This window comes from Desulfosporosinus hippei DSM 8344, assembly GCF_900100785.1.
Taxonomy (GTDB): domain Bacteria; phylum Bacillota; class Desulfitobacteriia; order Desulfitobacteriales; family Desulfitobacteriaceae; genus Desulfosporosinus; species Desulfosporosinus hippei.
The window spans coordinates 1-57,671 of sequence record NZ_FNCP01000015.1 but is presented as its reverse complement, the minus strand read 5'-3'; the positions used below and the strand labels follow the sequence as shown (position 1 = coordinate 57,671).

Sequence of the window (57,671 nt, the reverse complement as noted above, 5' to 3'; positions counted from 1 at the left end):
TTCTTGAACGCTGAACCGCAAATTACAGGAATAAACTTGTTGCCGACCACTCCGCGACGTATACCATCACGAATTTCTTGCTCGGTCAAAGCTTCCCCTTCGAGGTACTTCATCATGAGTTCTTCACTGGTTTCTGAAACTGCTTCAATCAGCTTCTCCCGATATTCGTTGGCCAATTCGGTCAAATCCTCAGGGATCGAGCTGTGTTCTGCTGTAGTTCCCAAATCGTCTGTATAGATAACCGAGTTCATGGTTACTAGATCGACAATTCCTTTGAAATTTTCCTCAACACCAATTGGCAACTGAATTGGAACTGGGTTTGCTCCCAAACGATCAGAAATCATTGAAACGCCCCTGAAGAAGTCAGCGCCTAAGCGATCCATTTTGTTGATAAAAGCGATACGTGGTACCTTGTATTTATCCGCTTGACGCCAAACCGTTTCAGATTGAGGCTCAACACCACCAACTGAGCAAAACACAGCAACAGCACCGTCAAGTACACGTAGGGAACGTTCGACTTCCACTGTGAAGTCCACGTGCCCTGGTGTGTCAATGATGTTGATCCGGTTGTTTCTCCATTGGCATGTTGTGGCAGCGGATGTAATAGTAATACCACGCTCTTGCTCCTGAACCATCCAGTCCATCGTCGCGGCACCATCGTGAACTTCTCCAATCTTATGCACACGTCCGGTGTAAAAAAGGATACGTTCTGTCGTTGTTGTTTTTCCTGCGTCAATGTGAGCCATAATTCCTATATTGCGTGTATTCTCTAGTGAAAATTGTCTTGCCATTGAGAATCCCCCTTTCTGTCAAAATAAGTGTGTCTCAAATTACCACTTGTAATGCGCAAAAGCCTTATTGGCCTCAGCCATTTTGTGCATATCATCTTTCTTCTTTACAGAACCACCAGTATTATTAGCGGCATCGAGCAATTCACCGGCAATCTTCTCTTGCATTGTCTTCTCGCCTCGTTTACGAGCCATAGCGACAAGCCAGCGAAGAGCTAATGTTGTACGACGCTCAGCACGTACTTCGATGGGGACTTGATAGTTAGCTCCACCAACACGACGAGCCTTTACTTCTAGTACCGGCATAACATTTTTTAGCGCAGTACCAAAAACTTCAAGCGGATCTTTACCCGACTTTTCCTGAATCATATTAAATGCGCCATAGCAGATAGCTTCGGCCGTTCCCTTTTTACCATCTAACATAATCTGATTAATGAACTTTGTCAGAGTTTGATTCTTGTAAATCGGATCTGGCAGAACATCCCGTTTAGCAACATATCCTTTACGTGGCATTTGGCAACCTCCTTTGTATCAATATATTTAACAATTCAACAGTTCGTCTTACTTAGGCTTTCTTAGGACGTTTTGCACCATACTTAGAACGCCCTTGCATACGTTTTTGAACGGCAGTTGTATCCAAAGCGCCACGAATAACGTGATAACGAACACCAGGGATGTCCTTAACACGACCACCACGAATAAGAACTACAGAGTGTTCTTGTAGGTTGTGACCAATTCCAGGGATATAGGTCGTAACCTCCATTCCATTCGTTAAACGCACACGAGCAACCTTCCGAAGCGCTGAGTTAGGCTTCTTAGGAGTCGTGGTATATACCCTAGTACAAACACCCCGTTTTTGTGGGGATCCTCCTGAGGGATATTGCTTACGTTTAAGTGAGTTATAGCCCCACTGTAAAGCTGGAGCTGTAGATTTTTGTGCGACAGAGCTACGTCCCTTACGGATAAGTTGATTAATTGTCGGCATGTCTCCGCCTCCTTTCTGGTGAAATTAATATACAAGGAATTGCTTGCCACAGCATCTAACAAGCAATTCCAAAATTCGCTGTATAGACTAGTATCTACTCATGCAATATAGCCGCGATAGCAGTACCTACTTCGATTCCGCATGCTTTCCCCAGTTCCTTCATTGTAGGAACTTCGACCAACTCGACATTATGGCTATCGCACCATTCAATGACAGGTCGACGCACATGGTTTTCGGCATCTTTGGCCATATAAACACGCCGAACTCGCCCTTTTTCAAGGGCTCGCTGGGTTTGCTTTAACCCAACTGTCTTCTGTTTGGCGTGTTTGAAGGTCTCATCAAGCACCAAAATGCTTTCCCCCTTAATCACACTATAGTAGTTTAGCATTTGAGTCCTAACGTGTCAATAATTCGGTCTCGTTTGCATCCAATGTTTTTACATTATGATATCTTAACATGCCCGTTCCAGCAGGGATTAACTTTCCGATGATCACATTTTCTTTTAGACCAAGCAATGGATCAACCTTTCCTTTGATTGCCGCCTCGGTAAGCACTCTGGTGGTTTCTTGGAAAGATGCCGCTGACAGGAAGGAGTCGGTAGCCAATGAAGCCTTCGTAATCCCCAACAGAACTGGGTGAGCAACCGCCGGTTCTCCGCCTTCTGCAATCGCCCGGGCATTCTCATCTTGGAAATCAAAGACATCAATAAGCCCACCCGGAAGCAAGCTTGTGTCTCCCGCATCGTCAATCTTCACTTTACGAAGCATCTGACGTACCATAACCTCAATATGCTTATCGTTGATATCTACCCCTTGGAGTCTGTATACACGCTGAACTTCTCCTAATAGATAGACTTGGACTCCCCGTTGTCCTTTGACCTTAAGCATATCATGAGGGTTAATACTACCTTCAGTTAATTCATCCCCAGCTTCGACCATCTGTCCTTCTTTAACACAAAGCCTGGAGCCATAGGGGATAGAATAAACGATGTGTTCATCCGCCTCTGTGAGAAGATCTACCTCACGTCGTCCCTTAATCTCGCTGATCGAGACTTTTCCGACTGTTTCTGCGATGATCGCTTGACCCTTAGGTTTACGTGCTTCGAATAGCTCCTCTACCCGTGGAAGACCTTGGGTAATATCATCTCCGGCAACTCCCCCGGTGTGGAAGGTACGCATGGTCAACTGAGTTCCAGGTTCCCCGATGGATTGAGCGGCAATAATCCCTACTGCTTCCCCCATCTCAACCGGTCTACCTGTTGCTAAATTTCGACCATAACATTTCTTACATACTCCGTACCGTGATTTGCAGGTTAAGACCGAACGAATCACTGCCGATTCGCAACATTGTGCAATTTCAGCGGCTTGTTCTTCTGTCATTTCAGTATCCGGCGAAGCCAAGACTTCTCCGGTCTCAGGATGAAGCAGATCCTCTAAGACAAAACGACCAACAAGACGATCTACCAACGGCTCGATTATTTCCGGGCCATCTTTGATATCCTCGACCATAATGCCGTTTAAGGTTCCGCAATCCTCTTCCCGTACAATCACATCTTGAGAGACGTCTACCAATCGCCGTGTCAGGTAACCTGAGTCAGCAGTTCTTAGGGCAGTATCGGCCAGACCTTTACGAGCACCGTGAGAAGAAATAAAGTACTCTAGAACCGTAAGTCCTTCACGGAAATTTGCTTTAATAGGCAACTCGATAGTTCGTCCGGAAGGGTCTGCCATAAGTCCCCTCATTCCTGCTAATTGTCTAAGCTGCTGAATATTACCACGGGCACCAGATGTCGCCATCATATAGACCGGGTTAAACTCATCTAAAGAATCCATTAAAGCTTGGGTTACAGTTTTTGTAGCTTTTGCCCAAGTATCAATGACTAGATTGTATCTCTCTTCGTTGGTTATTAAACCGCGCCGATATTGTAATTCCGTCTTTGCAACAGAAGCATCCGCAGCAGTGAGGATCTCTGTTTTCTCCTTTGGTACGGTAATGTCTGTTAAACCAACAGTCATACCTGCTCTGGTTGAAAACTTGAAACCTTGACTCTTCAGTCCATCTAACAATTGGGCTGTCGCTTCATAGCCTGCCTTACGATAAGTCTTAGCAACAATATCCGCAAGTCCTTTTTTGCCGACTACTTCATTGAAATATCCAATTTGAGGAGGGATGACAGAGTTAAATATCAGACGGCCAACCGTTGTCTCCAACAGTTTCCCATCATTACGTCGAACTTTAATCTTAGCCTGCAAGTGAACCTCTTTAGTATCGTAGGCTAAAACAGCTTCGTCGTAATCCTTGAAAATTTTCCCTTCGCCAAAAGCTCCCGGTCTCTGCATCGTCAGATAATAGGATCCTAATACCATATCCTGAGTAGGAGTGGCAACAGGTCTGCCATCTTTTGGGTTAAGGATATTATGAGCTGAGAGCATTAACAGTCTCGCTTCAGACTGAGCCTCTGCCGACAATGGCACGTGAACTGCCATCTGGTCGCCGTCGAAGTCAGCATTATACGCTGTACAAACTAATGGGTGAATCTGCAGAGCTCGACCTTCGACCAAAATTGGCTCAAAGGCCTGAATTCCTAAACGGTGAAGAGTTGGTGCACGATTCAAAAGGACTGGATGATCTGAGATAACCTCTTCAAGAACATCCCATACCTCGGCACGTACCCGTTCGACCATGCGTTTGGCACTTTTGATATTATGTGCATGACCTTCATTAACAAGCTTTTTCATCACAAATGGCTTAAAGAGTTCCAACGCCATTTCTTTAGGCAGACCACACTGATGAAGCTTGAGATTTGGGCCAACTACGATAACCGATCGACCTGAATAATCCACCCGCTTACCTAATAAGTTCTGACGGAAACGGCCTTGCTTCCCTTTTAACATATCGCTGAGGGACTTAAGCGGCCTGTTTCCAGGGCCGGTCACAGGACGACCACGGCGGCCATTATCAATCAATGCATCGACTGCCTCTTGGAGCATTCTTTTTTCGTTTCGCACAATAATATCAGGCGCACCCAGATCTAATAGACGTTTTAGACGATTATTTCTGTTGATTACCCGACGATAGAGGTCATTAAGATCCGATGTAGCAAATCGACCACCGTCCAGTTGCACCATAGGTCGTAGTTCCGGTGGGATTACCGGTACAACATCCATGATCATCCAGTCAGGACGATTGCCGGAGGACTTAAAAGCTTCTACAACTTCAAGACGACGAATAGCTCGGATTTTTCGCTGTCCGGATACTTCCTTTAGCTCAATTCGAAGTTCTTCATTAAGTTTTTCCAAATCCATTTCAGCGAGTAATTCTTTAACCGCTTCCGCGCCCATGCTGGCTTTAAAACGATCTCCATATTTATCACGATATTCCCTATACTCCGTTTCAGTGAGGAGCTGCTTCTTCATTAAAGAAGTATCGCCAGAGTCTGTGACAATATATGAAACAAAATATAACACTTTTTCTAAAGCACGTGGGGACATGTCTAAAAGCAACCCCATACGACTCGGAATCCCTTTAAAATACCAGATATGTGATACAGGAGCCGCAAGAACAATGTGACCCATCCGCTCGCGGCGAACTTTTGATCGTGTTACTTCAACTCCGCAACGATCACAGACAATTCCTTTATAGCGAACTCTCTTGTATTTCCCGCAGTGACACTCCCAATCTCGGGTAGGGCCAAAGATTTTTTCACAAAACAAACCTTCACGTTCCGGCTTTAAGGTCCGATAGTTAATAGTTTCTGGCTTCTTTACTTCTCCAAATGACCATTCCCGAATCATATCCGGAGAAGCTAAACCGATACGCATACGGTCGAAGTTATTGACGTCAAGCAATCCTTATCGCTCCTTTCGTCCGGGGACTAATTGAGATCGCCAAGATCTATATCTTCTTCCTCTAGGACTTCAACATTCAACTCATCGAGAGGATCTTCCTCATCAACGTTATCCTCCTGATCTGGCTCACCAGCTACGCGAGTTGCAGGAAGTGGAAGTTCTTCATGTAAATCGATGCCAAGTTCCTTTGCGGTTTCCGTTATATCCTCATCGGTATCATGAATCTCAATTTCCCGATCATCTGCTGCCAAGACTCTTACGTCAAGACCCAAACTCTGCATTTCTTTGATTAATACTTTAAAGGATTCTGGAATTCCCGGTTCAGGAATATTCTCTCCTTTAACGATGGCTTCATAGGTCTTTACTCGACCAACCACATCGTCTGACTTAACTGTGAGAATTTCCTGCAGAGTATATGCAGCCCCATATGCCTCCAAGGCCCAGACTTCCATTTCTCCAAAACGTTGACCACCAAATTGAGCTTTTCCACCCAAGGGTTGCTGTGTAACTAAAGAGTAGGGGCCTGTCGAACGAGCATGAATCTTGTCGTCAACCAAATGGTGAAGTTTGAGAACGTACATATAGCCAACGGTAATTTTGCTGTCGAAAGGATCTCCTGTACGCCCATCATAGAGCATAGTCTTTCCATCGCTGGAAAGGCCAGCCTTCTCTAAAGTTTCAAAAATATCATCCTCAGTTGCTCCGTCAAAGACCGGAGTCGCAATACGAATCCCCAAGGCCTTAGCCGCTCTTCCTAAGTGCGTCTCCAGAACCTGCCCGATGTTCATCCGTGAAGGAACACCTAATGGATTTAACACCACTTCAATCGGTGTACCATCCGGCATAAACGGCATATCTTCTTGACGCATAACCCTCGAAATAACACCCTTGTTGCCGTGGCGACCTGCTACCTTGTCACCGACAGATATCTTTCGTTTCTGAGCGATATATACACGAACAAGTTGATTAACACCAGGAGATAACTCATCCCCGTTTTCACGGGTAAACACTTTAACATCAACTATTTTTCCGGCTTCTCCGTGAGGCACACGTAAAGAAGTATCCCGCACTTCACGAGCCTTTTCTCCGAAAATAGCACGTAACAAACGTTCTTCTGCCGTTAACTCTGTTTCCCCTTTGGGCGTCACTTTTCCTACCAGAATATCTCCGGGACGAACTTCAGCACCAATACGTATAATTCCGCGTTCATCAAGATCCTTCAAAACATCTTCCCCGACATTCGGAATGTCGCGAGTGATTTCTTCCGGTCCAAGCTTCGTATCACGAGCATCTGATTCGTACTCTTCGATATGAATCGATGTATAATAATCTTCTCTAACCAGCTTTTCACTAATTAAGATTGCGTCCTCGTAGTTATATCCTTCCCAAGTCATGAAGGCTACTAAAACGTTCCTGCCCAAAGCCAACTCGCCATGGTCAGTAGACGGACCATCCGCAATAATCTGACCCGACTCAACTATCTCGCCCTTCTTAACAATTGGCCGTTGGTTAATACAAGTACCCTGGTTAGAGCGGGAATACTTAAGCAGTTTATGCTTCTCTGTCATCCCATCATCGCCGAGAACAATAATCTCTTCAGCTGTTGCTCTTTTGATAACTCCGGAGCGCTTAGTGATGGCACAGACACCGGAATCTTTAGCCGCCTTGTATTCCATTCCCGTACCTACATAAGGCGAATCAGTTCGCAATAAGGGTACCGCCTGCCTCTGCATGTTTGAGCCCATCAAAGCTCGGTTCGCATCGTCATGCTCCAAGAAAGGAATTAAGGCTGTAGCAATGGAGACCATTTGTTTTGGCGAAACGTCCATATAGTCAACCTGATTTGGCGATACGTGCACAAAATCCGGTCCATGACGACCATCGATTTTCTCCCCCATAAACTTGCCGTTCTCATCAAGGGGCGCGTTCGCCTGTGCAACGATATATTTCTCTTCCTCGTCTGCTGTCAAATAATGAATCTCATCTGTAACTCTGGCACCTTCCTTATCCGCCTTACGGTAAGGGGCCTCAATGAAGCCATAGGGATTAATGCGACCAAAAGTACTCAAGGATCCGATCAGGCCAATGTTTGGTCCCTCTGGGGTCTCTACCGGACACATCCTCCCATAGTGAGAATGATGCACGTCACGAACCTCAAAACCGGCACGCTCTCTGCTTAATCCTCCAGGCCCTAAAGCACTTAGTCGACGCTTGTGAGTCAACTCCGCCAGCGGGTTCGTCTGATCCATAAACTGAGACAACTGACTACTACCAAAGAATTCTTTAATTGCTGCTACGACGGGGCGAATATTAATGAGTACTTGAGGCGTAATGACTTCAACATCCTGAATTGTCATCCGTTCACGTACAACACGTTCCATACGAGATAGACCAATCCGGAATTGATTCTGTAGAAGTTCTCCCACCGAACGCAGTCTGCGATTGCCTAAATGGTCAATATCATCTCTATGACCTTCTCCATTCATTAAGGCAAGCATCCGCTGTACGCTGGCAATAATATCACCACGGGTTAAATGTCGTACATCCATAGGGATATCCAGACCAAGCTTCTTATTAAGCTTATACCGTCCGACTTTAGCCAAATCATAGCGTTTAGCATCAAAGAACAAAGCTTCGAGTAATGAACGAGCACTGTCAACCGTCGGCGGTTCGCCGGGTCTTAACCGTTTATAGATTTCAACCAAGGCTTCTTCGGTTGACTCTGAGTTATCCCTTTCTAAGGTAGCACGGATATATTCATTATCATCAAATAACTCAAGAATTTGACCGTTGCTGGCATACCCCAAAGCACGAATCAGAACCGTGCCGGGTAGTTTACGTGTCCGGTCAACTCTTACAAAGATATTATCATTAACATCCGTTTCAAACTCCAACCAAGCTCCACGATTTGGAATAACTGTAGCCCCGTAAAGCTTCTTCCCACTCGGGTCAATTTGCTCTGAGTAATAGACTCCCGGTGAGCGAACAAGTTGGCTAACAATAACACGTTCGGCCCCGTTAATAATGAAGGTTCCTTTGTCTGTCATCAAGGGGAAATCTCCCATAAAGACTTCCTGTTCCTTCACTTCTCCAGTTTCCTTGTTGATCAGGCGTACCTTGACGCGAAGTGGCGCGGCATATGTAACATCGCGTTCTTTGCACTCCTCCACCTGATATTTAGCATCTCCTAGACTATAATCAACAAATTCTAGAACGAGATTGCCCGTGAAATCTTGAATCGGCGAAATATCGCGAAACATATCGCGAAGCCCTTCATCAAGAAACCAACGATAGGAGTTTTGCTGGATTTCAATTAAATTTGGCATGTCGAGAACCTCACGGATTCTGGAGTAACTCCAGCGCTCTCGTGTCCCAACCTTAACAGGATAGAACATTTACGTTTCACCCCTCAGTGTGGTTTTCTCATTGAGGTCATAATATATTGACATATACAGCCAAAAGCAAGGCCTTTAAAAGAACCTCGCTTAACTGTTTATGATCTTTCAATATCATTCCGACAATTTCAAAGATAATATCTCCTTATTATCTATTGCTATTTACTTATTACCATAGCATGGATGGATTAAGTAATAAATTCCATTTACATATGGTAACATTTATAAAGTATACCAAAACAGAGACCCTCTGTCAAGGAAATATTTGATTTAATATCATTGGACATTTACAAATATTGGTGTTACTACGCTTGACCGAAACATTGATTCCTGTCGTCAAATTAAAGAAGGTACTCTCTACACGAAGAGAGTACCTTCAAATTAAAAGCATTACTTAACGTCTACAGTTGCACCAGCTTCAGTCAATTTAGCTTTTAAAGCTTCAGCCTCGTCTTTGGAGACTTTCTCTTTAACCGGTTTTGGAGCATTGTCAACGAGGTCTTTTGCTTCTTTGAGGCCTAGTCCGGTAGCTTCACGAACTACTTTGATAACTCCAATTTTAGAAGCGCCACAGTTCATGAGAATTACGTCAAACTCAGTTTTTTCTTCAGCTTCAGCTGCAGGAGCCGCAGCAGCTGCTCCACCAGCAACCGCTACAGGAGCAGCTGCGCTTACGCCAAACTCTTCTTCAAAAGCCTTTACAAGTTCAGATAACTCGAGAACGGTTAAGCCTTTTACGGCTTCGAGAATTTCATTAATTTTAGACATTTTTAATATCCCCCTTAAAATTATAATCATTTTATTTATACTAATTCATTCACTGATTCCAAAGGAATCCACTTCAATAAATCGAAGTTCTACATACCTTATTGTGCAGCCTTAAGCTTACGCACTTCCTCCAAAGCATATCCCATTTTACGGATAGGACCTTGAAGAACGTTAGCCATACCTGTAAGAGGAGCTTGCATACCACGTAAGACCATAGCCAGTAAGACCTCACGAGAAGGCAGATCAGCAAGAGCTTTAACGCCCTCTGCTCCAATAACCTTTCCCTCAAGTACCCCAGCTTTAATTTGGAATGTCTTTAACTTATTTGCCTTAGCAAACTCCGTTAATATCTTAGCCGGAGCGACAGGATCTGCACTAAAAGCAAGTGCAGTAGGTCCCTTAAGATAAGAGTCCAGCCCTTCTACCCCTAACTCATCAGCAGCGCGACGTACGAGGTTGTTTTTCAAAACCCGGTACTCCACTCCAGCTTTACGTAATTGAGCACGTAATTGCGTTACTTGGGCAACTGTTAAACCGCGATAGTCAGCTAATACAATACCGGAAGACTGTTGAAACTTTTCTTTAATCTCCGAAACTATTAGACCTTTTTCTTCGATGTTAAGCATCTGTGTACCTCCTTCCCGATTAGATAAACTTATTAGCAACAAAAAACCTCCGCGCTTGCAGAGGTTAAGAATGCCAAATAGATATCTTCGGCGTAATCTTCCAACCTCGGCAGGTCATTAAGCCTTTCGGCACCTGCTTTCTACAGCGGACTTATTAAATTCCTGATAAGTTTACCCCATTTATCCAACACTGTCAAGCATACCGTAAGTTAGATTGCTTTTGCAGGGTTAATGCGTACGCCTGGGCCCATCGTAGAGGACACAGTTACACTCCGCATAAATTGACCTTTAGCAGCTGCAGGCTTTGCCTTAAGCAAAGTCTCTCCAAGTACACGATAATTTTCCAGTAGTTGTTCAACACTGAATGAGGCTTTGCCGATTGGTGCATGTATAATGCCAGCCTTATCCGCACGGTATTCAATCTTACCAGCCTTAATTTCCTTAATCGCACGAGTTACATCAAAGGTAACCGTCCCCGTCTTTGGGTTTGGCATGAGGCCTTTAGGTCCGAGAACCCGTCCTAATTTACCAACCATACCCATCATATCTGGGGTTGCGACAACAACTTCGAAGCCAAACCAACCTTGCTCAATCTTAGCAATCATATCTTCTGCTCCAACAAAGTCTGCTCCTGCTTGTTCTGCCTCTTTGGCCTTTTCCCCTTTAGCAAATACCAACACCGAACGAGTTTTACCCGTTCCATTCGGGAGTACAATAGCACCACGAATTTGTTGATCAGCGTGACGGGTATCAATACCTAATTTGAAGGCAGCCTCCACAGTCTCATCAAACTTGGCTTTAGCATTATTTTTTACAATTGTTAATGCTTCTGTTGGTTCGTAGAGAGCAATGCGATCAAAGGATTTTACAGCCTCTTGATACTTCTTACCTACTTTTGCCATTCTATTAACCTCCTTGTGGTTACACGGGCTAAGCCCTCCCACAAAATTCTTTAAAATTAACCTTCGACGACGTCGATTCCCATGCTGCGCGCGGTTCCTTCAATCATGCGCATTGCAGCTTCAATGCTGGCTGCATTTAAGTCCTTCATCTTCGTATCCGCAATTTCGCGAATTTTGGATTTAGGAACAGAAGCAACCTTCTTGCGATTAGGTTCAGCAGAACCAGAATTGATATTTGCAGCTTTCTTCAGCAAAACTGCCGCCGGTGGAGTTTTGGTAATAAAGGTAAACGAACGGTCTTCATAGACAGTAATCTCAACCGGGATTATAAGCCCGACTTGATCCTTGGTACGCTCATTATACTCTTTGCAAAAGCCCATAATATTGACCCCGTGCTGACCCAAAGCTGGACCAACCGGAGGTGCCGGTGTTGCCTTTCCTGCATTGATCGCTAATTTTACCAAACCAATTACTTTCTTTGCCATTTTCAATACACCCCCTTATTAGGATAACCTTTTAATCTAATTTTTGAACCTGCGTGAACTCAAGTTCAACGGGAGTTTCTCTGCCAAACATAGATACCTCAACCCGTAACTTGCCTTTGTCTGCAAGGATTTCTCGTACCACTCCAACGAAGTCCTTGAAAGGACCGGCAATAACCTGGACACTCTGATTAATATCAAAGTCGACCCGAGTCTGAATTTCATCCATTCCCATTTGCTGCAATATACTAACAACCTCATTATCCAACAAAGGGATAGGCTTCGTTCCAGAACCGACAAATCCCGTTACACCCGGAGTATTACGAACAACATACCATGAGTCATCCGTCATTTCCATTTCAACGAGCACATAGCCTGGATATACCTTGCGTTTGGTAATCTTTTGTTTACCATTTTTGAATTCAATTTCATCTTCCATGGGAACAAGAACTCGGAAAATCTTCTCCTCCATGTTCATGGATTCGACTCGTTTTTCGAGATTCATTTTCACCTTGTTCTCATAGCCAGAATAGGTATGAATTACAAACCAATTTTTTGCCATTTCTCAGGGACCTCCTCAGACACTGCCGTTGAAACTTTATATGTTTAGGGCAGCAGCTTAGTCAAGGCCGCACTTAAGCCGCTATCAACAATCCACATAAGAATAGATACAATTGCAACCGCAAAAAACACAACAACTGTGTAGGTTAGCAATTGCCTGCGGCTTGGCCAATGAACTTTCTTGAGTTCGCTCAAAACCCCGCGGAAATACTCCATCGCCTTATCTTTCTGGCTCTGAGTATTGGCCGGTTTCTTCAACTCGCCCATCACTTCACATCCTTACAGACTCCAAGTCATCGACTCCGTGACAACGCCCCCTGGCGTACATCTAAACCTTTGCAAAAAAAAATTACTTAGTTTCCTTATGCAGAGTGTGACTCTTGCAAAACTTGCAAAACTTTTGAGCTTCCAAGCGATCTGGGTTATTTTTCTTATTTTTCATAGTAGCATAGTTACGGTGCTTGCAATCAGTACACGCTAAAATAATGCCGACACGCATTCACGAACACCTCCCGGACAACGGTAGGACGCTGTATTTTTTCATTACTCAAAACACTTTATCACAAGATAATTTGACTGTCAAGAAAAAGCCTTGATAGATCTTAGCTGACACCAAGCCCCTAGGCGTTTCCTCACTAAAGGTTCGATATCCAGTTCCATTGGCTATGGCCACAAAATCCAATGATAACCCTAGTCAAGTGCAACCTAATAACAAAAAAGACAGCTTTGCTGTCTAGTTTTCTTGGTTGCGGGGGCCGGATTTGAACCGACGACCTTCGGGTTATGAGCCCGACGAGCTACCGCTGCTCCACCCCGCGATAATAACTGTTCAGTTGCGCTAAGTGCAATAGACACTGTCAACCTTTTATGCCGAAGAGAAGCACACTTTACAGCACAGTAAATTTTGCAAAAAGCCGATAAGGCTAGTATTTGCTAAATGGAGCCGACGATGGGACTCGAACCCGCAACCTGCTGATTACAAATCAGCTGCTCTGCCAATTGAGCTACGTCGGCCTATATCTTCCCGAGCTACAAGCATTAACCTCAAGGCACTTACGTAGTCTAACACTAATCTTTATAAAATGCAAGTACTTTAGCAAATAAAAGATATGTAAAATTATCCATCACGACGTTCAAGATATCGTTCGAGCTTTCTCTTAACTCGCTGCAACGCATTATCGATTGATTTTACATGTCTTCTCAAGTCAACAGCAATCTCTTGATAAGATTTGCCCTCTAAGTATGACATCAGTACTTTCCACTCTAAAGAACTCAGGATCTCGCCCATTTTTTCTTCAATGTCGTCAAATTCTTCTCTGCTGATAATTAGTTCTTCCGGATCGGTAATTCGAGTCCCAGAAATAACATCGAGAAGAGTCCTGTCCGAATCTTCGTCATAAATAGGCTTATTCAAGGAAACATATGAGTTTAAGGGAATGTGTTTTTGCCTCGTCGCGGTTTTAATTGCTGTGATTATCTGTCGTGTAATACATAATTCTGCAAACGCTCTAAAGGAGGAGAGTTTGTCCCCACGAAAATCACGAATTGCTTTATAAAGTCCTATCATTCCCTCTTGGATAATATCTTCACGATCAGCACCAATCAGAAAGTAAGAACGCGCTTTGGCCCTAACAAAGTTTTTATATTTGTTAATTAGATACTCCAGTGCTGTAGTGTCGCCTTCCTTGGCAAGCTCAACCACCTCTTCATCCACGATAACGTCGATGATTTCACATTCTGGTAGTTCTGGTTGGGCTTGAAGAGTCAAGTTGATCCCCCCTACAATGTCATCACGAAGAAGACGCAATCTCGGCTAGCCCTCGTCCACGAGAACATCCTCATTATACTCGACGCTAAAGAAAAGCGTCAAGGCGAAGTTTTGGTTGTTCTGTCGCTATTCGTGAAGTTTGAGATCGAGACACGATTGCAAAGACCCAAAATCCTGCGAAAATGGGACTTTAGAGGTCAAAATAGTGCAAAAAAATTAATTATTAAAATTCCAACGCCTCATTTGGAAAGTTATGCCGTTGCCACTTCACTCCCCTGTGACACTACTAAGGCGGCACCATCAGAGGCAACGGGTTCACTTCTGTGGAGCGAACCCGCCCTGTCTTTCGGGTCTATTATTCTTAAGTATGTTTTGGAGCGTTTTCAGCGCGATTTCTCTGTCTGAGTACCTCATAAAGCATTACCGAACCTGCAACACTGGCATTTAAGGAAGAGATCTGGCCTTTCATCGGCAGACTAACAATCTCATCGCAATTTTCTTTAAGCAAACGGCCAATCCCCTTTCCTTCACTGCCAATTACAATTACCCTAGGGCCAGTCAAATCTGCCTTGAATGCATTTGTCCCCCCAGCTTCCGCCCCTGATACCCAGCATCCCGCTTTCTTTAAATCTTTTAAGGTTTGAACCAAGTTACTCACTCGGGCTACTTTGACATACTCAACAGCTCCGGCAGATGTTTTGGCTACCGTTCCAGTGAGGGCTACACTTCTTCGCTTAGGAATAATTACCCCATGGGCACCGACAGCGTCAACAGTCCTAAGCAAGGCACCTAAATTATGGGGATCCTCTATTTCATCGAGCATTAAGATAAAAGGGTCTTCTTGGCGTTCAACAGCTAAGGCCAGAATATCCTCGACATTTGCATACTCACTCGCCGCCACATAGGCCAGCATGCCCTGATGTCGCTCACGATTTGTCAGTCGATCAAGAGTCTGACGATCTACAAATTGGTAGGGTGTATTATGCTTATGAAGCAAGGCCATAATGTCTTGATTTTTACCACTAGGCCCATCTGAGACAAGGAGAACTTTGTTAATTGGTTTGCCACTTTTAAGAAGCTCAGCCACCGGATTTTTACCATAAACTATTTCTTCGTTCACGAAGTTCACTTCTTTCTTTCTAGGGTCTTCAGTCTTCCACAGCTATATGTTCCTTGACGACAGACCCCTTGAGTTATACAGGTTGGACCAGCTTCACTAAACAGATTAGGGGCAACCTCTCTTACTAAGTCTAACATTCTTTCAGCTAAAAAACGTATCTCCCATTGAGCCCTAATACACGTTCGATGCTCAAAAAAATTCAATAACGATCGCGCGTTAAAAGTAGCCATCAAAGAGGTAGTACAAGCATTAGGCAAGACATAGCGAGCATCCTCAGCGGGTACGCAATTCAAGAGCTCCTGATAGTCTTCCTGCAAGCGAGACATAACTGTCTCAAACCGCCCTAATGCCTCAGGATTTTGCATGACGCTTGGAGGAATGACGAATTCAAACCCATTCTCTTTGACATAGCGTTGAGATCGTTGCGAATAACTTGCAATCCGGTGACGGACAAGCTGATGGGACAAAGCCCTTGAAACACCATCTATAGAAAACTGAAAACTTACATGCTCAAAAGGGGAAAGATGACCCATTTCCCTGAGTCTTCGGACGAAGTTAGCCGCCTTATCATCGTTCAGCTGTTCAAATAAATCGGGTATAGCATCTGACGAGTAACATAACCGGGCTGCAGCAGCTACTACTTTTTCCGGATCTGGCGTGTGCTGAATAAGATCCACATTCATTAAAAAATCTCCCTTTCCCACTGTACCCTATAATGAGCATCTTTATTTAATGACTTCTTCACCGCGAAGCATCTGGTCTACTTTAGCAAAGGCCCATTTCATCCGGTCAGTTTGTCCACTTAACTGCCAATAGCCCACTAAGCTTTCAAACCCTGTGGCATGACGATAAGTCACAACATCCACATTTTTAGGATGCCCGCCCTTTGTATTTCTTCCTCGTATTACAACCTGCTGTTCAAGCTCATCAAGCTCCGGGAATAGGGCATGTAAAACCTGAGCTTGGGTGCCAGCTCGCACATAGTTGACTGCTTGCTTGTGAAGTTCCTTCACCCTCTCATGCCCTAGTTCAAGCAAATGGGTGCGCACCCAAAGTTCATAAACCGCATCACCCAAATACGCTAAGGTCAAGGCATTCATTTCCTGCCAATTTCGCATAAGGTCACCTTTCAATTATCGCTTAATTTGCCACCTGGCCCCTTGTGGAGTATCCTCAATAACAATTCCTTTTTCTTTAAGCCCATCGCGAATAAAGTCCGCCATTTCCCAGTCCTTTTTCTGGCGTGATTTCGAACGAATCTGTAAGACAACTTCCATCACTTCGTTTAGGATTTCATTGTTCTCGACATCAACTTTAGCCGGATGAAGCAAATCAAACCCTAAAACATCGCCAAGCTCAACTAGTGTCTTTTGGGCCTCAGCTAATCCTTTCGAAGACACAGGATTTGCCTGTACAAAGCTATTCATGGTCTTTGCAAGCTCAAATAAAGCCGCATAAGCTAATGCGGAATTAAAATCATCATCCATTGCCTTCTCAAAGGCCTCTCTCGCCTCTTTAGAAGCCCTTGACAACTCTAGGCTGCCCTGATCATTTCTTCCTAACCCTTCTCTATCTAGAGCCTCCTGAGCTAAGCGAACGCTGGTTTGCAGACGTTCCAAGCCCTTTTGCGCCATAATTAAGTTTTGATCGTTAAAATCCAAGGGACTGCGATAATGAGTTCCCAGTAAATAGAAGCGAATAACTTCTCCCGGAGAATTCACCAACAACTCACGGATGGTGAAAAAATTGCCCAAGGATTTAGACATTTTTTCTTGATTTATCGTAAGAAAAGCGTTGTGCATCCAATGACGCGCAAAGGTCTTCCCTTTTAAGTACCCTTCTGTTTGAGCAATTTCATTTTCATGATGAGGAAAGGAAAGATCCGCCCCTCCACCGTGAATATCAAATCCCGCTCCCAAGTATTTTAAGGACATAGCCGTACACTCAATATGCCAACCCGGCCGCCCCTCTCCCCACGGGCTTTCCCAGGCCGGTTCACCAGGTTTAGCCTTTTTCCAGAGTGCAAAGTCCATGGGATGCCTTTTGCGTTCATCCACTTCAACTCTCGCTCCTGCCTTCATATCCTCGAGAGTTCTACCTGACAGCTTCCCATAATCAGGGAAGTGATCCACTGCAAAGTAGACATCCCCCTCCACCTCATAACCGAGCCCGGAATCGATAAGACCTTGAATAATTTCGATCATTTCCGGAATATGCTCTGTAGCCTTGGGGTGAACCGTTGCCGGCAGCAGGTTTATTTCTTTAGCATCTTTAAAGTACTCGTCAATATACTTTTGACCTAAAGCTAAAGGATCCATCCCTTCAACATTCCCACGCTGGATAATCTTATCATCTATATCGGTGAAATTCTGAACGTAACGAACATTAAAACCTTTATAAATAAAATAACGCCTGATCATATCGAATACGACGAACATCCGAGCATTTCCCGCATGAAAATAATTATAGGTTGTCGGGCCGCAAACATACATTGCCACCTTACCGCTCTCTCTTGGTTGAAACTCCTCTTTTTGCCGGCTCATTGTGTTGAATAATTTCAAAGACATCGTATCGACTCTCCTTTTCATTTAATTGCTGTTCCAAATATTCTACACGCTGCATTAGACACTTCAGCATTTCATTCACCGGATCCGGAAGCTCATCATGCCTTAAATCAGGATCTTTAATCGGTATCCCACGGTGAAGAACAATCCGCCCGGGTACACCTACAACAGTCGTATCACTTGGTACCGGCTTATTAACAACCGAACCTGCTCCAATTTTTACATTATCCCCAACTTTGAAGGAGCCTAATACCCTCGCACCCGCACCAATTACAACATTATCTCCAATCGTTGGATGCCGTTTTCCTTTCTCTTTCCCAGTTCCACCCAAAGTAACACCTTGATATAAAGTCACGTTATTTCCGATCTCTGTAGTCTCACCAATTACCACACCCGTTCCATGATCAATAAAAAGTCCTTGCCCAATCTTCGCACCCGGATGAATCTCGATTCCCGTCAGAAAGCGGGAAAGCTGGGAGATCATACGCGGTAAGAGAACCAGCTTATGAATGTACAACCAATGTGCCATTCTATGAAATAGCACAGCGTGAAACCCAGGATAACAAAAGATAACTTCCCAAATACTTTTTGCTGCAGGATCACGTTCAAAAATAACTTGGATATCACGCTTTATCTGTCCAAACATAGCTTCACCCTTTTCTCTTTAGCTTATTTTGTTATTCTTTTAACCGTCATTTACTCAGTACCCTTTGAATACTCCTGAACATCGCTGATAATATATAAATAAACACAAAAAAGCGGAACTCCTCGTCCAGAGACGAAAATTCCGCGGTCCCACTCTGTTTGAACGACATGTCGTTCCAGCTCAAAACTTTAACGCAGTACTACGGATTGAAATACTTTCAGATTTCTTCCAATCAACTCCGAGACGCACTTCCAAATACTCCTTGCAAATGGCTTCCACTACCCCATTCTCGCTAGTCGCAATTCCTCTTTGTACTCTTTCTCATCATCGTCATAAACCATTTTATTTTTTCGGTAACACGATAGTTTATATATAATTATATGGTAGTCTCCATTATTTTGTCAATTAGTTCTCTTTTCACTCCTCCATAATGGTTGCTGAATAATAGACCCGAAGGTCAGGGCGGCTTCGATCCACAGGAGTGAACCCGTGCCGCCTTAGTAGCGGCATGAGGATCTACCCTAAATAACGCTCCTCTGTATACCCAATGCGCCCCAAAACATTCTTAAGCCCCAGCAAGGGAATAATATCATACAATTCCGGCCCATGCATCTGTCCTGTTAATGCTATCCGAACTGGCATGTATACAAATTTACCACCAAGTTTTAATTCTTTGGTCATTTGTTTCAGAATAACTTTTACTGTCTCAGCAGAAAGCATCTCTGCTCCCTGCAATTTTTCTTTGAACAAAGCCAGAACACTCGGGACTTGTTCGCCTTTTAACACTTCCAAGGCATCACTCTGCGGTTCAAGTGGAGTATCGCCATGAAAATAATGAATATAATCCTTAACTTCAGCCAAATAAGATATTTTCTCTGCAATAGCCTTAATAAAGCTTACCAGCCATTGCTGCTGCTCCACGGATCTTTGATCCTGGGGGAGTATGCCTAATTCTTCAAGATGAGGCAAAGCAAGTTCCGCCAGCCGTTCCGGTGAGGACACTTTAATATAATGTGAGTTGATATAATCCAGCTTATGTCGATCAAAGACAGCAGGACTCTTGGAAACTCGATCTAACGAAAATTCCTTCGCCAATTCATCAAGGGTATAAAATTCTTCTTCTCCTGTAGGCGCCCAACCAAGAAGAGCAATAAAATTAACAATAGCTTCCGGGAGATACCCTTTCTGCTGATAATCTATGACTGCAGTATCCCCATCCCGCTTACTCATCTTTCCTCCCTCTGTATTAAGAATCAGAGAAATATGAGCAAATTCAGGGGCTGGAGATCCCAATGCTTGATAAATCAAAACCTGGCGAGGAGTATTAGAAAGATGTTCTTCCCCCCGAATTACATGGGTTATTGACATAGTAATATCGTCAACAACAACTGCAAAATTATATGTAGGAATTCCATCTGATTTAACAATAACGTAATCTCCAATACCATTGCTATCAAATACAACATCCCCACGTACCTTGTCAGAAATATGAATTGCCTGTCCCTCTGGCACACGAAAGCGTATAACGGGCTTACGGCCCTCAAGTTCAAACGCCTCTCGTTGCTCTGCAGACAAATTTCTGCACTTCCCTAAATAGCGTGGAGTCTCTCCTTTAGCAATTAGAGACTGCCTTTCCTGTTCCAGCTCTTCTTCAGAGCAATAACAGTAGTAGGCATGCCCATCAGCAAGCAGCCTTTCCTGATAATCTTTGTAAAGCTCTAAACGGTCAGTTTGCCGATAAGGGCCATGTTCCCCACCGACTTCAATTCCTTCATTCCATTGAATATCTAACCATCTTAGTGCTTGCAAAATGTTATGTTCTGATTCCCTGCTAGAACGCTCTAAATCAGTATCTTCACTCCGCACTATAAATGTACCCTTATTCTTGCGAGCCCATAAATAATTAAATAAAGCCGATCTTGCTCCTCCTATATGAAGCGGTCCTGTTGGACTTGGTGCAAACCGAACACGAATTTCCATCATATTTCCTCCACCTTTTTTAAGTTAACAATTGCTTGAGCCGCAATTCCTTCTTCTTTACCCACAAATCCTAATCGCTCTGTAGTAGTTGCCTTCACCGAGATACGTGATTCCTCTATATTCATAGAACGCGCTAAATTAGCTTTCATCTTTGCGATATACGGAGCAATTTTAGGGCGCTCCGCAATGATGATGCTGTCAATATTTCCGACACGATATCCACGGGATTCGATAAGTCTCATAACATGTTCTAATAAAGCAAGGCTTGAGATACCTCGATAGCTTGGATCATTATCTGGAAAATGGCCTCCGATATCTCCTAGTGCCAACGCACCCAATAGCGCATCCATAATTGCGTGAACCAATACATCGGCATCTGAGTGTCCCAGCAATCCACGTTCATGGGGAATTTCTACTCCACCTAAGATTAACAAACGCCCTTCCACCAATGCATGTACATCATAACCAATTCCTACGTTGATTTCAAACACCCCTTCTCGATATTTGCGGTTCGAGTTCAACGGATCAGGTCAAATACCCTATCTCTCTTTTTCGCGCATCGTCAGTATTCTCTCAGCTAACCACAAATCTTCGGGTGTGGTAACCTTAATATTCTCTTGCATTCCTTCCACCATATGAACGGGATGCCCTATCCATTCTAACAAAGATGCGTCATCTGTACCATAGTAACTTGACGCAGACGCTCTTTCATGGGCTTCTTCCAATATTCCGCGGTCGAATATCTGAGGAGTCTGAACCGCACGCAAATAGTCCCGCGGCAAAGTCTCAAGCACATTCCCTGCCGAATCTACTTGTTTTACAGTATCCTTAATCGGAACCCCCATGATAGCAGCAGAATTGGTTTCTGTTTCTTTAAGAAATTTATGAAATGCCGGCAATGTTAAAAGGGGCCGCGCCCCATCATGCACCACTATCCGTTGAATAGTGGGACTTAGAGCTCGAACCCCTGTGCGAACGGAATCTTGGCGCAGCACTCCACCTATACAGATCTTAACAACCTTTTTTAAATCATAAAATGAAACTAGTTCTTCAATAGTAGGAATATCGCCTTCAGCACCTACAACCACAATTTCCGAAACATAATCAGATTCTTCAAAAAGTCCGATAGTATGCGCTAAAATTGGCTTATCCCTCAACGCCAGAAATTGCTTGTTGTATCCGGCCCCCATCCGTTTACCTTGACCGGCTGCCGGAATGACGATCCCGATATTAACCAATCGCATTCACCTCATCCGTCGGACGAAGGCCCATCGGCTTTTTTTCTAAAGAGTTTTTAGGCTTAGCAAAGATCATGCGACCGGCCGCTGTCTGAAGGACACTTGTTACTAAAACAACAACATTCTGACCCATATACCTCCGCCCCATATCCACAACAATCATGGTTCCGTCATCAAGATATGCGACTCCCTGCCCGGGCTCTTTTCCTTCTTTCATGACTTGAACTAACATTTCTTCTCCTGGTAAAACAATAGGTTTCAGAGCATTAGCTAGTTCATTAATATTTAGAACCTTAACTCCTTGAAGCTCCGCCACTTTATTGAGATTATAATCATTAGTCAATAAAGGGGAATTCAAAACTTGTCCTAACCTTACAAGTTTGCTGTCAACTTCATTTATATCATCAAAATCCTGTTCATGAATATGAACTTTAATAACAGTTTCCTTAGAAATCTGATTAAGGATATCAAGACCTCTGCGGCCTCGATTTCGTTTAAGCAGATCCGAAGAATCCGCTATATGACGAAGCTCTTCCAGCACAAAGCTGGGAATTAACAATACCCCTTCCAAAAAACCGGTTTTAACGATGTCGGCTATTCGTCCATCAATAATCACACTGGTGTCCAGTATTTTATAACTTACTGACTCACGGGAAAGGCCAGCCTTACCTTCCTTATTCTTGTCCCCTTTATCAGCCTTATCTCCGGACTTTTCCGCCTTTTCTCCCCGATCACGAAATTTTGGGAAAAAATTAAGGAAGCCTAGAACATCTTCTTTGCGTTTCATTCCAATTGTCAAACCTAGATAACCCAAAAAAAGACTAAGCAGCACTGCCAAAAGTGGGCCAAAAAACTTAATACTGACAAACGAGTTTCCAAATAAACTTGCAATAATAAGTCCAATAATACCCCCAACGGCCCCACCCATAAGATCATTTGTGGGAACCCTTGTTAATCTTGAATCCATCCAACGCATTAAAGCAATAAAAGAACGAATACTAACAGGGGCAACTAAAAATCCTATGATGCCAAATAAAACACTCATTATGGCGTATGTCCAGACAAGGGAACCATTCCAGCCTAGGGTATTTAAAAAATCGAGGCTAATAAGGATATAGTTGAGATAAAACCCTACCGCCCCTAATAACAGAGTGATGATCCCGCGTATTAAATTGCGAATCATCTTTTCACCTCCTTTTAACCTATTTTGACTAAAAGTCTTCCCAATTATACTTTGGTTTTCATAATTTTTCAACCAATACCAATAAAACCCTTCTCTTGGCAGAATTTCCATTAAGCAAATTGCTTTGCCATAGCCACTTTACCATACTTACAGTGGTTTTCCAAAATACTGATCAAGTAAAATGTAGGTTCTTTCAACATTATTACCCAGATAAGGCTTAGGTAAAGTTCTTGGGGATGCCAAATCTTCGAACGTCCTTTAAGTCATGGCCAATTCTTCAACATGTTAGAAAATACTTTGCCAAAACTTTAGTTGTGCTAGCTGCATAAAAGTACAATTAAAATTCGTCAGCCATGACCTCAATAAGACGCCCTAATCCGAATGAAAAGATTCTAGACTAAATCAAAGCGGAGGAAAGCCATTGCCTGACTGCTTCTTCTTCAGATCCCTCAGTCAAAACCAGTTCACTAATCAGAATCTGACAGGCATTCTCGTACATTTTCTTTTCCCCTGTTGAAAGCCCTTTTTCGTTTTCTCTTTGCGAAAGACTCCTAACAACATTTGCAACTTCGAAAATATTCCCGCTCTTGATTTTCTCTAAGTTTGCACGATAGCGCCGATTCCAAGCTAAGGCATTTGCTGTGTCTTTTGTTTGTAGAACCTCTAGAACATCTTTCACCATAGTAGGAGAAATTACTTGCCTTAAGCCAAGGTTCTCCACATTCTTCAAGGGAATAAATAATTTCATATTCCCCACAGGTAAGTGCATGACATAATATTGGCTTTTCTCTCCAAGAACTTCACGTTCTTCGATCGATTCAATAATCCCAGCACCGTGCATCGGATAGACAACTTTGTCACCAACCTTAAACATTCGGCCACCCCCTAATCCTATTATAGCAAGTAACATAGCCGGGGTCAAAATTTTAAAATTATATCATACAAGCCTTTCACCTGTCAATTTACCTTTTTTGCTCTTATTGTTGTTGAAAATTGACAACTGACCCGGCATCTCGGTATAATAGAGATGGCAGAAAGGAGTGAGGATAGCACACATGGAGCAACTCACTGACCAATTCCAAGACACAGTAAGATCTCTCTTAATCCGTCACCAGAGCATTTTGGACATCATCTCCAAAGGACAAGAAACCTCAGCTCGGGTTAACCGTGCAGTGGTTAAATCTGTGACCAGTTGTGGATGCCACGCAGTGAATGCCCGCAAAAAACCAATTCCCCCAGATGCGAGCCTCGCCGATTTGAAGGAGATCTTGGACAGCCAGCTCGAAGGAGCCATTTGCGATAACTGCCAAGATATCATTGCTGCAGAATTGGGTAAACAACTGTTTTACATAGCTGCTTTGGCCAATGCTCTTGACATTTCCCTTAGTGACGTTCTTTTCCAAGAACTCAAAAAACTGCAAACACTAACAATTTTCAATTTGACCTAGCATTAACTAGGTAAATACGGGTTTAAGCAATTAAGCTCCTGCGCCAGCAGGAGCTTTTATATTTATATTTCTGAATCAAAGAGGTTATAGAGGTTTAAACATTTTTTTGCCTGCCCCACACAACGGGCATTTCCATTCATCCGGCAATTCCTCAAAAGGGACGTCCTTAGGTATTTTTGACTTTTTGCATCCTTTTTCCGGATTATAGATATATCCACAACTTGAAACTTGGCATTGCCACATTTTACTTTCTTCGCTCAATGCTATTCACCTCCAATACTAGTTTAACATTAAGTTAGCGAAATTCAATTAGGAAGAGTTACTTCAAACTATTTTACGCTTTATAATTTGCTTTTTGCCTTAAAATGATCTTTATGGATCATACGAAAAAGAGAGCTGTAAATAAGCTCTCTTTCCACTTTTACTTCTATACTACTAAGTTAACAGCTTCCTCCACAGCCACTGCAGCAGCCACTGTCACAACCACCGTTATTGGTATTAGCGGTTCGAATTTCAAAACCCCCACCACTGCTTGACTCAATGTAGTCAATGACAGCTCCCTCTAAATATCCTGAGAGATTTTTGTCTATAACCATAGATACACCGAATCCTTCGTCAAGTATATCATTCTCTGTTTTTGACTCATCCAGAGTCATCCCGAAATTTGGACCACCGCAACCCATCCCTACAAGATAAAGACGAAGTAAGGCATTCTCTTTATTTTGGGCAGTAAGCACTTCTTTAACTTTTTGGGCTGCTAGTTCAGTAATTGTTACCATTTTGTCGACAACTCCTTTTAATTAAGCAATTTTTGAGATTTGTACACCGCAGGCTTTATACTCATACATTTTAGAAACCTTATCAAAGCACACCCTTGGTTAAGACCTTAGTAGTTCAGGTAGTGGAATGTCTCAATGCCTTTATGTTGTCATAAATAACCAATTGCTAGAATGGTAACCTTATTCAACTTTTGGCATTAGCAAAATTAAATGTATCAGCATAATCATTGACTTATGCAATATTATATTCTATTTTTAGTGCCTAGGCTAGTCGCAATCCTAATATTTTAATCATTAAATATAGACTCTTCAATAGGTCTTCCCATTCCCTGCCTGTTGATATAATTACATAAAGCCAAAAAGTCTTCATATTTGGTAATTCGGGCCAAATTCCTTAAATCCAAAATAAGTCCTGATTTGGAATGTCTGATAAATTCCAGATCCCACAGTTCGGTCTCTTCAAATAACCCACTCTGCCAATTATAAATGCAGGGAACAAAGTCTCTCCAATTTTGCTCAAAATATTTCACCTTGGCATAGCAAAGTTTATAAATATAAAAAATCATACCCAAGGGAGATGCCTTTCTGGCAAATTTGTGACTAAAGTACTCCTGAATAGGTTGATGCTCATAATATCGCTCCCAATACAGTCGAGTGTTGCTTCTCAGTTGGTACTTGTCTAGTATTTTACACTTTTCCCTTCCCAGCTCTTGTCTCAAAGAAGCGTCTCTAAACTCAGGCACAGAGATCTTCAATAATTCATAGTTCAATTTAATTCCCCCTTAGACTAGCTTCACTGTGTTGACTGTCAGGGACATTAAAATTAAATTACTATTTCCTTATGTATGTGTATAACATGTTAATTATATACCTGGGTCACTTGGTTTTTCAACGCTCCTGTTGAATAAAAGCACTGGTAATTATAGCCACAGGATGACAACTATAGGGGCGCTGGGCATGCTGAATCCCCCCGGACATTCGGGCCCTAGAAATGCCCGTTGCAAGGAGATTGCCAACGGGCATAAAGCAGAAAGATTATCGACCTTAGCTAAGACAAAAGAAACCAGACCGATACGGCCTGGCAAAGCGAAACACACTATTCTTTAAAATCCCATAACCAACGTTACTCTTGAGTAAAAAATCTTCCTTCATCTTCAGTACTTTGAAATACCGTTTCAGTCTTAACTCTATCCTTCATCTTTAAATCCAAAATAACATCATAAAGAGTATTTTTCTCAATAATCTCTACGTTCTTAAACTTTGAAATATCCCGCATAGAGTTTTTAGCAATGTAAACTCGCTTAAACCCCATTCTGTCAATCTCCCGAATTCTAGCCTCAATAGCAGGTACCTTTTTTAGTTCTCCGGTAAGTCCTACATCTGCTACAAATACTGTATCATTGGGAATTGCTCGTTCTTTGACAGAAGAAACAATGCACATGATAATTGCCAGACTGACAGATTGTTCTTTAAGCTGGAGACCTCCTGTTGTTTTAATGACTACATTTTTATCGTAGAGGCTAATTCTGCCTCTTTGCTCCAAGATAGAAATCAAGGTGTTTAACTGATCTCTTCTCAAGCACTCTGCTATTCTCGACGGATAGGGGGTAAAGGATTTAGAGACAAGGCTTTCCACTTCAACAATGATTGGCCGCGTCCCCTCTTTGATTACTGTCAAAGCACATCCCGAAACGGTTTGTCCTTCTCCTCTTTGAGTCATAAAGAACTCTGAAGGATTATCAATGGATTGCATTCCTTCTTCTGTCATTGAAAAAAAGCCTATTTCTCCTGTACTTCCAAATCGATTCTTTGAACACCAAGCTCCCCGTAGTTCTTCCCCATTTTCACCGTTTAGAATCAAGACAGCATCTACCAAATGTTCCAGAGCACGAAGTCCGGCAATTTCATCATCCTTCGTCATTTGCCCAACCATGATTACTGCTCTGGGCCGATTGTTGTTCTTGGCGATTTTCAGGAGTTCGTTGGCACACTCCATTGTTTGAATAGGTGAACCCGGGCGGGAATTGTGCTCTTCCAAGGAAAAGGTCTGAATACTGTCAATAATAATTAAATCCGGATCAAGCTCCTCAATTGAGGCTAAAACATGGTTCATGCTCGTATCAGATAATACCCAGATGCTACTCCTAGAGCCATTGAGAATTCTATCAGAACGGTTTTTGATTTGACTATCACTTTCTTCGGCTGAAGCATACAAGACTTTATAACCCTTATTAGCGACATCATCAGCGACTTGTAACAGCAACGTCGACTTTCCTGCGCCCGGTCTAGCAGTCAAGATAATAATCGAATCCTTAACAATGCCACCACCCAGCACTCGGTTGAATTCACTGATACCGGTTACAATTCTATCGCTATTACCCGCCAAGACCTCAAACAACCTCTTCGGTGCAGACTTTCTCTGACTTGGCGAGGTCATAGTTTTAGGCTGACTTACTGTCTCCTCTAAAGTATTCCATTCTTCACACTTGGGACACTTTCCCAACCATCTAAGGCTTTCGGAGCCGCAATTTGAACACCGATAAATAACTTTAATCTTCATCGAACGCCTCATTTCTGGAAGACGATTTCTGTATGCCTTGAATTAATTATACTCTTTATTCCTACATTATAAAGGCAGAATAAAAGGAGCAACATTCGCATTGCTCCTTTTATGTCGGTGGTTATTATTCTCTGGAATTAGCGAGCATTAACCTTTGGAAAATTTCATTTTCCCCTCTTCTGCTTCAACAATAATTCGGTCTCCGGTTTTAAAGACCCCTTCAAGTATTTTTTCAGAAAGTGCATCCTCAATTAATCTTTGAATTGCTCTGCGCAAAGGTCGTGCTCCAAAAATTGGATCATTACCCTCTTTGGCAATTAGTTCAATGGCACTCTGCTCGACCTGTAGTTCCAAGCCATTCTCACTCAAGCGCTTATTGACTTGGCGCGTTAAGATGTCAGCAATCTTCAGTAAGTGTTCATCTTGGAGGGAATGGAAGACTACTATCTCATCAATCCGATTTAAAAACTCCGGGCGGAAGGAGCGCTTTAATTCTTCCATTACATGTCCGCGCATATTTTTATAATCAGTCTTTTCATCTTTTTTAGGTGCGAAGCCCATTGCTTCTTTTTTCAAGAAGGAAGAGCCGACATTAGAAGTCATGATGATTACAGTATTTCTAAAGTCAACGGTTCTTCCTTTGGTATCTGTTAAGCGTCCATCTTCGAGGACTTGGAGCAAGATATTAAATGCTTCAGGATGAGCTTTTTCGATTTCATCAAGCAAGACAACACTATAGGGTTTACGTCTTACCGCCTCTGTAAGCTGCCCTCCCTCATCATGTCCAACGTATCCCGGAGGTGCTCCCACAAGGCGAGAAACCGCATGCTTTTCCATATACTCTGACATGTCAATTCGAATAAGAGCCTTCTCGTCCCCGAACATCCCCTCTGCTAATGCCCTTCCCAGCTCGGTTTTTCCGACACCTGTTGGACCAAGGAATATGAAGGAGCCGATAGGTCTTTTAGGATCCTTTAAACCCGCCCTTGCTCTGCGAACAGCTCGAGCTACAGCAGTGACTGCATCTTCCTGACCAATGAGTCTTTGGTGGAGAAGATCTTCAAGATGCAGAAGCCGTTCACTTTCTTCTTCAGCGAGTTTCTTAACAGGAATCCCCGTCCAGCTGGCAACAATCTGAGCAATATCCTCCTCAGTAACCATTGCGTTTTCTTTATAGCGCTGATGCTCCCAAGCCCCACGTTGCTCAGCTAACTCAGCTCGTAATTTTTGCTCCTGATCACGTAATCCCGCAGCCTTCTCAAACTCCTGACTAGAAACAGCCGCTTCTTTCTCTTTCTTTAAACGTTCCGCTTCTTCCTCCAGTAATTTCAGATCAGGTGGTGCCGTAAAACTAGCAAGTCGAACCCGGGAAGCTGCTTCATCCATTAAATCAATGGCTTTATCAGGCAGAAAGCGATCCGAGATATAGCGATCTGATAAACGGGCAGCGGCTTCAATGGATTCATCAGTGATTTTCACCCGATGATGAGCCTCATAGCGATCTCTTAAACCACGCAGTATGATAACAGCTTCCTCCACAGTCGGCTCACCCACAGTGATGGGTTGGAAACGACGTTCTAAAGCAGAATCCTTCTCAATATATTTCCGATATTCCTCAAGAGTTGTAGCTCCAATGCACTGTAATTCACCTCTGGCTAAAGCAGGCTTTAAGATATTGGCAGCGTCAATTGCGCCTTCAGCAGCACCGGCCCCTATCAAGGTATGCAATTCATCGATGAACAAAATAATGTTTCCGTCGGCCCGAATCTCTTCCATAACTTTCTTAAGCCGCTCCTCAAATTCACCGCGGTATTTACTTCCGGCGACCATGGCTGACAAGTCTAAGGTAATGACTCGCTTATTTACCAAAATTTCGGGAACTCTATTATTAACAATCCCTTGAGCTAACCCTTCGGCAATAGCGGTTTTTCCCACGCCCGGCTCCCCAATTAAAGCCGGATTATTTTTGGTGCGCCGACTCAAGACCTGTATAACTCGCTCTATTTCCTTTTCCCTTCCGATTACAGGATCCAAACGTCCTTCCCGGGCTTGTAAAGTCAGATCTCTTCCAAACTCATTTAAGGCTGGTGTATTCACTGAGCCGGCATTTTTGGAAGCCGGAACGGAATTAGAAACCGGTATGGCAGCTTCATCAAACTCTCCACCCAGTAATTTGGCAACTTGTTTCCATACCCTTTCAGGACTTACATTAAGATTTGCTAAGATACGAGCAGCAATTCCCTCTCCTTCCATGATGAGACCCAAAAGTAAGTGCTCAGTTCCTATATAATTAACTTCTTGGCGATGAGCTTCCTCATTAGCCAATTCTAAGACTCTTTTTACCCGAGGAGTGAAACCCACCTCCCCTTTAATTGCCTGACCAACTCCCGTGATTTGTTCAATCTGACTTAGTATCTTTGCCAGATCTAAGTTCATTCCCGTTAGAGCTTGGGCAGCAATACCTTCTCCTTCTTGAATAAGTCCTAATAAAACATGCTCAGTCCCTACAACTTGATGGCCCATTCTTTTGGCTTCTTCTTGGGCAATCGCTAATACCTTTTGTGCTCGTTCAGTATAACGTCCCTTCATTATCTTTCATCCTTTCTGTCCTATACTTCTATGATTTCATTTATTCAGATGTCTAAACCTGATCTACGCGATCCGTTCTCGTACCAAACGTGCCCGTTCCTGATCCCGCAGACCGGGATCCAGTTCTCGATCAAGGATATACTGTAAGCACCCCGGACGGGTATCAACAATTAAGGTTGCAAAACAATCTTTAGTTTTAGGCAATAGACCCATGTCTGTACCTAAGCGATCATGGGATAAAAGATGCATTGCATCTTCAGAGGAGAGCAATCGAGCGTTCTGCAAGGTTCCCCTGGCTCGCCAAACCTTATCTTCTAACAGCATTGGAGTCTGTTGACGAAGAAGATCCCGGGCCTGTAGTTCGTGCTCAACAATCTGTCCGGTTACCGCATCCAAATGAGAGAGGATGTCTTCTTCACTTTTTCCGAGAGTAATTTGGTTCGAAATTTGATAGATATGCCCAAAGGCTTGTGACCCCTCACCATATAACCCTCGTACAGCAAGCCCCAAACGAGTCACTGCACCTAAAACCTGCTGAACTTGTTTTGTGATAACAAGTCCCGGCAAATGAACCATAACCGAAGCTCTTAACCCTGTCCCTACATTAGTAGGACAAGAGGTTAGATATCCTTGACTCTCTCTATAAGCAAAATCTAGCTTTGCTTCTAATCGATCATCGAGGGCTGTTGCTAAGCGATGTGATTCCAGAAGTTGATTACCCGGCAAAAGCACTTGAATTCGCAGATGATCTTCTTCATTGACCATTACGGCATAGCGATGATCAGGAGCCAAGGCTACACCCCTAGCCCCAGTGGCCCCTCCCAAACTTGGACTAATCAGATGTTTTTCTATAAGAACTTGTTGTTCGATAGTATTCAGTTCTGTTAAAGGTATATAAATCAGATCAACATTATTACCCTCATTATCCGTTAAAACTTGGGCAACTGTTTTTTCGACCTGAGCAGCACCTTCTGAATTAAGCCCATGGGGAAAAGGGAAATCATCAAGGTTACGTGCTAACCTCACTCGGCTGCTTATAACAACCGGAGAATCAGTTTCGCTCATCCAGGCGCTGTGCTGCAACAATAGTTCCTTACGAATCACTTTTTTCCCCTCCCTTTGATTGCTCAAATTCACGGATCTGATCTCTTACTACAGCAGCCTCCTCAAAGGCTTCTTGTTGAATCAAGGCTTGGAGTTTTTCTTTAAGTTTTCGTTGTTCCAGGCGATTTCTCAGATCTACTCCCCGTCTTGCCGGAATCTTTCCGACATTTTGACCGCCGCCATGAACTCTCCTCAACAATGGTTCAAGCTGCTTTTCAAAGGTTTCATAACAAGTACTACAGCCAAGTTTTCCGATTTGCGTAATTTGGGAGAAGCTGATTCCACATTTAGGGCAGGTCATCTCTGCCGGTTGGTCTTTTGTCGGGGCATTAAAGCCAAAGAGTGCCTGTAAGAACTCGGGAACTATGGCTGGGTGAAAGACAAAACTTACCTCTTGGGTATTTTTGGCACACGCCTCGCAAAGATGAACCTCCCGAGTTTTTCCATTCTCTGTTATGAAAAATTGCATAATAGCTTCTTTTTGTTTACAATGCTGACAAAGCATTTGAAAACCCCCTTTTAGACTAAATCATCTCGACTCAGTGTTGTTAAAATATCTTTCATTAGAGATGCACGCAATGTGTCCCAGTCTCTAAATTCTCCTGCTAAATTGTTTCCTGAAAGGATGCTCTTAATCAAGGCCGCCTCCCGAATTGTTACTAGCTCCTCATCCAAGAGCCGGTTAACCAAAGCATTTGATCGATCACGAGAGAGGTGTTCTCCAATCAATTGGCGCATAACCTGCTGGTACTGTCCCTCAATTCCGAGACCCAAGCGAATAATCCTAAGATACCCCCCGCCCCCCCGCCGACTTTCCACCAGGTAGCCACGTTCAACTGTAAATCGAGTATCTAATACGTAGTTAATCTGAGATGGGACACATTCAAACTCTCCTGCAAGTTCGCTTCTTTGTAACACAATGTAACCTTCTGTCGTCTTCTCTAAAATCTGCTTTAGGTATTCTTCAATGCGATCCGCCAGGTTTCCCATTGCTTATGTCTCCTTGTCAGTTAATATTTTTTAGATTATTGACCTTTCCTGACCTTCTATTAATATGATACCGAAATTCTATTGAATTTGCAAAGATTTTTATAAAAAAAATAAGAAGGCACTAATAATTTTTACTAGCCCTTCCTCACGAACAATATGCAAGAGGTTACCCTACTTCGAGAACAAAACAAAGTAGAACCATGAAGATATGGTTAAAATACCAACACTCCCTAACAGCCAAATTACCGGTTGGCCTTCGAGTCGCTTAGTATAAACATCTTTCCGTGGAAAATCGTCCCAGATTTGCTCTATCTCTTTGGTATGCGATGGTTTATCGATTAAATTATCTATCGGTTTATCCGTTGATTCACCAAGCTTTCGCATCCCGGTTTTGGATGAAGTCACTCGCGGGGATATGTCATTCCATTGTAAGGTACCCTGCAGCATAAGCTGAAGTTCCCTTGAACTTAACGATACATATTTTTCTTTCATGGTTGCCTCCACTAGTCTCGGATCAAGTACTATCAAGAATTTGCCCACGTATGCTAATTCGCGACCCACAAAAAAAATCCCTGCTGCTTGAGCAAGGACGTTTGTCCTGAAATATTTACATAATCACCCTTTATAAGCCATCTAACTTCATATAACCCAGCAAGGTCTTGCTAAGCTGGCATTTTTCATGTTTAGACTTCAATTAATTCCCGTGGAGTTGTAGATAAATATCGTGCGCCTAGTTCAGCTTCGATGACAACAGTATCTTCAATTCCAACAGCTCCCATGCCCGGAAAAACAAATTTAGGTTCAATTGCTACAACCATCCCTTTTTTTATGACTGTCTTTGCACCTTTACTGATGGTTGGAAGTTCATCCAGTTCTAGCCCCACTCCATGTCCAATAAAACTAACCCTGCTTGTTCCAAAACCCATAAAGTTCTCTCCATAAGGAGTATTCTCGCTAACCCACGTTAGAATTTCCTCATAGACCTCACCGGCAATCCTTCCCGGAATTAAGGCACTAAGTATTCTCTCTTCAACCAGCCGGGCAGTTTCATAGGCCAATTTAAGCTCTTGAGATAAGGGCTTCAAACTTAATATTCTAGTTTGATCAATTTGATAGCCGTTGACCACCGTTACCATATCCACAACGATTGGTTCACCTATTTGAATCTCATGCAATGATGCGCCATTTGGATGAGCAACCGAAATACCTGAACCAGTTACCGGCGCATCAAAACTACTGTGTGCAGTTGAGCCTGCACCTGCGGTTATTGTTCCGACATAAAGCTCCGAATTAAATCCTCTCATTCGGACATGCCCCTCATGCCCTAATGTTCTGGCTTTGCCTGCTAATAAACCTTCTAGCTCAACTTCTGTCATACCCGGCTGAAGAACTTCCTTAGCGAATTCCATGACTAAGGACATGATTTGGGCACTCTCTTCCAGTCTGGCTATCTCCCAGTCTGATTTTACGGAACGCTGCAAACGAATTTCACCTGATATATCTACTAACGTAATCTCCGGGAAGGATTTTCGATAACGCTCAAAATTGTTCACCGGAAGAACGTCGAGTTCTAAACCAATTATTCTGGGCAGAGGAAGCCCTGCTTCTTGAATATCCTTCGGGATTTTTGATATCCCCTTAAGGGGAATAACCTGCCAAGAACTTTCTCTTTGTGCTCTCTCAAAATCACGATAGGCCAGCACAATTGGCTTCCCCTTATCCGGGATATAAACATGTACATTTTGCGCTGTTCCACTAAAATAGAGAGTATCTGCTCTTTGAACCAAAAGGGCACCTTCAACACCTTTTTTCCGGAGACTTACTTGAAAATCCGTTACCCTTTTTTGCAACTCTGTTAATGGTATTCTCACTCATTCTCCCCCTATTTTATTTAATATTCCGAATCTTTTACTACTATTATGTTTATTTTCTTCTAAGATTGCAAGGCTTTTCCTTATAAATTAGTGCCTTGAGGCATTGAGGCATTGAGAATTAAGAAGCAGTCTGCTTTCACTTCGATGGAAGTGAAAGAGACTGCTTTTGCTTTGCTGGTAGGTGAAATGTGGGGCTGTAAGGCTAAGATTTATAAGTTTGAGAACAGCATACTAATATTTCTCCGGCAGTTCTTCAAAATAACCCTGGGGATGAGCACAGGCCGGACATTGACCCGGTGCCTCAGGGCCTTCGTGAATATAACCACAGTTTGTGCATTTCCACACTGTTGGGGAATCTTTCTTGAAAATTGTCCCCTGCTCAATCCCCTTAGCATAATAATCAAACCGTGTCATATGATGCTTCTCAACTTCGGCGATTTTCTTAAAGGCTACTGATATATCAGAGAAACCTTCCTGCTCGGCGATATCGGCAAACCTTGAGTAGATTTCAGCCCACTCTTCCCTTTCTCCTGCTGCTGCAGCTTTTAAGTTTGTCAGGGTATCTTTATAAACCAACGGATAATCGGCGTCAACATGGATGATGTCTGCCTCTTCCTTTGTGTGCGCAACAAGAAGTTTATAAAAAACCTTAGCATGCTCTTTCTCATTATCTGCCGTTTCTTCAAAAACAGCTTGGATATGTTGATACCCCTCTTTCTTGGCAACTCCGGCAAAAAATGCATAACGATTACGCGCTTGGGACTCTCCCGCAAAGGCGTCGCTTAAGTTTTTGAAGGTCTTAGTTTCCGAGAATCTCATAATTTACACACTCCTTTCCGGTAGTTTCTCACAACTGACCCATTTTTTATGCTTGAAAACTTTGACTTCTGATCTATGAGGCCACCAAATCTTGTCCTAAGCCTTTGATATTTTGGTTTAAGCAGTTATGAAGGTTTCCTTACAGGAATGTCGAATTAATTATATAAGAGAAACTACACACCTAAGGTGGTCTTACTTTTGAAATTCAAACCTGTAGATATTCCGCCCTCAGTCATGATTTTAATTATTGGCGGATTTACACAATCAGCCGGACATTCTCTGATGTGGCCCTTAAATAGCCTCTTTATGCATTCTGTATTAAACCGTACATTAACAGAAGCAGGTACACTGCTTGCCATTCAATCAGCGGTCTCTCTGATTGGCCAAATCTTCAGTGGCTTCCTAGCGGATCGTTTTGGACCCAGACGAATTATGATTATAGGTCTCGTGGGAGCTGTTCTCTCCGTCGGTTCCATAGGTCTCCTGCCTATTTGGGAGGTTTACGTCCCTGGACTTATCTTTTTTGGCTTAGCTCAAGCCTTCATCTTCATTCCACTTAACGCCCTTATAAATTCAATCTGGCCTGAAGGAGGGCGGCGTGGATTCAATCTGCTTTATGTTTCCAATAATGCCGGAGTAGCTGTTGGCACCGCTATAGGAGGATTGATTGCCCAGGTATCATTTCGTCTTATCTTCTCACTTAATGCCATAGCTTTCTTAATTTATCTTCTTTTAGTACTCATTGGTATTTCTAAGCAAGAAACTCATCCTAAACCGGTTCCGACTAGGCCAAAGACTAAGAGACTAGCCAGAGATAAGAGCTTCAATGTCCTGCTATCTTTAGCGGGGGGGATATTCCTAGTCTGGGGAGCCTACGTACAACTTGTGACCATTTTGCCGGTGGTAATGAGCCAACGAGCTTTTTCCCTAATTTCTTACAGTGTGCTTTGGACACTAAACGGTGTTTTTATAGTTGCATTACAGCCCTTTCTAACTTGGATTATTCATACCTGGGCAAGCTCCTTCAAGCGCCAATTCTATCTGGGCAGTCTTCTTATGACCCTGGGCTATGTGATTTTTTTAGGCCAATTACCCTATATGTCTTATGTGATTGCCATGTTTATCATAACAATAGGGGAAATGCTTATTTTACCGGCAGTACCCGCGGCAGCAGCCCAAATCTCTCCGCCGGGAAAAGAAGGTGCCTATCAAGGGGTCGTGGGGGGAGCTACCTCCGGCGGGCGGATGATTGGCCCTTTACTAGGGGGGATAATGTATGATTTCGGTGGCGGCTCTAATGTATGGATCCTTGCAATTGGCTTTATGGGTATGTCTTTAATCTTGTTTTTTATATATGGAAAAACACTTAAAAACTTTCTCTCTTTCCGAAATACTAATCAAAGCCTTAATTAGCAGTAGTTACTTTAACCAATTTTATGAACCACTACATAAGGTAACCACACCTTGCAAAAACTGATCCTTAGATTGAATAACGAACAAACTGTATGTCGAAAGGAACTCAGCCAATGTCATATTACACAAAACCTTATATATATTGTCCTTTATGTGCTAAACCACTTGAAAAATCCCTGATCGATAACCAACTTCGCAGCTCTTGTCCAAGCTGCTCCTATATTGATTGGGGAAATTTCTCTCTTGGAGTCGGAGGGGTACTCTGGAATAATGAAAAAGTTCTTCTTGTACAACGCAACCATAATCCCGGTAAAGGAGTATGGACAATCCCAGGAGGATACGTTAATCAAGAAGAACCGATTAAGGAGGCCATTGAACGGGAGATCCTTGAAAAGACTGGGATAAAGGCTAAACCTTTATCAATTATAGCCCTCCGGGATCGACCATCGGAGAATTCCTCCGAGAAACATGATCTATACATTATCTTTTTAATGAGCTTTCAAGGCGGATCTCTTAAAGGACAGGAGGAAGAAGTCAGTAATCTGGGCTTCTTCACCTTAGAACAATGTGCTGCTCTTCAGATTCCTCAACTAACCTTAAAGGCTATCGAGGTTTCCCGTACCGATACAAAAGGTCTTACGAGCGCCAGCGATCTGAAGCTTCTTGGCAGTTTGGCGTCATTTTACCATTTGAGCTAATCCCCGCCTAGAATTTAGTGGTTGCTTATCCTCCTGCTGAAAGGAATCGTAAGCGAAAGGCTTTAAGAATGCCCGTCCAGTCCTTTTCAGTAACTTTAAAGGTTACTCGAGTTGCCGGAACCTGAATTGATCCTATCTGGCAAAGCCATGTATCACTGAGATCAACCATCCAGTTGGGCCCAATAAGGGTGCCCCTTTCATCTAATTTTCCTCCGATAGAAACAAAATACTCTAAGAGGTCTCTTCTGGGCATTCCTCTCATCTCCAGCGAGTATTCTTTAACTTCCATAGGCTTACACTCCCTTAGGACGTACAAAGATAGGTAGTTCATTATCTATTCTTTGTACGTCCGTCAATTAAATGCCTAATTGCTGCAATTGGATGAGTATAGATCATTCTTAGGCCCGAATAACGCATTACTTCTTTAATTTTGCTACGCATGAGGGGTTTATAACAATGTACCGGACATTTAGAGCAGGTTGGCTTACTTTCCCCAAATTTGCAATGATCGAGGCGATTCATGGCATAGTCTGATAAATCCTGACAACCCAGGCACAATTCGCCTTTAGTGTGGTGATGACTTTTGCAATACAGCTCAATCATCCTCTGCACAGTAGCTTTTTCACGATCTAACCTAATTCCTATCTAACTCATCTCCCTTTCCATACTCTTTCAAGCTATGCATGTTATTGAGGAATTAGGGGAATCTACCTTTGATACTTATTAAAGGAGGCTGCTTATAATGGCAAAGAAGACCAATGATAAATCTCGAAAACCCGATAATACCGAGAAAATCCCTTTTCCTCATGACTCTGATAAAATTGGGAAAGATGTATCAAAAGAACGTGTTTAAACTGGCTTAATTTCCATCCAGCCTAAGCACTCCTTCAGCCAAATATGAAACAAGGTCTTCAGGCGGTGTTTACACATCTACTAACTGTGGTTTAACCCTTCTGAGGATAAGCAGATATTTTCTGTAGCACTGCCACTGACCCTCAATTTGAGGGGAACAGGTGGCAGCTTTTTTTCTTCTAGGCAATCTTGAAGGGGTTATTAATCCCACCCTATTTTAATTGGATTTAAACAGGTTTAGAAACTCCTTGGGAATACTAGCCTCATAACGAACTTCTTCTCCACTGATTGGGTGTTTGAAGGCTAACACCCGGGCATGAAGTCCCAGGCGCGCAATTGGCTGTTTTGTCGAACCATATTTTTTATCGCCAATTACACTATGTCCGATATCCTTCATATGAACCCGAATTTGATTTTTTCTCCCAGTTTCTAAGTTTACTTCTAATAAAGAGTAATGTTTATTTTTCTTAAGCACTTTGTAATGAGTTATTGCTTTTTGACCACCATTAGGAGTACGACTCGAGTACATAATGAAGGCCTTACTCTCCGTAAGCCAAGAAGTAATTGTACCTTGTTCCTTGTTTACGAAGCCTTCTACTACCGCAACATAAGTCCGCTCTAAGACCGTTTCTTTCCAGGATTTTTGCATCATTTGTTGTATCTTTTCACTTTTGGCAAACATCATTACTCCACTAGTTTCTCGATCAAGACGATGCAGCACAAAGATCTTATTTTTAGGATCTCTTTTCTTAACGTGATCGCTTAAGATACTATAAGCGGTCTGTTCCTTTTCTGAATCCGTAGCAATCGAGAGGAGTCCGGCCTGTTTTTCAATGATTATTAGATATGGATCCTCATAAATAATATTTAGACCCTCCGGTTGCTTTTCTATCAACACCTTATTCCAATTCACGACAACTTGTTGCCCTTCTTGAAGAGGATAGTCAAATTTTGATGTAATCTCAGACCCCACGGAAATCTGACGATGAGCCAGAAGAGACTTAATATCTTTGCGGCTTTTCTCAGGAAATTTAGTCATCAGGAACTTCATCAGCTCAACCGGCTCAGTTACCTCAAGACGCGTTTTTCTTTCCTTTTCAGTCATTGCTTTTTGCTCCCTTTAAAGATATACATTTTGCATACCCCTTCGTTTATGTATTTACTTCTCTGAAAAATCTATACCCCTCAGAGGAAGGCAGCTTCTCTCACAGGAGTGAACGAATCTCACGGAGAGGCGGTAAAGCCCACAAAGCTGACCTGGGGAAGCGTAGCCAGTGGTTCACCTCAGGTATTACCCTGAGGTTTGGCGAAGCTCCTAGGTCAGCGCGGGGGCGAGCCTCGGAGTGTTGAGTGAACGGAGGTGAGAGAAGCTGCCCGACCCGAGCGACCCATTTTCATCCTCATATTGTTAATCTCTCAATTTTACCAGCTATTACTGTCAACAGCAAATTCAATACCCTCAACAAAACAAAAAGGGCCCTTGCGGGCCCTTTTTGGACTTAAGAAAAACTCTTATTTGTATTGATTCGCAAGTCTCTTCTTAAGGTTTTCAGCTACGAGGGCAGGTTCAATAGGATTTCTCGCAATTCCACTTTCGATAGCAGCTTTTGCCGTTGCGGCTGCAACAGCCGGAGCTACTTCAGGATTCAAAGTGCTAGGCATAATAAAGTTAGCATTGAGCTCTTCCGCAGAGACGCACTCAGCAATTGCTTTTGCAGCTGCAATCTTCATGGCGTCATTAATATCAGTTGCTCTGACATCAATAGCGCCACGGAACATACCAGGGAAGGCTAATACATTATTAATTTGATTTATTACATCAGAGCGACCTGTAGAAATAACAGCTGCGCCAGCCTCAAAAGCTCTTTCTATTGGCCAAATCTCAGGAATGGGGTTTGCCTGACAGAAGACAATAGGATCTTTGGCCATTGATCTGATCATTTCTTCGTTAAGAACGTCTGCAGCCGATACTCCAATAAAGACATCAGCACCTACCAACGCTCCCGCAAGGTCTCCGCTATATTTTTCTGGGTTAGTTGCCGCAGCAATTTGTTCTTTCCATGGGTTCATACCTACTGTACGGCCTTGGTAAATTGCTCCTTTGGTATCACACATGATAACGTTTTTGAGGCCTACACTCATCAACAGCTTGATGATTGCAATTCCCGCCGCACCTGCACCATTAGCCACGACTTTAATATCTTCGATATTCTTGCCGACAACTTTAAGTGCATTATAGAGTCCAGCAAGGGTAACAACTGCTGTTCCGTGCTGATCATCATGGAAAATAGGTCCTTTAAAAATCCCACGGGCTTTGAGTCCTTCTTCAATTTGGAAACACTCAGGAGCTTTAATATCTTCTAAGTTGACACCTCCGAAAGTAGGTGCTGTCAATTCGACGATCTCAATTATTTTGTCAACATCTTTGGTATTAACACAAATCGGGAATGCATCCACATCTCCAAAGGTTTTAAAGAGAAGAGCTTTACCCTCCATAACAGGCATAGAGGCTGCTGCACCAAGATCTCCAAGTCCTAGAATAGCCGTTCCGTTGGAGACAATGCTGACAAAATTGGCATGGTTTGTATAAATATCAAGGTTCTCAAGATCTTTTCCGATTTCTTTAACAGGCTCAGCAACTCCAGGAGAATAGGCGAGCGTCAGGTCATCTCTGTCGCTAGCTGGGCATGTTACTCTTACTTCGAGTTTACCTGGTCTCGCTGCATGAAAAGCCAGGGCTTCCTCACGAAGGTTCTTAATGCGACTCATATGCATCTCCCTTTCATACCTTTTAGTTTACGAGTAGCGGATATAACTTTTTAAGAATTGTTTGGTTACCCCGTTTAGAAAGAGGTAACCAAACAAACCATCAATTTATTACTGAGCGTTTTTAGCATCGATCTCAGCTTGAGCAGCTAAGATATCTTTAGCATTTAAGTATACTGGGGTATCAACCATTTTGCCGTTATAAGAAACGGAAGCTTTACCTTTAGCGATACCTTCTTCTTCGAAGACTTTAACAACGCCGGTAGCCCACTCAACATCAGCTGGATCTGGGGAGTACATACGGTTGGAAGGCTCAATTTGTCCTGGATGAATGATCATACGGCCTTCATAACCCATTTGGCGGCCTTCTGCAACGTTTCTCTCGAAAGCTTCAATATTCTTGAAGTCAACGAAAGGAGCATCGATTGCTACAATTCTGGCAGCACGGCAAGCAACAGCTACGTGAGCGCGGCCATATTGTTGCTCAACACCTTCGTTGGTAAGTTTAACACGCATATCACGGCAATAATCAACAGCACCAAAGATTGCATTGACGTTACGTGGGCTGGCTAAGCAGCACTCTGCAGCATTAATGATACCTTTAGCAGTTTCAAGCAACATTGAGATCTTAACCGAGCCTACTTCTAGACCACGGCGACGCTCAAGCTCTTCTAATTTCCAATCTAAGCGTTGTACATCAGCTGCACAACCGGTTTTAGCCAAGGTTACTCCATGAAGTCCTTCATGGACAATAGCTTCTAAATCATCGTTGGTTAATTCAGTTTCCCAGTTATTAATCCGGACGAATACTTGTGCGCCACCTTGAGCAGCATATTTGAGGTTTTCTGCAACAATCTTACGAGCAGCTTCTTTTTCCGCTGGTGGAACTGAATCCTCAAGGTCTAAAGTAACAATATCAGCCGGGAATTCAGGAGCCTTAGCTACCATTTTAGGATTGTTTCCAGGAATATACATAACCGATCTCATAATTGTCATTAGAATTACCCCCTATTTTTTATTTATTTTCTAGGGTTCTACCCTAGGGATAGCAAGTTTAATGAAAAATCTCTACTATTTAACTTTCTCTTTTAAGATGATGGGAATATCTGTAGGAGTTTCCGCTACAAATCCCCCGGCCTTGGTAATCGCTTCCATCTTACTTTTAGCAGATCCGCGTCCACGCTCTACGATATTAGAAGCATGGGAGAATCTCATTCCTGCAGGGGCCCAAGCGCCAGCTACATAGATTACGAAAGGTTTTGTGAATTTCCCGGCTGCTATAACCTCTGCGCACTCTTCCTCTTGTGTGCCTCCGATTTCCGCATAGACCGCAACACCCTTAGTTTCAGGGTCTGCCTCGAATAAGGGAAGTAAATCTGCCATGGAAGTACCCAACACTGGCTCTGTGCCTGTGTGGATTACGGTACTTACTCCAAATCCTCCCTCTCTTAGCAACCAAGGAATTGTCCCTGATTGGCCGCCGCTGCGAGAGAATACCCCAATATTTCCACTTTGGAAGAATTTATTGGCCCATTCTTTATTGCCGCCAAGCCAACCTACAACAGCCTCGCCCGGGGTAATAATTCCAATTGACCCTGGCCCAAGAAGCCTTGACCCTTTAGATTTAGCGTAGGCAATCATCTCCATAATATCGTGGATAGGAGTGCCCTCAACGCAAGGAATAATATTTTTAACTCCTGCGTCAACTGCTTCGAATACGGCTGTTTTCAAAATCTTCCCCGGTACAAAAATTACGCTGAAGTCAATTTCCCCTTGCTCACGGGCGATCTCTTTGACAGTGTTAAAAACCGGTATACCGTGAACTTGCTCTCCAGCTTTTCCCGGGCTGGTTCCACCAATTACTTGGGTACCATATTCTTTCATGTACTTTGTCCGTACGGATCCTTCACGCCCTGTAATCCCTTGGACGATGACCTTAGTACTCTTATTGATCAAAATGCCCATCTTTATCCCTCATTTAACATTTTGCTTCGTTTAAATTCACAATACCAATCTACCCAATAGATCTATCTATTTACGTTTTGCAAGGTACTCATCCAAACCCTTAACCGGAACCTCAATGGTTATGGCATTGTTACCTTTGGTCTTACAAGCGAGTTCACATGCTAAACATTCAGTTCCCAGGCGCAAAACTTCTTCCGCATCGCGATGTGCAACTGAAGCTTTACCTTTGTCGTCAATTCCAAGCAATCCTCTAGCGAACTTTTTGCACGCCTCGGCACATGCTTTTGTCTCGCACGTATCACACTTGCTGGTATCGATCTTAACTGTCAGACTTTTTTCTGCGAATTCCAGCATAAGGTTCCCCTACTTTCCTTGTACTATTTCAGAAAGTATAACTTTCAGTTTCATACTTTCTGGCGCATAAGTGCAACTAAGGCGATCGCCTACGCCTGTAGGCTGCAAGAAACATAATTCTTGCGAAGACAGTGTCTTCGGGCGCTAGCCTAGTTTTCTTTAAGATTCTTTTTCAGCTCTGTATTCTTGACTAAGAGCTAAAAGTCTTTGTCCAATGAATTTCGTATCCGTTACATACTGTTTACCGTAAATCTCGATTCTCTTACCCGGGCCATCAGGAGTCATAAGATCAGCGAGACCATCTCTTAAAATTTCCAGTGATTCATCTTCCCTGTTCCCGCAGAGCAGCAATACGCAAGGCAGCCCTGGTTTTTGAGTCGGTAGAATCTCCCTGAGTACTTTAACGATAGCATGGGCATGATGCCATTGCTCTTGGTTGGCCATCATAAATCCGCCGAGGAGATAACCATCAATGTTGGGCTGAGAAAGAACACACTTAGCAACCCGATAAATTTTCGAACCCACAGGGTTTCCACTGGTGTCAGCATAGTTGGCTGGTTTAAGGCCTACCTGATTCAAGGCATCTAAACCCATCATTGCTGAACCACCACCAATGGGGTGATAGCCGATATAACCGGGACTTACTTCGTCATAACCCATATTCATGAGGAAGCCGGTTCCGCGGGCATCGGTTTCTTCGATGCTCCAGCCAATAAGGTCTAACTCCGTAGGAGCACCGGGCAGATCCCGAGCAATCTTGATGCCGAATTCGGGATGACGCCCAACTGAGCTGTTATCAATCTCCATTTTGCAATCGGCACAGACTAAATTACCGCTGCCCGTCATTACAAAGGGATTGATCTCCAGGGTTTGGCAATCTAACTTCTTATAGGTTTGGGATAGCTTTGATAGAAAACTCGCAAACTTACTTAGATCCTGAGCAGGAATACCTGCCCGTGCACATACATCTACTGCATCATAAGTTTGAAGTCCATTAATCGGATCAATGTTAATTTTGAAGAGCAATTCTTCGGGAACGCTTTCAATGTCCATTCCGCCTTCAGCACTAAACATTAGCATGGGAGAACGGGCTTCTCTTGCACCATTGATTACGAAGGAACAATAATACTCTTTTTGGATATCCAGTTTTTCCTCAACAAGAACTTGTAAAATAGGATTTCCTCCGATGTTTTTAGCAAGAATTTCCGCTGCAGCAGCTGCTGCCTCATCAGGAGTATTTACTAATTTAACAATCCCTGCTTTACCACGTCCGCCAGCCTGTACTTGGCCTTTGACAGCAACGGCTTTGCCTATCTCCTCGGCAATCTTCTTGGCCTCTTCCGGAGTGGATGCTACTCGACCTTGTGGTACTGGTAGTCCTGATTTTCTAAGCCATTCTTTTCCCTGGAATTCTAGAAATTTTGCCATACGTTATCACTTCCATAATGAAATTTTCGCAACTATTCAGGTTGTCTCAAGAGTTAGCCGATCTACTAGACACATGCATTTTGTATTTTGAATACACTCAAATGAAAAGAGAATTTCCCTCCCTTCCATTAAGTTTTACACAAGGTCTGAGGGGCCTTATGAGGATCCTGCTTCCCAAGCATCGTATTAATCTTTAAATAATGTAACCGGAAAACCAATAATTCTTTGTTTCATATTGTGAAACTCAGTTTCATTTTCCCTTAACACCATTATCTATCTTATTTACTGATTAGTCAACCGATTATTTGCTGATTTTTCGAAAATATATTTTTCACAGCTTAACCGTCTCTACCGGTACCGGCCCGGCAATTCCAATAAATACAAAGCGATCTGTACCAGTATTTCTCATACCATGTGTTTGGCCAGCCTTAGCTAAGATTGCCATTCCCTTTTTGATTTCGATTTCTTGAGGCAAACCCATACATCATCGGCATTAGGGTGTTGATGAAGAAACACTTCTTGACCCGGCTCTAAGCACCACATAGCACCTAACGTTTTATCCGATTGATAAACCAGTACTTTTTGGGGGGCATTGGGGTCGAATTGGGCTAAATCTTTAAGATTAAACACCCTGTTTTCCATATTTCCTCCTCCATTACCGTTCAATTGTTCAATATGAGAATATTCAGTCATCATTTTGTTTACGTTATTTGCGTTCTCCTTAATAAAGGATAACTCAAATAAGAATAACAAATCTGTCATTGTAGCTAGGATGAAAATATACCCTTCGAAGCTTTGTCTAGTATGTCCTTCTTCTCGGTTTCAATTCACTCTCAAAGTTCAGTTTCCTTGTCACAGCGGCCTTGGAGGCCCTGCCCTAGTAGTAATGTACACTAGGGCAGGGTCCAAACGTCAACCAATAAGTCTTCTTGTTTATAGATCGAAATTCCTGGATACCTATAAACTACTCATAACTTTATAGGTCAATGATCTTCCCTGGGTTAAAGCGATTGGTAGGATCAAAGCTTCTCTTAATCTTTCTAAAAGCTTCCATGGCAGCGGGTGTAAACTCCTTATCAAGATACTTCTTCTTGACGAGTCCGATTCCGTGCTCACCACTTATAGTACCTTCCAGATCAAGGGCCATCATACAGAGCGCCTGTTCAGCTTTATGAACGGTTTCAGTTTCCTCTTTATTCCGTTGATCGAAAAGAATTAGGGGATGAAGATTTCCGTCACCGGCATGGGCCACAACTCCGATGGTCACGCCAAAATCTTTGGCTACTTTAAGGACTCCCCCAATGGCTTTGGGGAAATTGCTCCTCGGAACGGTAATATCGTTAACACCATAGGATGGCCTAACGCGAGCCACAGATCCGAAAGCACTGCGCCTTGAAGTCCATATTTGATCCACTTCAACTGCTGTTTGCGCAACTTTAAATTCTTTGGCAATTTTGCTGGCGATTTCCCCAATCGTCTTGACTTGTTCGTCCATATCTTCCGGATAGCCATCAACCTCAATAATGAGAACCGCGCCAGCATCACGGGGAAGTCCGGCATGGGTAAAGTCCTCAGTGGTATTGATCAGCAAATTATCCATCAATTCCAGGGTTGTCGGAATAATACCGGCAGCAACAATGTCGGCAACAGTTTGCGAAGCATCCTCAACTTTGTCGTAAAGAGCCAGCATGGTTTTCTTGGCTCTGGGTATCGGTAAGATACGGACGAAAACCTTAGTGACCAAACCTAGGATTCCTTCCGAGCCAACAATGATGCGAGTCAAATCATAACCCGGCTCACTTTGGAAATTACGCCCCCCGGTTTGAATGACTTTGCCATTGGGGAGAACGACTTCCAGACCCAACATATAATCCCGGGTAACCCCGTATTTAAAACATTTTGGCCCACCGGAGCATTCACCTAGGTTCCCTCCTATTGTCGAGGCCTTAAAGGAGGAAGGATCGGGAGGGAAATAGAAATTTTGCTTGGCAAGTTCAACTTGAAGGTCAAAATTGATCACTCCCGGCTCAACGACTGCAACAAAGTTTTCAGTATCTATTTCATGGATTTTAGTCATTTTAGTAAAACTAATCACAATAGCTTCTTGAGAAGGAATTGTTCCACCGCTCTCATTCGTGCCGGCACCCCGGGGAACAAGTTTAATATCATGTTCGTTCATCAATTTGACGATTTCCACAACTTGATCCGTTGTTGTAGGCGAAACCACTCCTAAGGCTTCACCGGATAATAACGTGCCGTCATAGCCATAGGTCAACAGGCCAACTTTGTCCGTAACCACGTTCTTCTCCCCAACAATTTCCTTCAACCGCTTAACAACCGTTTGGCTTAACATATTCAGACCTCCTTCTTCTTAAGCCTCTAGACTTACCCCGGGACTGAGAATCCCTTTGGGGTCAAATTGCTGACGCAGTTCATTGAGCAAACTTGTGGTTTGCTTCCACATTTCCGCATCATTATATACTTCAGCTTTGAGCTTATGACCCAAGAGGCCCTTCACGTTCCCGCCCAGGGACATGGCCAATTTATTCACTTTCGTGGCAAGAGCAAGTTTTTCCGTTCCCTCGGGCAGAGCTAAACCAACATATCCAAGAAGTCCTTCGACAATTATGCCAGGATAAGCTCCCAGATCCCCTGTAAGAGCTTCGAGCTGAGCCAAGGCTTGAGGCATTTTCATCGGGCCAACCACGAACTCCACGGTTCGCTCCGGTTTTGCATTAAGTTCAGCGCGAACTTTAAGCCAGCCATTAATCACTTCATCATACTCAACCGCATCCTCAATGATCTTTACATCAAAGCCTCCAGCCAAGGTAAGAACTGAGGCAACTTCATTAGCGATGTTTTTGCCCGACTCTTTAAATCCTTGCAAGTCAATGATCACAAGCTGTCCTTCTGTTCCGGGTTTGGCAATTTTGGCAAAGGATGCATTAATGAGATTCATCCGGGTGGGATGCACGTTCCGTTTAATCAGGGTATTAAAAGTTGCATTCGCCTTATGCAGGGATGCAAAGGTGCCAATCACTGCTTTTTTAGCTTCCGGTTGAGGTAAGAGCTTCACCAGAAGTTTGGTAAAGATTCCAAAGGTTCCTTGACTTCCGACAGCAAAGTGGATGAAATCCAAACCGGAAACGTTCTTAATACATTTATTTCCGATCTCCAAGATTTCCCCTGTGGGGAGAACCATTTCAAATCCCAAAAGGAAGGTCCGAGTCGGGCCATATTCAAAGGATTTAGAATCAGAATCTCCGATTGAGAAGCAACCTCCAACCGAACTGGTTTCAACTTCATAGGGCTCCGGCGGAAAGTTTAATCCGGTTTCCGCAACTTTAAGAATAAAATCTTTATGAAGAAGTCCCGGCTCGACGATGGCTACAAGGTTCAGTTTATCCATTTCCACAATTTGGTTCATTCGGGACATAACCATGGCGATTCCACCCGTAATCCCCTGGGTATTAACGACTGCCCCTCCTACCGCTAACTTCACATTCTGCTCATTAGCCAGTTTGACGATACTCGAAACTTCTGAAGTCTTCCCTGGTAAGACGACAACTGCAGGCTTACCTGGACCTTTTAGATATTTAGCCATTTCTGAAGAGGAATCGATGACATTGGCCTCACCGACAATCTCCTTTAACTTACTGATATTGACGTTACTCATGACTACCCGCCCTTCCACTCATTTACTAGAACTTGCGGTCAGCATGTTCCGCAAAGGGAATTTTTCGATTTTCGGTCAGACCATGATCAGATGTAATGGTCAGACCATATATATAAGTAGCTTTTCTGGGGTTCAATTAGTCTTCGTAAGCTTTAGCCATTAAATCGGCAACATGCATAACCTTTTGTTTTTGGCCAGCTTTGTTTATGCCGCCTTGAAGTCTCAACATGCAAGCCGGGCAACTTGTAGCCACCAAATCTGCATTGGTATCCTTGATGTTTTGTGTCTTCTGATCTGTGATATCTGTTGATACCTCATGGAAGAAGGCTTGCACTAAGCCGGCTGCCCCGCAACAACGGTTGGCTTCAAACATTTCCTTATACTCAACCCGAGGAATCATTTGCAGCAATTGCCGTGGCTGCTTGGTTACCTTAAGCCCCCGAACCATATGGCAAGGGTCATGATAGGTGACTGTTAGAGGACTTGAATTATGAAGTTCGCTCTGATTGACACCAATTTTATCCATATATTCTGAAAACTCAACCACTTTTTCACAAAATAATTTGACTTTCGGTAGATAGGAGGGCTCATCGGCGAAGAGCTTCAGATAATCATGTTTAAGCATTGAAGCACAGGACGCGCAGGCGGAGAGAACAACTTCGGCATCGCTATACTTATCTAAAAAAGTATTAATAGTTTGGCGGGCATTACTTTTCGCTGTTTCGAAGTCACCATAGCAATATTGCGGAAGACCGCAGCACACTTGGTCCTTGGGAATAATAACTTCACAGTCATTTTTAGTTAACACTTTAACAACAGAATGGGCGGTTTGGTCTAAGGAGTAATTGAGAAAACATCCCACATAAAATCCGACTTTATGCTTCGGATTTTGCACCTTAATCCTCTCCGGAACCTGCTCCAAAAATTGTTTTTTGGCAGTAGGGAAGTTTCGAATATCAATACCCCGAAAATAATCCATTCCATCAAGTTTATTGAGGACACTTTTGCCCACTCCTCCGAAAAGACGGAATCCCATACCTAATCTCTTCGGACTTGCCAGAGTTTTTAAAGCAAAAGACTTGGCGAAAGGTGTAATTCCTTTTCTGAGTTTGAGATCTCGTCGCGCGGCCATAACCAGTTCATTACCATGTACACCGTTTGGACAAGTGACTGCACATTCTCCGCACAACAGACAGCTCATGATAGCATCTTCATACTCTTGATTAGGTTCTAATTTTCCATCGGCGACGGCTTTGATGAGCTGGATTCTTCCGCGTGCCACCATTGTCTCTAACCCAGTCAGCTTATAGGTCTTGCAAGCTGTGTGGCAGCCACCACATTTGTTACACGTGTTGAGCATTTCATATACGTCTGCCAAAACTCCCACTGATCTTCCCCCTTTGTTTAAGCGTTTTTACCCATGGCCTCCAGCCCCATCCCTTCGGAAAGAGATTGATTATTTGCCTTAAGCTTGTGAGTAAGTTCACCAAGACCTGAAGTAATTATAACCTATTGACTTGATACTTTGAATGTTGCCCCCCCTTTTCTGCTAACTTTCGATAGCGTTTCACTAATTGAAACAATGTTTCGAAAACTTATGGTTATATTATTGCTCTATCTGAGTAAATCGTCAATAGGAAACTTTCAAACAATTTAAGTTATTTGTGAATTATGACGGATTCTGAATTTTAACAAAAAATCGGTCATGACTTTTGGAAGAAGTCGAATCCTAACTTAGCTGATATAAGTTGTCCGGAGGATTTCAATTCCTCCCCAATCCACTCAATCCCTTTTTCATTAATCCTGCTGGCAGGTCCAGATACACTAATTGCGCCGATCGCCCGCCCTGAATAATCAAAGATTGGTGTCCCTAAGCAGATTATACCGATTTCATTTTCTTCCTTCTCAATCGATATTTTGCTTTCTCGGATAGTTCTTAAGCCTACTAACAAGGTCTCTGGATCAGTAATTGTATTAGGTGTATACCTAGTCATACCTTTAAGCTCCAGAATATGACGTACTTCCTCTTCAGGCATGGTGGAAAGCAACGCCTTCCCAACTGCTGTACAATGCATGGGAGCTCTTCGCCCTACCTTAGAATGCATACTTACAACTTGAGAAGTCTCTGCCCGATCGATATAAACAATTTCTCCATCATCGGGAAGAACCAAATGAACGACTTCATCTAACACTTTTACTAAGTCACCCAGAACAGGGGCAGCTACTTTACGGATTTCTAAATCGTTAAAGAATCGTATTCCTAATTCAATAATTTTAATACCTAATTGATATCGCTCACTGTCTTTTTTCCTCTCGACATAACCCCTATGACATAAGGTTTGCAAAATTCGATGAACTGTACTCTTATGCAAACTAATGCGGGTTCCAATTTCTGTGACTCCTAAAGGCTCTTCTGCGTGAGCTAATACTTCTAGAACATCTAGTGATCGCTCAAGTGTTTGCACATATTTCTCTGCCATGGGTAGGCCTCCATTTCATTATCACTAATTACCAATAATAGATAAAAAATTGGTTTCAGTATATAAAACTATGTTTTACTCTCTAGGCTAGTATGAACTTTTTATTGACTTTAGTCAATACCCTAAATTTTCAAATTTAAGCAAAAACTCTTATGGTTAATCATATATTCAGATTTTTATTTTACTCTTATCTTATACCCATAAACAGTCTCAATTAAATCAGGATGTTGTTTAAATCTTGTTAGTCTTTGGTTTCACTTTTCCACATTTCATTTCTATAACATCAAAGCGAAAGCGGTCTGTTTCCACTTTACTTCGATAGTGGAAACAGACCGCTTTTAATAGAAATAACACTTTGAATTTTTGGGGTCAATTTTTCACACGGGCCCCCCAAGCAACCTAATTAGGCCATCTCCAGCTTCACCTTGCTGCCAACCCCGCCGGCCTCAGCAGGGGTAAGAACCAACCGGCGCGAAAGGCGGTTCTTCAACTCCGGTACATGGCTGATTATACCGATGTTTAGACTCTGCAAGTGAAGTTTCTCTAAAATATTCATAACTGTTTCCAGAAGATCGGCATCCAGAGTTCCGAAGCCTTCGTCAAGGAAGAAGAATTCCAACGGTGATTCACCGCGAAGCTGAATTTGGGTAGATAGAGCCAAGGCTAGGGCAAGAGCTGTGAGGAAAGTCTCCCCGCCGGATAGACTGCTTACAGGCCTGCGCACTCCTCCATTAGCATCATCACGCATGATAAATCCTCCCTCAGAATCAACTTCCAAGGCATAACGTTGGTTGGTTAACTGCCTTAACCGCTCCGAGGCATCTATGGAAACATTGGTTAATTGTTCTTGAGCAATGAACTCCACAAAGGCATTCCCTTTGAAAACACCCTGCAAGTTTTTCAGTAAATTATGACGATGAGCTAGAGTTTTACGCTGACGTTCTAGGTTCATCCATTCCTCATGGGTAACTTTCAGCTTCTCCAACCTTTGCAGATTGGCACCTCGTCTCTCAATTGCTTCAGTATAAGCCTGTTCAAGTGCTTTGACGCGAATAGGCCAAGCAAGCCACTCTTCCGGAAGTAGAATTCGTTCCTTAAGTGATTCTTCCACATCTATTCGTTTTTGCTTATTGAGCAGAACATTTTGACGATAGGCAGTGATGGCTTGCTCCATATTCTGCCGTTCGGAATCCGGACATAAAGCATTTTTTGCCTCTTCCAGGGACCTGAATTGTGCTGTCCGGAGGCCTTGGTCAAGTCTGTCCTGGGCGGTCTTTAATCCTTCACGAGATAATTCCAAGGTTTTAAGGCTAACTGCCTGAGTCTGTTCTGCTTGAGTCCAGATTTCTTTAGCCTTTTCAGATAGTTTTCTAAGGGCTTCTTCTGATTCTGTTACATGAGATAATTCTTGTTTAACTTGATCAAGGAGATCAGCGGCATTCTTGCCACCAGTTAGATCATCACACTTCTTCTGGAGCTCCGCCAAATTCCGGGCCGCCTCAATGCCAATAGTTGTTAAATTCTGAAGTTCCAACTCACAATTAATTTTTTCCTGATCAAACTGCTCCTGAACCTCATCAGCTTTTCTCAGCTCTTCCTCAAGACCAGCCATTGTTTTACTTAAAGTACCCAGCATCTGATCCCAATTTAAGTACTGATTTTGCAACCGGGAAATTTCGCTTATAGCAATCTCCCCGCGCAAATTGTCCAAAATCTCTTTCCGCTTTACCTGTTCTTCAGACACTTTGATTAAGCGATTCTGAATGTCTTGGCTTACTCCTTCTAAAGATGCAATCTGGGCATTTATATTATTTTGCTTTTTCTCTCTTTCAACCATTTGGCTCTGAGCATCATCCAACTTTCGGCCCCACTGCTCTTGATCTGCTTTCCACTGGCTAAAAGCCTTGCGATGAGCCGCTAGAATTAATTCTTGTTCAGCTAATTGTAGTTTAAGATCTTGGATGGTTTTTAAGCCATCAGCCTCCGTCAATTCCCCTCGATAGGCAGCCAAGGAGTGCTGCTTTTCCGCTACAAGATTAACCTGATTCTGCTCTACACCCTTATTCGAGGATAAGCGGGCCTTGGTTACCGCAAGTTCGGTCGCCCATTTCTGGCTTTTCTCCTCTAAGGCCTGAAGATCATTTGCAGCTTTTTCAAGGGCAATTCTCGCCTTGTCCAACCTCTCGTCAACCAACTCTTTGGCAGGCTGGGGATGGTGAGTTGAACCACAAACCGGACACATCTCTCCTCCTACCAGATTCTTAGCCAGTCTGCTTGCCAGGTTTTCTTGTTCAAATGTCTGAACTTCAACTCTTCTTAATTCTACATACTCCTTGGCATTCTGAAGGGCTTGAGAGATCTGTCGCTGCTCCTGTTCCTTAGCAACAACTTCATCTTCTATTTTTCGGATATCTTCTCTGATGATTTGCAGCCGCTCCAGTTCGACAGCTTCTTCCCTCTCACTCCGTTCAATATTGACAATTATATGCCGATCACGTTCTAAGCGTTGAGCCTGTTCACTTAGGATCTCCTCACGGAATGGCGGGTCTTGAAGCAAGCGATTCAGTACCTCTTTAAGCTGCTCAACTGTTTTCTGGGCGGCAAGCACTTCTCTCCGAGAGTCATTCAATTCAAATTGACGTTCTTTCATTTCTAAGAGGTTTTTGTCTAAATCTTTTTGAAGATCTTCGGCTTGCTTAAAAACTATATCATAGCTTTCCAGGGCTTGAGCAGATCCATTAACTCTCCTCCGCTGCTGGGGATCTACCGTAAGTCGATTAATCTCTTCTTTGTTATCTTTTAATTGTTTTTGCAGGACTGTTTTTCTATCATTTACGGCTCTGATTTTATTTTCTAAATCCTTACGAATTCGTTCATGTTTACTATAGTCAAGACGGGTTTGATTCAACCTTCCTTGCCTGGTTTGGATATCAATTTCTAGGCCTTTAGCTTGTTCCAGCTGCTCAAGCCTGCGCAGGCAGAGGGGCTCTGTAGCTTGACGTTTTTGGCTTGACTCCAACCACATACTTTCTGCCTTTTCCTTATCAAGCCTGGCTGCCTTAAGTTTTGTCGCCGAATCTTCAGCTTGACCACGAGCCTCTTGAAATCGGGCCTCTGAGAATACTATCTCTTCCAACAGTGAACGGATTGATTCCGCACGTTCTGCCAGACTTAAGCGCTCAGCATAGTTGTCAATGATTGCTTGTTCCGCCAAAAGCCGAGTCTCTGTATCCTTTAGCTGGTGTAATTGTTCTTGCAGCCTCCAGACTTCCTTAGCTTCATCATATTGTTGTTTTAAAATTCTTAAGTCTTCTGTTATACTCTTAGCCTTTGACTCAGAGCTTTCTAAATCTTTTTCGGCTTCGATAACTCGTTCTGACGAAGCGTCTCCTAACCCCTGTTGGCGTTGTTCTACACCATTCAAATTGTATTTTGTACTTTCCAGTTGTTCCGAAAGTCGGGCGGATAATTCCCTGCCATAAGCTTCAAGGGAAAACAGTCGTTCTAACATTGATCTCCGATCTTTTGGTTTAATGGTGAGAAACTCGGCAAATTTCCCTTGGGGAAGAACAACAGCTCGAGTAAAATCCTCAACATTAAGGCCCAATACACCCTCAATCATTTTCGTCATTTCATCAGCCTTAGAGGCTAACACAGTTTCAACATCATCGCTTAGTTCCACAAGCCGGCAGGTTGAGGCCTTAACCGTACGATCTCCGGATCGTTTATAGGCCCGCTCAGCACGATAAACCTTTCGTTGATCCCCAAGGGCTAAGGAAAAACTATATTCTACCGTGAGCAGGTTTTCGGCGTGGTTAAGTATCCCTTGGGTATTATTAGCAGCTCGTTCTACAGTACCATAGAGAGCCAGAGTAATTGCATCCAGAATCGTCGATTTTCCACTGCCGGTTGCGCCGAAAATTCCAAACACACCGGTTTCACATAGTTTGGAAAAGTCGATCTCTTGTACTTCCCTAAAGCTATTTAGGCCAGCTATCCTTAGTTTAATGGGTCTCATGCAGACTCGGCCTCCTTATCGACCACAATTTGCTGCTCTGATAATGAAGTTGTCTCATTGTTATCCAGGTTAATCAATGACAAAAACATAGCAACAAGTTCTTGCTCCGGTTCCGCTCCACCCATACGATCTTGATAGAACTTGCGAAAAAGCTCGTCGATAGGCAACTTCGAACGGGCCTCGGCAGCGATCTTCTCTGTCTCCGGAAAAACAGGACGGATATTAATAAGTCGTTCTCTTTGCCGGCGCAGATTATGTATATCTTGAGCTTGCAGCGCGTTTGGCACGAAGACTTCTAAATCAATCCAAGCGTTGAGATCCTTGCCTTCGTCGATCCATTGCTGTACCTGAGCAAGCCCTTCTTTAGCCCGCCATTTGACCAAAGGGTATCCCGAACGCAGGAAGATCTCCTGAGTTGTTACCTCTTGACCGGGATAGGCTTCGATTAAAACCACAGATTTGGCATAGCCGGTTTCAGAGAAGCTATAAGCCAGCGGCGAACCCGAGTAACGAGTTGGAATAGGGGCACCTTTGACAGACTGGGCACGGTGCAAGTGCCCAAGCGCAACATATTGGGCCCCCACCGGCAAAGCATTTACTTCAACTGTAGGGGCACTGCCCAGTTGAATTGGCCGCTCTGATTCGGATTCTACTCCCCCCCGCGCAAAAAGATGACTTATCCCCAGATTAACCGCATCCGGACGAAAATGCTGAGCAAAGGTGGTGAATAGTTGTTGAACACGCTTAGAGTATTCTTCCCGCAGGATTTTTTCATCTAAACTTTCACTTAAGACCTCATTGAGCCGGGATTCCGAAGGATAGGGCAGCATAGCCACAATAGTTGGCGGGCAATTAGGAATAGCTAACTCCATCCAGCCTTGACCTGCCGCAGCTCTTCTAACAATTGAACCCTCTCCTGGGTTCAGTTGGGTAAACATCCTGGGGCTGGGCAAAAGCACCTCTTTCGGAAGACCATATAAGGTTATTCCCTGTCGCACAGCTAAAGGGCTGGCTGCACAAAGTCGTTCAGGGTTATCGTGATTTCCTGCGATTGCAACTATCCCACGCCTCCCTCCGGCAGACAATCGATTCAATGCTTCGTAAAAAAGTTCTTCCGCTGCAGCTGGGGGGTTAACAGTATCAAAAATATCTCCGGCAATCAGAATAAGATCCACGGCATTGTCCTCAACGATACCGGATAATTCATCAATAAAGGCGACTTGCTCATCAAACCGGCTACGCCCTTCGAGGGTACGCCCCAAGTGCCAATCTGATGTATGTAAAATCCTCATGGGTTTCTTACCCCTTTCACACTTTTCTCTAATGTTCTCATTATAGAGCATGTCCCAGACAAAAACTTGTGGGCATTATTGGAATCAGTACTGAGCATAATATAATGGACAATAAACGAAAGAAGGGTCTTAAAATGAGTGATTGGTTAATACCGTACCTTGTTTTTAATGGCAACTGCGAAGAAGCCGTCAACTTCTATCAAGCAGCTTTAGGGGGAGAAACTCAAATCTTGCATTTTGCTGACGCTCCACCAAATCCAGCATTTCCAATCCCCGAGCAGGTCAAGAATCTCGTTATGCATGCCGAACTAAGAAAAGATGGTCATGTCATACGTTTCTCAGATACCTTTCCCGGCAACCCTTATAATACGGGGAATAATATTTCTTTCTCCTTGGAGTTTGATAGCAAAGAAGCAACAAAGAGCGTTTTCGAAGTATTGTCTGAGGACGGCACTATAGAAATGGAGTTGCAGGAAACCTTCTTTAGTCCCTTATACGGAAAGTTTACCGATAAATATGGAGTACAGTGGCAAGTTTCCTGCATGGTAAAGTAATGACCCTTCATAAAAACTAAGCGCCTCTAAGATATAGTATATCCTGTGCAGCAGATCATTGGAATCACAGAGTTGATGAGGATTACTACTATCAGCAGGGTCTTCTGTTTAATCTGATGAGAAAAACCAGCAGGAGATCCTGTTGGACAATGCCGCACTTGCTATGGGCGATGCGCCCCATCCCGATCCCCTACAAATTCCGCTCAGTGAAAACAGAATAAATTAACACAAAGGAAAAGGGGCTGCACCTGTTGCTACCCCTTTTCCTTTGTGTTATAAAAAAGTTAGCCGAAGTGGCGGGGACATAGAGGAGGGATTAATAACCAAATGACAGTTCAAGCTGATTGGAAAAGACTACTCGACGAGGAAATCAAAAAGGATTACTATATTCAGCTCCTTGAATGGGTAAAAAGCGAATATCGCCATAAGCAAATTTTTCCGAAGAAGGACGATGTATTTAATGCGTTAGTATATACCTCTTATGAAAATACTAAGACAGTCATTTTAGGACAAGACCCCTATCCTAATATCGGCCAAGGGATGGGGCTTAGTTTTTCCGTCAATGTTGGAGTACCCTTTCCAAAATCACTTCAGAATATTTTTAAGGAACTCCAATCCGACCTGGGCTGCCAAATCCCTCAGCATGGCAGTCTGAAAAAATGGGCAGACCAAGGGGTATTACTGCTTAATACTTCACTTACTGTTGAAGCAGGCAAACCAAATTCCCATCAAAACAAAGGTTGGGAAATTTTTACCGACCGAATTATTTCCTTGGTCAATGAGAAATCTGATCCTGTGGTCTTTATCTTATGGGGTAATAATGCTCGGTCTAAAAAGAACCTTATTACTAATTCCCAGCATTTGATCATCGAATCAGCACACCCCAGCCCCTTATCTGCCAGTAGAGGTTTTTTTGGCAGCAAACCCTTTTCACGCACCAATAACTTCTTGATTTCAAAGAATAGAGTGCCGATTGACTGGCAAATCGATTAATTCACCACGGCAGTTCAGACTTTTAATTATTTCTAGAACCTTCGATAAATTGATATACTCCCCTCAAGGCCAATGTCATTAAGTTAAGCTCATGAGAAACCCCAGCGGTAGAAAAGTGATACCGCTGGGGTTGTCGCATACACGGAATAACATAGAAAAACACGG

At 43.2% G+C, this 57,671-nt stretch carries 54 protein-coding genes, 2 tRNA genes, 1 pseudogene and 2 other annotated features (1 of these 59 running past the window's edge); of the genes and pseudogenes, 5 read left to right on the top strand and 52 right to left on the bottom strand.

Going from position 1 to position 57,671, the window contains the following annotated elements; translation table 11 throughout:
- The 26 genes from fusA to BLS16_RS13435 all read right to left on the bottom strand — a co-directional run.
- Positions 1–791, bottom strand: partial view of an elongation factor G gene (gene fusA, locus BLS16_RS13560; RefSeq protein WP_092334062.1) — the beginning only. It extends 1,288 nt beyond the left edge of the window; only the first 791 of its 2,079 coding nucleotides appear in the window; the start codon lies at positions 789–791; its stop codon lies beyond the left edge, outside the window.
- Between the two features lie 39 nt (positions 792–830).
- Positions 831–1,301, bottom strand: a complete 471-nt coding sequence (rpsG, locus tag BLS16_RS13555; RefSeq protein WP_014901231.1) for a 30S ribosomal protein S7 — start codon at positions 1,299–1,301, stop codon at positions 831–833.
- A gap of 52 nt (positions 1,302–1,353) precedes the next feature.
- Positions 1,354–1,773, bottom strand: a complete 420-nt coding sequence (gene rpsL / locus BLS16_RS13550; protein ID WP_092334060.1) for a 30S ribosomal protein S12 — start codon at positions 1,771–1,773, stop codon at positions 1,354–1,356.
- Positions 1,774–1,867: 94 nt separating this feature from the next.
- Positions 1,868–2,119 (bottom strand): L7Ae/L30e/S12e/Gadd45 family ribosomal protein, encoded by a 252-nt coding sequence (locus tag BLS16_RS13545; RefSeq protein ID WP_092334134.1) that lies wholly within the window; start codon positions 2,117–2,119, stop codon positions 1,868–1,870.
- Positions 2,120–2,168: 49 nt separating this feature from the next.
- Positions 2,169–5,621 carry a DNA-directed RNA polymerase subunit beta' gene (gene rpoC / locus BLS16_RS13540; protein ID WP_092334058.1) on the bottom strand — a complete coding sequence of 1,151 codons (3,453 nt, stop codon included), beginning with the start codon at positions 5,619–5,621 and terminating at the stop codon, positions 2,169–2,171.
- Positions 5,622–5,647: 26 nt separating this feature from the next.
- Positions 5,648–9,016: a DNA-directed RNA polymerase subunit beta gene (gene rpoB / locus BLS16_RS13535; protein ID WP_092334056.1), complete on the bottom strand. Its 3,369-nt coding sequence runs from the start codon at positions 9,014–9,016 to the stop codon at positions 5,648–5,650.
- A gap of 390 nt (positions 9,017–9,406) precedes the next feature.
- Positions 9,407–9,784: a 50S ribosomal protein L7/L12 gene (rplL, locus tag BLS16_RS13530; RefSeq protein ID WP_092334054.1), complete on the bottom strand. Its 378-nt coding sequence runs from the start codon at positions 9,782–9,784 to the stop codon at positions 9,407–9,409.
- Between the two features lie 98 nt (positions 9,785–9,882).
- A complete protein-coding gene (gene rplJ, locus BLS16_RS13525) occupies positions 9,883–10,410 on the bottom strand; it encodes a 50S ribosomal protein L10 (protein WP_092334052.1) in 528 nt (175 codons plus the stop codon).
- A gap of 31 nt (positions 10,411–10,441) precedes the next feature.
- Positions 10,442–10,574, bottom strand: a sequence feature (ribosomal protein L10 leader region).
- A gap of 45 nt (positions 10,575–10,619) precedes the next feature.
- Positions 10,620–11,312, bottom strand: a complete 693-nt coding sequence (rplA, locus tag BLS16_RS13520; protein WP_092334050.1) for a 50S ribosomal protein L1 — start codon at positions 11,310–11,312, stop codon at positions 10,620–10,622.
- A 56-nt stretch (positions 11,313–11,368) separates the two neighbouring features.
- Entirely contained in the window at positions 11,369–11,797 is a 429-nt protein-coding gene (gene rplK, locus BLS16_RS13515) for a 50S ribosomal protein L11 (protein ID WP_014901223.1), read from the bottom strand.
- Positions 11,798–11,828: 31 nt separating this feature from the next.
- On the bottom strand, positions 11,829–12,356 hold the full coding sequence (gene nusG / locus BLS16_RS13510; protein ID WP_014901222.1) for a transcription termination/antitermination protein NusG: 528 nt from the start codon (positions 12,354–12,356) through the stop codon (positions 11,829–11,831).
- Positions 12,357–12,400: 44 nt separating this feature from the next.
- Entirely contained in the window at positions 12,401–12,622 is a 222-nt protein-coding gene (gene secE, locus BLS16_RS13505; protein ID WP_034598249.1) for a preprotein translocase subunit SecE, read from the bottom strand.
- Positions 12,623–12,704: 82 nt separating this feature from the next.
- Complete coding sequence (rpmG, locus tag BLS16_RS13500; protein WP_014901220.1) at positions 12,705–12,854, bottom strand: 50S ribosomal protein L33; 150 nt, start codon at positions 12,852–12,854, stop codon at positions 12,705–12,707.
- 244 nt (positions 12,855–13,098) lie between these two features.
- Positions 13,099–13,173: transfer RNA gene (locus BLS16_RS13495), tRNA-Met, on the bottom strand.
- Positions 13,174–13,293: 120 nt separating this feature from the next.
- Positions 13,294–13,369 (bottom strand) — tRNA-Thr (locus BLS16_RS13490).
- 103 nt (positions 13,370–13,472) lie between these two features.
- Positions 13,473–14,123 (bottom strand): RNA polymerase sporulation sigma factor SigH, encoded by a 651-nt coding sequence (gene sigH / locus BLS16_RS13485; RefSeq protein WP_143015533.1) that lies wholly within the window; start codon positions 14,121–14,123, stop codon positions 13,473–13,475.
- Between the two features lie 361 nt (positions 14,124–14,484).
- Positions 14,485–15,252 (bottom strand): 23S rRNA (guanosine(2251)-2'-O)-methyltransferase RlmB, encoded by a 768-nt coding sequence (gene rlmB, locus BLS16_RS13480; RefSeq protein WP_176786168.1) that lies wholly within the window; start codon positions 15,250–15,252, stop codon positions 14,485–14,487.
- A complete protein-coding gene (gene thyX, locus BLS16_RS13475) occupies positions 15,249–15,926 on the bottom strand; it encodes an FAD-dependent thymidylate synthase (protein ID WP_092334044.1) in 678 nt (225 codons plus the stop codon). Before thyX ends, rlmB begins: the two co-directional genes overlap by 4 nt.
- A 42-nt stretch (positions 15,927–15,968) precedes the next feature.
- A complete protein-coding gene (locus tag BLS16_RS13470) occupies positions 15,969–16,361 on the bottom strand; it encodes a Mini-ribonuclease 3 (RefSeq protein WP_092334132.1) in 393 nt (130 codons plus the stop codon).
- A 15-nt stretch (positions 16,362–16,376) separates the two neighbouring features.
- Entirely contained in the window at positions 16,377–17,810 is a 1,434-nt protein-coding gene (cysS, locus tag BLS16_RS13465; RefSeq protein ID WP_092334042.1) for a cysteine--tRNA ligase, read from the bottom strand.
- On the bottom strand, positions 17,743–18,453 hold the full coding sequence (gene cysE / locus BLS16_RS13460) for a serine O-acetyltransferase (RefSeq protein WP_092334040.1): 711 nt from the start codon (positions 18,451–18,453) through the stop codon (positions 17,743–17,745). Before cysE ends, cysS begins: the two co-directional genes overlap by 68 nt.
- A 125-nt stretch (positions 18,454–18,578) precedes the next feature.
- Positions 18,579–18,790 (bottom strand) — a binding site (T-box leader).
- A 179-nt stretch (positions 18,791–18,969) separates the two neighbouring features.
- On the bottom strand, positions 18,970–20,433 hold the full coding sequence (gene gltX, locus BLS16_RS13455; protein ID WP_092334038.1) for a glutamate--tRNA ligase: 1,464 nt from the start codon (positions 20,431–20,433) through the stop codon (positions 18,970–18,972).
- A complete protein-coding gene (ispF, locus tag BLS16_RS13450; protein ID WP_092334036.1) occupies positions 20,433–20,924 on the bottom strand; it encodes a 2-C-methyl-D-erythritol 2,4-cyclodiphosphate synthase in 492 nt (163 codons plus the stop codon). The genes gltX and ispF overlap by 1 nt, the downstream gene beginning before the upstream one ends.
- A 48-nt stretch (positions 20,925–20,972) precedes the next feature.
- Complete coding sequence (ispD, locus tag BLS16_RS13445) at positions 20,973–21,671, bottom strand: 2-C-methyl-D-erythritol 4-phosphate cytidylyltransferase (RefSeq protein ID WP_092334035.1); 699 nt, start codon at positions 21,669–21,671, stop codon at positions 20,973–20,975.
- Positions 21,664–22,854 (bottom strand): PIN/TRAM domain-containing protein, encoded by a 1,191-nt coding sequence (locus tag BLS16_RS13440; RefSeq protein ID WP_034598266.1) that lies wholly within the window; start codon positions 22,852–22,854, stop codon positions 21,664–21,666. The genes ispD and BLS16_RS13440 overlap by 8 nt, the downstream gene beginning before the upstream one ends.
- A gap of 397 nt (positions 22,855–23,251) precedes the next feature.
- Entirely contained in the window at positions 23,252–23,728 is a 477-nt protein-coding gene (locus BLS16_RS13435) for a CarD family transcriptional regulator (protein ID WP_092334033.1), read from the bottom strand.
- Positions 23,729–23,909: 181 nt separating this feature from the next.
- On the opposite strand from BLS16_RS13435, the gene BLS16_RS13430 reads away from it, so the two are divergent.
- Entirely contained in the window at positions 23,910–24,302 is a 393-nt protein-coding gene (locus BLS16_RS13430; RefSeq protein WP_014901208.1) for a nucleoside triphosphate pyrophosphohydrolase family protein, read from the top strand.
- An 84-nt stretch (positions 24,303–24,386) separates the two neighbouring features.
- On the opposite strand, the gene BLS16_RS13425 is transcribed toward BLS16_RS13430, so the two are convergent.
- From BLS16_RS13425 to rbr, 11 genes are all read right to left on the bottom strand, one after another.
- Positions 24,387–24,563, bottom strand: coding sequence for a rubredoxin (locus BLS16_RS13425; RefSeq protein WP_092334031.1), 177 nt, complete (start codon positions 24,561–24,563; stop codon positions 24,387–24,389).
- Positions 24,564–24,742: 179 nt separating this feature from the next.
- Positions 24,743–25,081 carry a HesB/IscA family protein gene (locus BLS16_RS13420; RefSeq protein ID WP_092334029.1) on the bottom strand — a complete coding sequence of 113 codons (339 nt, stop codon included), beginning with the start codon at positions 25,079–25,081 and terminating at the stop codon, positions 24,743–24,745.
- Between the two features lie 287 nt (positions 25,082–25,368).
- Positions 25,369–25,851 carry a hypothetical protein gene (locus BLS16_RS13415; RefSeq protein WP_092334027.1) on the bottom strand — a complete coding sequence of 161 codons (483 nt, stop codon included), beginning with the start codon at positions 25,849–25,851 and terminating at the stop codon, positions 25,369–25,371.
- Positions 25,852–26,204: 353 nt separating this feature from the next.
- Entirely contained in the window at positions 26,205–27,641 is a 1,437-nt protein-coding gene (gene radA / locus BLS16_RS13410) for a DNA repair protein RadA (RefSeq protein ID WP_092334025.1), read from the bottom strand.
- Positions 27,642–27,788: 147 nt separating this feature from the next.
- Complete coding sequence (locus BLS16_RS13405; RefSeq protein WP_092334023.1) at positions 27,789–30,230, bottom strand: ATP-dependent Clp protease ATP-binding subunit; 2,442 nt, start codon at positions 30,228–30,230, stop codon at positions 27,789–27,791.
- Positions 30,231–30,293: 63 nt separating this feature from the next.
- Complete coding sequence (locus BLS16_RS13400) at positions 30,294–31,334, bottom strand: protein arginine kinase (protein ID WP_092334021.1); 1,041 nt, start codon at positions 31,332–31,334, stop codon at positions 30,294–30,296.
- The gene (locus BLS16_RS13395) at positions 31,324–31,839 is read right to left on the bottom strand and encodes a UvrB/UvrC motif-containing protein (protein ID WP_092334019.1); all 516 of its coding nucleotides are present in this window, start codon (positions 31,837–31,839) and stop codon (positions 31,324–31,326) included. Before BLS16_RS13395 ends, BLS16_RS13400 begins: the two co-directional genes overlap by 11 nt.
- 14 nt (positions 31,840–31,853) lie before the next feature.
- Positions 31,854–32,324 carry a CtsR family transcriptional regulator gene (locus tag BLS16_RS13390; RefSeq protein WP_014901199.1) on the bottom strand — a complete coding sequence of 157 codons (471 nt, stop codon included), beginning with the start codon at positions 32,322–32,324 and terminating at the stop codon, positions 31,854–31,856.
- Between the two features lie 171 nt (positions 32,325–32,495).
- Complete coding sequence (locus BLS16_RS13385; protein WP_242876288.1) at positions 32,496–32,816, bottom strand: hypothetical protein; 321 nt, start codon at positions 32,814–32,816, stop codon at positions 32,496–32,498.
- Positions 32,817–33,007: 191 nt separating this feature from the next.
- Positions 33,008–34,195 carry a M24 family metallopeptidase gene (locus tag BLS16_RS13380; RefSeq protein ID WP_092334015.1) on the bottom strand — a complete coding sequence of 396 codons (1,188 nt, stop codon included), beginning with the start codon at positions 34,193–34,195 and terminating at the stop codon, positions 33,008–33,010.
- Between the two features lie 234 nt (positions 34,196–34,429).
- A complete protein-coding gene (gene rbr / locus BLS16_RS13375; protein ID WP_092334013.1) occupies positions 34,430–35,017 on the bottom strand; it encodes a rubrerythrin in 588 nt (195 codons plus the stop codon).
- A 198-nt stretch (positions 35,018–35,215) separates the two neighbouring features.
- Between rbr and BLS16_RS13370 the strand changes: the two genes are divergently transcribed.
- Both BLS16_RS13370 and BLS16_RS13365 read left to right on the top strand, forming a co-directional pair.
- Positions 35,216–36,430 carry an MDR family MFS transporter gene (locus BLS16_RS13370; protein ID WP_176786167.1) on the top strand — a complete coding sequence of 405 codons (1,215 nt, stop codon included), beginning with the start codon at positions 35,216–35,218 and terminating at the stop codon, positions 36,428–36,430.
- A gap of 113 nt (positions 36,431–36,543) precedes the next feature.
- Complete coding sequence (locus tag BLS16_RS13365; protein WP_092334011.1) at positions 36,544–37,128, top strand: NUDIX domain-containing protein; 585 nt, start codon at positions 36,544–36,546, stop codon at positions 37,126–37,128.
- A 25-nt stretch (positions 37,129–37,153) separates the two neighbouring features.
- Here BLS16_RS13365 and BLS16_RS13360 read toward each other — a convergent pair whose 3' ends face one another.
- The 15 genes and pseudogenes from BLS16_RS13360 to BLS16_RS13290 all read right to left on the bottom strand — a co-directional run bounded on the left by BLS16_RS13360 (position 37,154) and on the right by BLS16_RS13290 (position 55,959).
- Positions 37,154–37,417 (bottom strand): MoaD-like domain-containing protein, encoded by a 264-nt coding sequence (locus BLS16_RS13360; protein WP_092334009.1) that lies wholly within the window; start codon positions 37,415–37,417, stop codon positions 37,154–37,156.
- Positions 37,418–37,458: 41 nt separating this feature from the next.
- Positions 37,459–37,767, bottom strand: coding sequence for a nitrous oxide-stimulated promoter family protein (locus BLS16_RS13355; RefSeq protein ID WP_427846375.1), 309 nt, complete (start codon positions 37,765–37,767; stop codon positions 37,459–37,461).
- A gap of 430 nt (positions 37,768–38,197) precedes the next feature.
- A complete protein-coding gene (locus BLS16_RS13350; RefSeq protein WP_092334005.1) occupies positions 38,198–39,085 on the bottom strand; it encodes an RluA family pseudouridine synthase in 888 nt (295 codons plus the stop codon).
- 407 nt (positions 39,086–39,492) lie between these two features.
- Positions 39,493–40,749, bottom strand: coding sequence for an NAD(P)-dependent malic enzyme (locus BLS16_RS13345; RefSeq protein WP_092334003.1), 1,257 nt, complete (start codon positions 40,747–40,749; stop codon positions 39,493–39,495).
- Between the two features lie 108 nt (positions 40,750–40,857).
- Positions 40,858–41,742: an HpcH/HpaI aldolase/citrate lyase family protein gene (locus tag BLS16_RS13340; protein ID WP_014901189.1), complete on the bottom strand. Its 885-nt coding sequence runs from the start codon at positions 41,740–41,742 to the stop codon at positions 40,858–40,860.
- A 75-nt stretch (positions 41,743–41,817) separates the two neighbouring features.
- Positions 41,818–42,711, bottom strand: coding sequence for a succinate--CoA ligase subunit alpha (locus tag BLS16_RS13335; protein ID WP_092334001.1), 894 nt, complete (start codon positions 42,709–42,711; stop codon positions 41,818–41,820).
- Positions 42,712–42,777: 66 nt separating this feature from the next.
- A complete protein-coding gene (locus BLS16_RS13330; RefSeq protein WP_092333999.1) occupies positions 42,778–43,065 on the bottom strand; it encodes a hypothetical protein in 288 nt (95 codons plus the stop codon).
- Positions 43,066–43,224: 159 nt separating this feature from the next.
- Complete coding sequence (locus tag BLS16_RS13325; RefSeq protein ID WP_092333997.1) at positions 43,225–44,493, bottom strand: ATP-grasp domain-containing protein; 1,269 nt, start codon at positions 44,491–44,493, stop codon at positions 43,225–43,227.
- 331 nt (positions 44,494–44,824) lie between these two features.
- Positions 44,825–45,135, bottom strand: a pseudogene (locus BLS16_RS13320) (cupin domain-containing protein).
- A 334-nt stretch (positions 45,136–45,469) separates the two neighbouring features.
- Positions 45,470–46,846, bottom strand: a complete 1,377-nt coding sequence (locus BLS16_RS13315) for an FAD-binding oxidoreductase (RefSeq protein ID WP_092333995.1) — start codon at positions 46,844–46,846, stop codon at positions 45,470–45,472.
- Positions 46,847–46,864: 18 nt separating this feature from the next.
- On the bottom strand, positions 46,865–48,169 hold the full coding sequence (locus BLS16_RS13310; protein ID WP_092333993.1) for an FAD-binding oxidoreductase: 1,305 nt from the start codon (positions 48,167–48,169) through the stop codon (positions 46,865–46,867).
- Between the two features lie 136 nt (positions 48,170–48,305).
- A complete protein-coding gene (locus BLS16_RS13305; RefSeq protein WP_092333991.1) occupies positions 48,306–49,556 on the bottom strand; it encodes a (Fe-S)-binding protein in 1,251 nt (416 codons plus the stop codon).
- A 316-nt stretch (positions 49,557–49,872) separates the two neighbouring features.
- Positions 49,873–50,649, bottom strand: coding sequence for an IclR family transcriptional regulator (locus tag BLS16_RS13300; RefSeq protein WP_092333989.1), 777 nt, complete (start codon positions 50,647–50,649; stop codon positions 49,873–49,875).
- A gap of 403 nt (positions 50,650–51,052) precedes the next feature.
- Positions 51,053–54,667, bottom strand: coding sequence for an AAA family ATPase (locus BLS16_RS13295; protein ID WP_092333987.1), 3,615 nt, complete (start codon positions 54,665–54,667; stop codon positions 51,053–51,055).
- Complete coding sequence (locus BLS16_RS13290; protein WP_092333985.1) at positions 54,664–55,959, bottom strand: metallophosphoesterase family protein; 1,296 nt, start codon at positions 55,957–55,959, stop codon at positions 54,664–54,666. Before BLS16_RS13290 ends, BLS16_RS13295 begins: the two co-directional genes overlap by 4 nt.
- A 134-nt stretch (positions 55,960–56,093) precedes the next feature.
- Here BLS16_RS13290 and BLS16_RS13285 point away from each other — a divergent pair, with 134 nt between their 5' ends.
- A complete protein-coding gene (locus BLS16_RS13285; protein ID WP_092333983.1) occupies positions 56,094–56,513 on the top strand; it encodes a VOC family protein in 420 nt (139 codons plus the stop codon).
- Between the two features lie 327 nt (positions 56,514–56,840).
- The gene (locus BLS16_RS13280) at positions 56,841–57,506 is read left to right on the top strand and encodes a uracil-DNA glycosylase (RefSeq protein WP_092333981.1); all 666 of its coding nucleotides are present in this window, start codon (positions 56,841–56,843) and stop codon (positions 57,504–57,506) included.
- The last annotated feature ends 165 nt before the right edge of the window (positions 57,507–57,671 follow it).

Coding starts and splice junctions, on each gene's coding strand:
- BLS16_RS13390 (WP_014901199.1), bottom strand. CDS start 32,324: ATGGGAAACCTGGCGGATCGCATTGAAGAATACCTAAAGCAGATTTTA.
- rpsL (WP_092334060.1), bottom strand. CDS start 1,773: ATGCCGACAATTAATCAACTTATCCGTAAGGGACGTAGCTCTGTCGCA.
- rplK (WP_014901223.1), bottom strand. CDS start 11,797: ATGGCAAAGAAAGTAATTGGTTTGGTAAAATTAGCGATCAATGCAGGA.
- BLS16_RS13405 (WP_092334023.1), bottom strand. CDS start 30,230: ATGAAGGGACGTTATACTGAACGAGCACAAAAGGTATTAGCGATTGCC.
- BLS16_RS13395 (WP_092334019.1), bottom strand. CDS start 31,839: ATGCTTTGTCAGCATTGTAAACAAAAAGAAGCTATTATGCAATTTTTC.
- thyX (WP_092334044.1), bottom strand. CDS start 15,926: ATGAATGTGGATCTTATTCAGCACACGCCAGATCCGGAAAAAGTAGTA.
- cysE (WP_092334040.1), bottom strand. CDS start 18,453: ATGTTTGGACAGATAAAGCGTGATATCCAAGTTATTTTTGAACGTGAT.
- BLS16_RS13315 (WP_092333995.1), bottom strand. CDS start 46,846: ATGTTAAGCCAAACGGTTGTTAAGCGGTTGAAGGAAATTGTTGGGGAG.
- BLS16_RS13310 (WP_092333993.1), bottom strand. CDS start 48,169: ATGAGTAACGTCAATATCAGTAAGTTAAAGGAGATTGTCGGTGAGGCC.
- BLS16_RS13280 (WP_092333981.1), top strand. CDS start 56,841: ATGACAGTTCAAGCTGATTGGAAAAGACTACTCGACGAGGAAATCAAA.
- secE (WP_034598249.1), bottom strand. CDS start 12,622: ATGGGCGAGTTGAAGAAACCGGCCAATACTCAGAGCCAGAAAGATAAG.
- cysS (WP_092334042.1), bottom strand. CDS start 17,810: ATGTCTTTGAAATTATTCAACACAATGAGCCGGCAAAAAGAGGAGTTT.
- rpsG (WP_014901231.1), bottom strand. CDS start 1,301: ATGCCACGTAAAGGATATGTTGCTAAACGGGATGTTCTGCCAGATCCG.
- BLS16_RS13350 (WP_092334005.1), bottom strand. CDS start 39,085: ATGACTGAAAAGGAAAGAAAAACGCGTCTTGAGGTAACTGAGCCGGTT.
- BLS16_RS13470 (WP_092334132.1), bottom strand. CDS start 16,361: ATGCGAAATTGGCAGGAAATGAATGCCTTGACCTTAGCGTATTTGGGT.
- nusG (WP_014901222.1), bottom strand. CDS start 12,356: ATGGCAAAAAATTGGTTTGTAATTCATACCTATTCTGGCTATGAGAAC.
- BLS16_RS13300 (WP_092333989.1), bottom strand. CDS start 50,649: ATGGCAGAGAAATATGTGCAAACACTTGAGCGATCACTAGATGTTCTA.
- rplJ (WP_092334052.1), bottom strand. CDS start 10,410: ATGCTTAACATCGAAGAAAAAGGTCTAATAGTTTCGGAGATTAAAGAA.
- BLS16_RS13330 (WP_092333999.1), bottom strand. CDS start 43,065: ATGCTGGAATTCGCAGAAAAAAGTCTGACAGTTAAGATCGATACCAGC.
- BLS16_RS13440 (WP_034598266.1), bottom strand. CDS start 22,854: ATGATTCGCAATTTAATACGCGGGATCATCACTCTGTTATTAGGGGCG.
- BLS16_RS13290 (WP_092333985.1), bottom strand. CDS start 55,959: ATGAGGATTTTACATACATCAGATTGGCACTTGGGGCGTACCCTCGAA.
- BLS16_RS13325 (WP_092333997.1), bottom strand. CDS start 44,493: ATGGCAAAATTTCTAGAATTCCAGGGAAAAGAATGGCTTAGAAAATCA.
- rpoB (WP_092334056.1), bottom strand. CDS start 9,016: ATGTTCTATCCTGTTAAGGTTGGGACACGAGAGCGCTGGAGTTACTCC.
- BLS16_RS13360 (WP_092334009.1), bottom strand. CDS start 37,417: ATGGAAGTTAAAGAATACTCGCTGGAGATGAGAGGAATGCCCAGAAGA.
- BLS16_RS13385 (WP_242876288.1), bottom strand. CDS start 32,816: ATGAAAGAAAAATATGTATCGTTAAGTTCAAGGGAACTTCAGCTTATG.
- rplA (WP_092334050.1), bottom strand. CDS start 11,312: ATGGCAAAAGTAGGTAAGAAGTATCAAGAGGCTGTAAAATCCTTTGAT.
- rpmG (WP_014901220.1), bottom strand. CDS start 12,854: ATGCGTGTCGGCATTATTTTAGCGTGTACTGATTGCAAGCACCGTAAC.
- BLS16_RS13365 (WP_092334011.1), top strand. CDS start 36,544: ATGTCATATTACACAAAACCTTATATATATTGTCCTTTATGTGCTAAA.
- BLS16_RS13335 (WP_092334001.1), bottom strand. CDS start 42,711: ATGGGCATTTTGATCAATAAGAGTACTAAGGTCATCGTCCAAGGGATT.
- rbr (WP_092334013.1), bottom strand. CDS start 35,017: ATGAGATTCTCGGAAACTAAGACCTTCAAAAACTTAAGCGACGCCTTT.
- rplL (WP_092334054.1), bottom strand. CDS start 9,784: ATGTCTAAAATTAATGAAATTCTCGAAGCCGTAAAAGGCTTAACCGTT.
- BLS16_RS13345 (WP_092334003.1), bottom strand. CDS start 40,749: ATGAGTCGCATTAAGAACCTTCGTGAGGAAGCCCTGGCTTTTCATGCA.
- BLS16_RS13340 (WP_014901189.1), bottom strand. CDS start 41,742: ATGACAATTATGAGATCGGTTATGTATATTCCTGGAAACAATCCTAAA.
- BLS16_RS13295 (WP_092333987.1), bottom strand. CDS start 54,667: ATGAGACCCATTAAACTAAGGATAGCTGGCCTAAATAGCTTTAGGGAA.
- gltX (WP_092334038.1), bottom strand. CDS start 20,433: ATGGAAATTCGTGTTCGGTTTGCACCAAGTCCAACAGGACCGCTTCAT.
- BLS16_RS13435 (WP_092334033.1), bottom strand. CDS start 23,728: ATGTTTAAGGTTGGTGACAAAGTTGTCTATCCGATGCACGGTGCTGGG.
- BLS16_RS13285 (WP_092333983.1), top strand. CDS start 56,094: ATGAGTGATTGGTTAATACCGTACCTTGTTTTTAATGGCAACTGCGAA.
- BLS16_RS13430 (WP_014901208.1), top strand. CDS start 23,910: ATGGAGCAACTCACTGACCAATTCCAAGACACAGTAAGATCTCTCTTA.
- BLS16_RS13420 (WP_092334029.1), bottom strand. CDS start 25,081: ATGGTAACAATTACTGAACTAGCAGCCCAAAAAGTTAAAGAAGTGCTT.
- radA (WP_092334025.1), bottom strand. CDS start 27,641: ATGAAGATTAAAGTTATTTATCGGTGTTCAAATTGCGGCTCCGAAAGC.